The 54,867-nt window shown below is 70.6% G+C and carries 53 protein-coding genes and 1 tRNA gene (2 of these 54 cut by a window edge); 22 read left to right on the plus strand and 32 right to left on the minus strand.

Translation table 11 applies throughout. The features are described from left to right. Positions 1 to 366, minus strand: the 5' portion of a protein-coding gene (gene tyrS, locus BM272_RS10905) for a tyrosine--tRNA ligase (RefSeq protein WP_093428827.1). 840 nt of this gene lie to the left of the window's left edge; the window shows 366 of its 1,206 coding nt (coding positions 1-366); its start codon is at positions 364 to 366; the stop codon falls past the left edge of the window. 115 nt (positions 367 to 481) lie between these two features. Between tyrS and BM272_RS13895 the strand changes: the two genes are divergently transcribed. Continuing rightward, positions 482 to 1,798 carry a peptidoglycan DD-metalloendopeptidase family protein gene (locus BM272_RS13895; protein ID WP_093428828.1) on the plus strand — a complete coding sequence of 439 codons (1,317 nt, stop codon included), beginning with the start codon at positions 482 to 484 and terminating at the stop codon, positions 1,796 to 1,798. Further along, a complete protein-coding gene (locus BM272_RS10915) occupies positions 1,799 to 2,890 on the plus strand; it encodes an anhydro-N-acetylmuramic acid kinase (RefSeq protein WP_093428829.1) in 1,092 nt (363 codons plus the stop codon). Here BM272_RS10915 and BM272_RS10920 read toward each other — a convergent pair. From BM272_RS10920 to argC, 5 genes are all read right to left on the minus strand, one after another. Next, complete coding sequence (locus BM272_RS10920) at positions 2,878 to 4,050, minus strand: citrate synthase (RefSeq protein WP_093428830.1); 1,173 nt, start codon at positions 4,048 to 4,050, stop codon at positions 2,878 to 2,880. The two genes, BM272_RS10915 and BM272_RS10920, sit on opposite strands and share 13 nt — an antisense overlap. A gap of 121 nt (positions 4,051 to 4,171) precedes the next feature. After that, entirely contained in the window at positions 4,172 to 4,507 is a 336-nt protein-coding gene (gene erpA / locus BM272_RS10925) for an iron-sulfur cluster insertion protein ErpA (protein WP_399349645.1), read from the minus strand. A 63-nt stretch (positions 4,508 to 4,570) separates the two neighbouring features. Then, positions 4,571 to 5,065, minus strand: coding sequence for a bactofilin family protein (locus BM272_RS10930; protein ID WP_093428832.1), 495 nt, complete (start codon positions 5,063 to 5,065; stop codon positions 4,571 to 4,573). Between the two features lie 29 nt (positions 5,066 to 5,094). Next, positions 5,095 to 5,835, minus strand: a complete 741-nt coding sequence (locus BM272_RS10935) for a DUF6776 family protein (RefSeq protein WP_093428833.1) — start codon at positions 5,833 to 5,835, stop codon at positions 5,095 to 5,097. Continuing rightward, a complete protein-coding gene (argC, locus tag BM272_RS10940) occupies positions 5,832 to 6,860 on the minus strand; it encodes an N-acetyl-gamma-glutamyl-phosphate reductase (RefSeq protein ID WP_093428834.1) in 1,029 nt (342 codons plus the stop codon). Before argC ends, BM272_RS10935 begins: the two co-directional genes overlap by 4 nt. 350 nt (positions 6,861 to 7,210) lie before the next feature. Here argC and BM272_RS10945 point away from each other — a divergent pair, with 350 nt between their 5' ends. Then, positions 7,211 to 7,717 carry a peroxiredoxin family protein gene (locus tag BM272_RS10945; RefSeq protein WP_093428835.1) on the plus strand — a complete coding sequence of 169 codons (507 nt, stop codon included), beginning with the start codon at positions 7,211 to 7,213 and terminating at the stop codon, positions 7,715 to 7,717. 2 nt (positions 7,718 to 7,719) lie between these two features. Continuing rightward, on the plus strand, positions 7,720 to 8,130 hold the full coding sequence (locus BM272_RS10950; RefSeq protein WP_093428836.1) for a CopD family protein: 411 nt from the start codon (positions 7,720 to 7,722) through the stop codon (positions 8,128 to 8,130). A gap of 12 nt (positions 8,131 to 8,142) precedes the next feature. Here the strand turns inward: BM272_RS10950 and BM272_RS10955 are convergent, their stop codons facing one another. From BM272_RS10955 to BM272_RS10970, 4 genes are read right to left on the minus strand one after another with little or no spacing between them, the layout of a single operon-like run. Next, positions 8,143 to 8,988, minus strand: a complete 846-nt coding sequence (locus tag BM272_RS10955; protein ID WP_093428837.1) for an energy transducer TonB — start codon at positions 8,986 to 8,988, stop codon at positions 8,143 to 8,145. Beyond that, positions 8,985 to 9,380 carry an ExbD/TolR family protein gene (locus BM272_RS10960; RefSeq protein WP_093428838.1) on the minus strand — a complete coding sequence of 132 codons (396 nt, stop codon included), beginning with the start codon at positions 9,378 to 9,380 and terminating at the stop codon, positions 8,985 to 8,987. The genes BM272_RS10955 and BM272_RS10960 overlap by 4 nt, the downstream gene beginning before the upstream one ends. A gap of 2 nt (positions 9,381 to 9,382) precedes the next feature. Further along, positions 9,383 to 9,766, minus strand: coding sequence for an ExbD/TolR family protein (locus BM272_RS13900; RefSeq protein ID WP_093428839.1), 384 nt, complete (start codon positions 9,764 to 9,766; stop codon positions 9,383 to 9,385). Further along, complete coding sequence (locus BM272_RS10970; protein WP_205407801.1) at positions 9,756 to 10,466, minus strand: MotA/TolQ/ExbB proton channel family protein; 711 nt, start codon at positions 10,464 to 10,466, stop codon at positions 9,756 to 9,758. Before BM272_RS10970 ends, BM272_RS13900 begins: the two co-directional genes overlap by 11 nt. 268 nt (positions 10,467 to 10,734) lie before the next feature. On the opposite strand from BM272_RS10970, the gene BM272_RS10975 reads away from it, so the two are divergent. Then, a complete protein-coding gene (locus BM272_RS10975; RefSeq protein ID WP_093428841.1) occupies positions 10,735 to 12,903 on the plus strand; it encodes a TonB-dependent receptor family protein in 2,169 nt (722 codons plus the stop codon). A gap of 186 nt (positions 12,904 to 13,089) precedes the next feature. Continuing rightward, entirely contained in the window at positions 13,090 to 13,647 is a 558-nt protein-coding gene (locus BM272_RS10980) for a class II aldolase/adducin family protein (protein WP_093428842.1), read from the plus strand. A 7-nt stretch (positions 13,648 to 13,654) separates the two neighbouring features. On the opposite strand, the gene BM272_RS10985 is transcribed toward BM272_RS10980, so the two are convergent. The 3 genes from BM272_RS10985 to BM272_RS10995 all read right to left on the minus strand — a co-directional run bounded on the left by BM272_RS10985 (position 13,655) and on the right by BM272_RS10995 (position 16,906). Continuing rightward, the gene (locus BM272_RS10985; RefSeq protein ID WP_275886940.1) at positions 13,655 to 14,602 is read right to left on the minus strand and encodes an alpha-L-glutamate ligase-like protein; all 948 of its coding nucleotides are present in this window, start codon (positions 14,600 to 14,602) and stop codon (positions 13,655 to 13,657) included. A gap of 4 nt (positions 14,603 to 14,606) precedes the next feature. Further along, positions 14,607 to 16,043, minus strand: a complete 1,437-nt coding sequence (locus BM272_RS10990; RefSeq protein WP_093428915.1) for a UUP1 family membrane protein — start codon at positions 16,041 to 16,043, stop codon at positions 14,607 to 14,609. Between the two features lie 65 nt (positions 16,044 to 16,108). Continuing rightward, entirely contained in the window at positions 16,109 to 16,906 is a 798-nt protein-coding gene (locus BM272_RS10995; RefSeq protein WP_159433071.1) for an ATP-dependent zinc protease family protein, read from the minus strand. A gap of 136 nt (positions 16,907 to 17,042) precedes the next feature. Here BM272_RS10995 and thiD point away from each other — a divergent pair, with 136 nt between their 5' ends. The 7 genes from thiD to BM272_RS11030 all read left to right on the plus strand — a co-directional run bounded on the left by thiD (position 17,043) and on the right by BM272_RS11030 (position 28,242). Further along, positions 17,043 to 17,852: a bifunctional hydroxymethylpyrimidine kinase/phosphomethylpyrimidine kinase gene (gene thiD / locus BM272_RS11000; protein ID WP_093428843.1), complete on the plus strand. Its 810-nt coding sequence runs from the start codon at positions 17,043 to 17,045 to the stop codon at positions 17,850 to 17,852. Then, complete coding sequence (gene thiE, locus BM272_RS11005) at positions 17,842 to 18,477, plus strand: thiamine phosphate synthase (protein WP_093428844.1); 636 nt, start codon at positions 17,842 to 17,844, stop codon at positions 18,475 to 18,477. Before thiD ends, thiE begins: the two co-directional genes overlap by 11 nt. 46 nt (positions 18,478 to 18,523) lie before the next feature. Further along, complete coding sequence (hemL, locus tag BM272_RS11010) at positions 18,524 to 19,807, plus strand: glutamate-1-semialdehyde 2,1-aminomutase (RefSeq protein ID WP_093428845.1); 1,284 nt, start codon at positions 18,524 to 18,526, stop codon at positions 19,805 to 19,807. Positions 19,808 to 19,912: 105 nt separating this feature from the next. After that, positions 19,913 to 20,968, plus strand: a complete 1,056-nt coding sequence (locus tag BM272_RS11015) for a homocysteine S-methyltransferase family protein (protein WP_093428846.1) — start codon at positions 19,913 to 19,915, stop codon at positions 20,966 to 20,968. 205 nt (positions 20,969 to 21,173) lie between these two features. Then, entirely contained in the window at positions 21,174 to 22,697 is a 1,524-nt protein-coding gene (locus tag BM272_RS11020) for an AbgT family transporter (RefSeq protein WP_093428847.1), read from the plus strand. Beyond that, positions 22,694 to 26,242, plus strand: coding sequence for an ATP-binding protein (locus BM272_RS11025; RefSeq protein ID WP_093428848.1), 3,549 nt, complete (start codon positions 22,694 to 22,696; stop codon positions 26,240 to 26,242). Before BM272_RS11020 ends, BM272_RS11025 begins: the two co-directional genes overlap by 4 nt. A gap of 83 nt (positions 26,243 to 26,325) precedes the next feature. Further along, on the plus strand, positions 26,326 to 28,242 hold the full coding sequence (locus BM272_RS11030) for an ATP-binding cassette domain-containing protein (RefSeq protein WP_093428849.1): 1,917 nt from the start codon (positions 26,326 to 26,328) through the stop codon (positions 28,240 to 28,242). 22 nt (positions 28,243 to 28,264) lie between these two features. Here BM272_RS11030 and BM272_RS11035 read toward each other — a convergent pair whose 3' ends face one another. From BM272_RS11035 to BM272_RS11065, 7 genes are all read right to left on the minus strand, one after another. Then, the gene (locus BM272_RS11035; protein ID WP_143613246.1) at positions 28,265 to 29,821 is read right to left on the minus strand and encodes a hypothetical protein; all 1,557 of its coding nucleotides are present in this window, start codon (positions 29,819 to 29,821) and stop codon (positions 28,265 to 28,267) included. Positions 29,822 to 29,972: 151 nt separating this feature from the next. After that, positions 29,973 to 30,545 (minus strand): LPP20 family lipoprotein, encoded by a 573-nt coding sequence (locus BM272_RS11040; protein ID WP_093428851.1) that lies wholly within the window; start codon positions 30,543 to 30,545, stop codon positions 29,973 to 29,975. A gap of 50 nt (positions 30,546 to 30,595) precedes the next feature. Next, positions 30,596 to 31,783 (minus strand): transglycosylase SLT domain-containing protein, encoded by a 1,188-nt coding sequence (locus BM272_RS11045; RefSeq protein WP_093428852.1) that lies wholly within the window; start codon positions 31,781 to 31,783, stop codon positions 30,596 to 30,598. Next, positions 31,780 to 32,850, minus strand: a complete 1,071-nt coding sequence (locus tag BM272_RS11050; protein ID WP_143613248.1) for an LPP20 family lipoprotein — start codon at positions 32,848 to 32,850, stop codon at positions 31,780 to 31,782. Before BM272_RS11050 ends, BM272_RS11045 begins: the two co-directional genes overlap by 4 nt. An 18-nt stretch (positions 32,851 to 32,868) precedes the next feature. Further along, positions 32,869 to 33,480, minus strand: a complete 612-nt coding sequence (locus tag BM272_RS11055; RefSeq protein WP_093428854.1) for a penicillin-binding protein activator LpoB — start codon at positions 33,478 to 33,480, stop codon at positions 32,869 to 32,871. A gap of 62 nt (positions 33,481 to 33,542) precedes the next feature. Then, a complete protein-coding gene (locus BM272_RS11060) occupies positions 33,543 to 35,276 on the minus strand; it encodes a COG3014 family protein (RefSeq protein ID WP_093428855.1) in 1,734 nt (577 codons plus the stop codon). A gap of 149 nt (positions 35,277 to 35,425) precedes the next feature. Continuing rightward, positions 35,426 to 35,905, minus strand: a complete 480-nt coding sequence (locus BM272_RS11065) for a TIGR02444 family protein (protein ID WP_093428856.1) — start codon at positions 35,903 to 35,905, stop codon at positions 35,426 to 35,428. A gap of 101 nt (positions 35,906 to 36,006) precedes the next feature. Between BM272_RS11065 and BM272_RS11070 the strand changes: the two genes are divergently transcribed. Next, a complete protein-coding gene (locus BM272_RS11070; RefSeq protein WP_093428857.1) occupies positions 36,007 to 38,007 on the plus strand; it encodes a bifunctional DedA family/phosphatase PAP2 family protein in 2,001 nt (666 codons plus the stop codon). On the opposite strand, the gene BM272_RS11075 is transcribed toward BM272_RS11070, so the two are convergent. From BM272_RS11075 to BM272_RS11085, 3 genes are read right to left on the minus strand one after another with little or no spacing between them, the layout of a single operon-like run. Beyond that, positions 37,977 to 38,603, minus strand: coding sequence for a flavin prenyltransferase UbiX (locus BM272_RS11075; RefSeq protein ID WP_093428858.1), 627 nt, complete (start codon positions 38,601 to 38,603; stop codon positions 37,977 to 37,979). The genes BM272_RS11070 and BM272_RS11075 overlap by 31 nt on opposite strands. After that, positions 38,600 to 39,949, minus strand: a complete 1,350-nt coding sequence (gene mpl, locus BM272_RS11080; RefSeq protein WP_093428859.1) for a UDP-N-acetylmuramate:L-alanyl-gamma-D-glutamyl-meso-diaminopimelate ligase — start codon at positions 39,947 to 39,949, stop codon at positions 38,600 to 38,602. Before mpl ends, BM272_RS11075 begins: the two co-directional genes overlap by 4 nt. After that, on the minus strand, positions 39,950 to 40,447 hold the full coding sequence (locus tag BM272_RS11085; protein ID WP_093428860.1) for a hypothetical protein: 498 nt from the start codon (positions 40,445 to 40,447) through the stop codon (positions 39,950 to 39,952). 46 nt (positions 40,448 to 40,493) lie between these two features. On the opposite strand from BM272_RS11085, the gene rnd reads away from it, so the two are divergent. From rnd to xerC, 5 genes are read left to right on the plus strand one after another with little or no spacing between them, the layout of a single operon-like run. Beyond that, positions 40,494 to 41,675, plus strand: a complete 1,182-nt coding sequence (gene rnd / locus BM272_RS11090; RefSeq protein ID WP_093428861.1) for a ribonuclease D — start codon at positions 40,494 to 40,496, stop codon at positions 41,673 to 41,675. Next, on the plus strand, positions 41,672 to 42,106 hold the full coding sequence (locus BM272_RS11095) for a CoA-binding protein (protein ID WP_093428862.1): 435 nt from the start codon (positions 41,672 to 41,674) through the stop codon (positions 42,104 to 42,106). Before rnd ends, BM272_RS11095 begins: the two co-directional genes overlap by 4 nt. A gap of 9 nt (positions 42,107 to 42,115) precedes the next feature. Next, on the plus strand, positions 42,116 to 42,958 hold the full coding sequence (gene dapF, locus BM272_RS11100) for a diaminopimelate epimerase (protein WP_093428863.1): 843 nt from the start codon (positions 42,116 to 42,118) through the stop codon (positions 42,956 to 42,958). Then, on the plus strand, positions 42,942 to 43,640 hold the full coding sequence (locus BM272_RS11105) for a DUF484 family protein (protein ID WP_093428864.1): 699 nt from the start codon (positions 42,942 to 42,944) through the stop codon (positions 43,638 to 43,640). Before dapF ends, BM272_RS11105 begins: the two co-directional genes overlap by 17 nt. Positions 43,641 to 43,643: 3 nt before the next feature. Further along, positions 43,644 to 44,585 (plus strand): tyrosine recombinase XerC, encoded by a 942-nt coding sequence (gene xerC, locus BM272_RS11110; RefSeq protein ID WP_093428865.1) that lies wholly within the window; start codon positions 43,644 to 43,646, stop codon positions 44,583 to 44,585. Here xerC and BM272_RS11115 read toward each other — a convergent pair. From BM272_RS11115 to BM272_RS11130, 5 genes are all read right to left on the minus strand, one after another. Next, on the minus strand, positions 44,582 to 45,610 hold the full coding sequence (locus BM272_RS11115) for a GGDEF domain-containing protein (protein ID WP_159433072.1): 1,029 nt from the start codon (positions 45,608 to 45,610) through the stop codon (positions 44,582 to 44,584). The genes xerC and BM272_RS11115 overlap by 4 nt on opposite strands. A 4-nt stretch (positions 45,611 to 45,614) precedes the next feature. Continuing rightward, on the minus strand, positions 45,615 to 46,235 hold the full coding sequence (locus tag BM272_RS13800; RefSeq protein WP_159433073.1) for a hypothetical protein: 621 nt from the start codon (positions 46,233 to 46,235) through the stop codon (positions 45,615 to 45,617). A gap of 106 nt (positions 46,236 to 46,341) precedes the next feature. Beyond that, positions 46,342 to 46,788, minus strand: coding sequence for a D-aminoacyl-tRNA deacylase (dtd, locus tag BM272_RS11120; RefSeq protein ID WP_093428867.1), 447 nt, complete (start codon positions 46,786 to 46,788; stop codon positions 46,342 to 46,344). Next, the gene (gene pip / locus BM272_RS11125) at positions 46,785 to 47,753 is read right to left on the minus strand and encodes a prolyl aminopeptidase (protein WP_093428868.1); all 969 of its coding nucleotides are present in this window, start codon (positions 47,751 to 47,753) and stop codon (positions 46,785 to 46,787) included. The genes dtd and pip overlap by 4 nt, the downstream gene beginning before the upstream one ends. 83 nt (positions 47,754 to 47,836) lie before the next feature. Continuing rightward, positions 47,837 to 48,397, minus strand: a complete 561-nt coding sequence (locus BM272_RS11130) for a hypothetical protein (protein ID WP_093428869.1) — start codon at positions 48,395 to 48,397, stop codon at positions 47,837 to 47,839. A 133-nt stretch (positions 48,398 to 48,530) separates the two neighbouring features. Here BM272_RS11130 and BM272_RS11135 point away from each other — a divergent pair, with 133 nt between their 5' ends. The 3 genes from BM272_RS11135 to BM272_RS11145 are packed head-to-tail and all read left to right on the plus strand — an operon-like array spanning position 48,531 to position 50,747. Then, positions 48,531 to 49,676 carry an alkaline phosphatase family protein gene (locus tag BM272_RS11135; protein WP_159433074.1) on the plus strand — a complete coding sequence of 382 codons (1,146 nt, stop codon included), beginning with the start codon at positions 48,531 to 48,533 and terminating at the stop codon, positions 49,674 to 49,676. 49 nt (positions 49,677 to 49,725) lie between these two features. Continuing rightward, the gene (gene gpmA, locus BM272_RS11140; RefSeq protein ID WP_093428871.1) at positions 49,726 to 50,427 is read left to right on the plus strand and encodes a 2,3-diphosphoglycerate-dependent phosphoglycerate mutase; all 702 of its coding nucleotides are present in this window, start codon (positions 49,726 to 49,728) and stop codon (positions 50,425 to 50,427) included. Further along, on the plus strand, positions 50,424 to 50,747 hold the full coding sequence (locus tag BM272_RS11145) for an antibiotic biosynthesis monooxygenase family protein (RefSeq protein ID WP_240308112.1): 324 nt from the start codon (positions 50,424 to 50,426) through the stop codon (positions 50,745 to 50,747). Before gpmA ends, BM272_RS11145 begins: the two co-directional genes overlap by 4 nt. A gap of 83 nt (positions 50,748 to 50,830) precedes the next feature. Here BM272_RS11145 and BM272_RS11150 read toward each other — a convergent pair. The 4 genes from BM272_RS11150 to BM272_RS11165 form a co-directional block, all read right to left on the minus strand. Then, positions 50,831 to 50,907 (minus strand) — tRNA-Ile (locus tag BM272_RS11150). A gap of 40 nt (positions 50,908 to 50,947) precedes the next feature. Continuing rightward, a complete protein-coding gene (rpoD, locus tag BM272_RS11155; protein WP_093428873.1) occupies positions 50,948 to 52,771 on the minus strand; it encodes an RNA polymerase sigma factor RpoD in 1,824 nt (607 codons plus the stop codon). A gap of 80 nt (positions 52,772 to 52,851) precedes the next feature. Next, positions 52,852 to 54,636: a DNA primase gene (gene dnaG / locus BM272_RS11160; RefSeq protein ID WP_093428874.1), complete on the minus strand. Its 1,785-nt coding sequence runs from the start codon at positions 54,634 to 54,636 to the stop codon at positions 52,852 to 52,854. Between the two features lie 13 nt (positions 54,637 to 54,649). Further along, positions 54,650 to 54,867 carry the 3' portion of a GatB/YqeY domain-containing protein gene (locus BM272_RS11165; protein ID WP_205407803.1) on the minus strand. Its footprint extends 235 nt past the window's final position, so only the last 218 of its 453 coding nucleotides appear in the window; its start codon lies off the right edge, out of view; its stop codon occupies positions 54,650 to 54,652.

Here is a 54,867-nt window from a genome sequence, read left to right on the forward strand (position 1 = left end):
GGAATTGAAGACCACGCGGGTCCGCTCGGGATCCAGGATATTGAAGATCTGCTCCCGGTAGGTTGCGGCGTTGGCAGCGACCTCCTCCTCGGTGAGCGGCTTGCGCGTGGCGGACTTGCCCGACGGGTCGCCGATCATCCCGGTGAAGTCACCAATAAGGAACAGGACCTCGTGGCCGAGCTCCTGGAACTGGCGTAGCTTATTGATCAGGACGGTATGGCCCAGGTGCAGATCCGGCGCGGTGGGGTCGAACCCGGCCTTGATGCGCAAGGGGCGCTCCAGGGCGAGGCGGTTGCGCAGCTCGTCTTCCGGCAGGACCTCCTCCACCCCCCGGAGCAGGTCAGCGATGGCGTCGACCTCGGTCATGGCTCTCTCCTAGGGGAAATGTGCGGAGGTTAACACACTCGCAGTCGGGCACCCCGGGGCGCTTCCAGCGGCGGCGTGGAGGGAATACCATGGTCCGAAACGAGGGAGGTGATCGATGCAGCGACCAGGCGGGAAAGCGAAAAAGGTGGCCGGAACGGGGCTGGCACTGGCCGGGCTCGTGGCGTTGAGCGGCCTTCTCGGGGGACTGACATCCGAGGGCGCCTCGGCCTTCCGCTACGAGGCCGCATCCCGGGCACTCCCCGACGCCGCCCCCGCCCCCCTGCCGCCGGCGCCCGAAGCGGCCACGCAGGAGGAGGAGCCCCGCCGCATCGTCATGGAGGTCAGCCCGGGGGACACCCTCTCCACCCTGTTCGAAGGGGCCGGCCTCGGCCAGAGCACCCTGCTGGCCATGCTCGAGGTACCGGCCTTCCGCCGGGCCGGTCGCAACCTTCGCCCCGGGCAGACCCTGGTCGTCACCCTGGACCAGGCGGGCGAGCCGTCGGCGCTGGCCTACCAGCGTGCCGAGGGCGAGACCCTCCACCTGAAGCGGGACGGGGGAAAGTATCACGCACGTACCGAGACCCGCGCAGTGGAGCGGCGCCAGCGCTTCGTTACCGGCACCATCCGGGACTCCCTTTTTGCTGCGGCCTCGCGCGCCGGCCTGAGGGAGGGGCTGGTCATGGAGATGGCCGGGATCTTCGGCTGGGATATCGACTTCGCGCTGGATATCCGCGAGGGCGATGAGTTCGCGGTCCTGTACGAGGAGCTCTGGCGGGACGGCGAGCACGTGGGCGATGGCGCCATCCTCGCGGCCGAGTTCACCAACCAGGGGCGGACCGTCCGCGCCGTCCGGTATACCGATGCCGATGGGCGGAACAATTACTACACCCCCGACGGCCGCAGCATGCGCAAGACCTTCATGCGCTCGCCGGTGGAGTTCACCCGGATCAGTTCCAGCTTCGGCAACCGCAAGCACCCGGTCCTCAACCGCATGCGCCGGCACAATGGCGTGGACTATGCCGCCCGGTCCGGTACCCCCATTCGCGCCACCGGCGAGGGCCGGGTCATCTTCGCCGGACGCAAGGGCGGATACGGCAACACCCTCGTCATCCGCCATGCCGGCCGGTACACCACCCTCTACGCCCATATGTCCGGCTTCGCCCGCGGCGTGTACGGCGGGGCCCGGGTGGAGCAGGGCCAGACCATCGGCTACGTGGGCCAGAGCGGTCTGGCTACCGGCCCCCATCTCCACTACGAATTCCGGGTCAACGGCGTGCACCGCAACCCGGTGACCGTCGACCTGCCCCGGGCCGATCCCATCGATCCGGCCCATCGGGCCGCCTTCGAGGCTCGCGCCGAGCCCCTGCTCAGCCGCCTGGACCTGCTCCAGCGGACCCGGCTGGCGGCCTCGGAGTCCGAAGGCGGGCGCTGAATGGGCGCCGACGCCTATATCGGCCTCATGTCGGGCACCAGCCACGACGGCATCGACGCCGCCGTGGTCACCTTCGACCCGGCGCCGAATGTCATCACCGCCAATACCCGCCCCTACTCCACCGACCTCGCCGACCGGCTCCTCTCCGTGACCAATGAACCGCGGCAGGCCATCGACGAGGTTCTCGGGCTCGATGCCCAGCTCGGCGAAGCCTTTGGCGAAGCGGCTCTGGCGGCCATCACAGAAGCCGGCATTGCCCGGCAGGCCATCCGGGCCATCGGCTGTCACGGGCACACCCTGCACCACGCCCCCAGCGGCCCCCACGGGAATTCCTGGGCCCTCGGCGACCCCAACTGGATCGCGGAGGCCACCGGCCTCCCGGTGGTTGCCGATTTCCGGCGCCGGGATATCGCCGCCGGGGGACAGGGCGCACCACTGGCGCCCGCCTTCCACGCCTTTGCGCTGGGGCATCCACGCGAAAACCGGGCCGTGGTCAACCTGGGCGGGATCGCCAACATCACGCTCCTTCCCCCCGCCGGACCCGTGAGCGGCTTCGATACCGGCCCGGCCAACACCCTCCTGGATAGCTGGGTACGGGAGCATCGGGGGACCCCGTATGATACCGACGGCACCATGGCGGCCGCCGGTACGGTGATCCCGGAGCTACTGGAGTCCCTGCGAGCCGACCCCTACTTCCAGCGACCGTCCCCCAAGAGCACGGGTCGCGAACACTTCTCGCGGGAATGGCTGGAGCGATTCCAGCCGGGCCGCTGGCGGGCGGTGGACGTGGCCGCCACCCTGGCCGCCCTGACCACCACCACGGTCGCCGACGCCCTGCGCCCTGCCGGGCCGGAACGGGTCCTGGTCTGCGGCGGCGGCGTCCACAATCCGGTGCTCATGGCGGGGCTGCGCGAGGCCCTGCCCGGCACCACGGTGGAAGGAACCCGGCGCCACGGCCTGGATCCGGACATGGTGGAGGCGGCGGCCTTCGCGTGGTTGGCGCGGGAACGGCTGGCCGGTCGGCCGGCCAACGAGCCGGCGGTCACCGGCGCCCGGGAGCGGGTGGTCCTGGGGGGACTCTACTCGCCCTGACCGCCGCGCTCCGCCATGGGGCGGTAGGGGCGCACGGGCTCGCCGGTATAGACCTGGGTGGGCCGGAAGATCCGGTTGTCCCCGAGCTGCTCCCGCCAGTGGGCCAGCCAGCCGGCGGTGCGGGAGACCGCGAAGATGGGCGTGAACTGGTCCACCGGGATATCCATCATGTCGTAGAGGATCCCGGAGTAGTAGTCGACGTTGGGATAGACCCCCTTGGGCCCCAGCCGCTCGGCGGCGGCCTCCTCCAGGGCCAGCGCGACCTCCATGCGCTTGCTCACATGCCCCTGGCGCCGCTCCATGAACTCCATGACCAGCCGCTGGAGGATGTTCGCCCGCGGGTCCTTCACCTTGTACTCCCGGTGGCCCATCCCCCAGATCTTCTCCTTGCGCTCCAGCTTCCGATCCAGCCAGGTGCGGGCGCGCGACGGCTCACCGATGTCGTCGAGCATGTCGAGCACCCGCTCGTTGGCACCGCCGTGCAGCGGGCCGGCCAGCGTCCCGATGGAGGCGGACATCACCGCGTAGGGGCTGGCCAGGGTGGAGCTGGTCACCAGCGTGGCGAAGGTCGAGGCGTTGATGGTGTGCTCGGCGTGGAGGATGAGGCAGACATCCAGGATCCGTGCCAGGAAGGGGTCCGGCTCCTCCCCGGTGAACATGTGCAGGAAGTTCTCGGCGAAGCCGAGATCGGTGCGCGGCGGCACCGGGTCGTAGCCCTTGCGGATGTGCTCCCACATGGTCACGAAGACCGGCATCCGGGCCAGGATCTTCACCGTCATCTCGTGGACGTAGTCCAGCCCCTCGCAGGCGTCGGCGTCGGTGAGACACTCCCGCCCGGCGTAGAACATCCCCAGGCTGGCCACCGCCGACTGGAGCATGTCCATGGGATGCCCGCTGGGCGGCAGGTGCTTCATCATCTCGCGGATATTGAACTTCACCCGCCGGTTGCGGCGGAGCTGGTCATCGAAGACCGCCAGCTCATCAGCGGTGGGCAGATCGCCGTCGAGCAGCAGCAGCGCTGCCTCCTCGAAGGTACTGTTCTCGGCCAGGTCCTCGATGCTGTAGCCGCGATAGGCCAGCAGCCCCTGCTCCCCATCGATGAAGGAGATGTTCGAACGGGTGGCGGGGACGCCTTCCAGTCCCGGGAGGTATTCGTTCATAGCCTGCGTGCTCCTGCCCTTCCTACAAGGGAGCAAGACTAACAGATGGCAGCGGTCCATGCCCTGCAAACAAGAACGCCGGCGCGAGGCCGGCGTCCAGGGCTGCGTTCATCCGAGCCGTTCAGACGGAGAAGGAGGAGCCGCAGCCGCAGGTCGTGGTGGCGTTGGGGTTGCGGATGACGAACTGCGCGCCCTCCAGCCCCTCGGTGTAGTCGATCTCCGCGCCGGCCAGGTACTGGTAGCTCATGGGATCCACCACCAGGGTCACGCCGGCGGTCTCGACCGCGGAGTCACCGTCGTTGATGTTCTCGTCGAAGGTGAAGCCGTACTGGAAGCCGGAGCAGCCGCCACCGGCGACGAAGACCCGCAGCTTGAGATCCGGATTGGCCTCCTCGGCGATGAGGTCGCCGACCTTCTGGGCCGCGCTATCGGTAAAGATGAGGGGACTCTCGGTCATGGTGCTCTCCGTCATATTCGGTTCCCGCGATGGTGAGAAGTCTGCCTTACCCGAGTAAGTCAGTCAAGTTTTGCCGGCCTGTTCCTCGTCCTCGCCGGTCGGGGCCTCGCTTTCGCTTTCCGGGTCGACCTCGGCCTTGCGGGCCGCCTCCTCGGCGTGGGTCAGTCGCGGCTGGGAGCCCTCGGCGCAGTGGACGAGGTTACCATTGACCTCCGCGCCCATCGCCATCTCGATGAGACTGTAGTAGACATTGCCGGTGACCCGGGCCTGGGTGGCGAGCTCGATGTGCTCCAGCGCATGGACATCGCCGATGACCGTGCCGTTGATGACCACATTGGGCACGCGGACCTCGCCCTCGATGGTCCCGCGCTCGGAGAGGCTCAGGACGGAGCGCCCCTCCTCGGCCGCGATGACGTTGCCCTTGATGGTGCCGTCCACATGGAGGCCGCCGCTGAACTCCACGTCACCGCGCAGCTCGGTATGCTGCCCGATGAGTGATTCGATCTTGGCGGTACCCTTGGCGCCGCGGTTCTTCTTGCTGCTCGTCTGTCCCCACATGCGGGTCTCTCTCCTCGCGTCGCCGGCGGCTACAGGTTTTCCAGCTCGATGAGACTCCCCACCGGCCAGTCGAAGGTCTCCTCGATGGTGCCGTAGCGGCCCCCACTGGGATGGACTGTCACGATCACCCGGAAGGGCACGAACCCCTCCGGGAGCTCCAGGTCGCCGCGGAAGTCCTGGAAATAGCGGAAGCGGAAGCGCAATTGCTCGGTTTCGTCAGCGGATATCTCGGCGAGATCCAGCCGCTCGCGGGAGCCGCCATCCTCGTGTACACCCTCGACTTCCAGGCTGGCATAGCCGCTGGTGAAGCTATCATTTTTCAATACCTGGGTTAACACGAGCTGGTAGTGGAAAAGGTCATCGCTGGCGTTCTTCTCCACGTCGAAGCTCTGCACCCGCAGACCCGAGGCAGTGTCCTCCGGGGAGACGATGCCGCGATAGAAGGCCAGCTCCTCCTTGATCTCCAGCAGCTCGTCCTGGAGGCGCTTGAGGTCTTCGCGGACCTGTTCGTGCCCCTGTTCCTCGATGTCCCGGGCCCGCTCCAGGGCGACCTTCTGGGAGCGGAGTTCCTCGACCCGCTCCTGGAGCGCCTCCCGCGCCTCCAGAAGGCGCTGCCGCTCGGCCCGCGCCTCGGCAGCATCGAAGCCGCCCTGGTAGCGCCCGAGTTCGTAGATCCCCCACAGGCCGGCCGCCACTGCCAGGATCAGCGCCGCGAGGAGGAACCGCCAATTCCGGGGCCGCTGGGGTCGGACGATGACGCGATGGCTCATGGCATCAATCCGATGCCCTCGAGACCCCGTGTCTCGGGGAGGCCGAAGAGGAGATTCAGGTTCTGCACTGCCTGGCCGGCCGCACCCTTGACCAGATTGTCGATTACCGACTGCACCACCACGGTCTCTCCGTTACCGGGACGCAGGGCCGCCAGCCGGCAGACATTGCTCCCGCGCACGCTCCGCGTCTCCGGCTGGCTGCCGGCCGGCATGACGTCGACGAAGGGCTCATCGGCATAGGCCGACTCGAACAGCGCCTGGACATCGGTCTCCAGCTTCGCCAGGCGCGCATAGAGGGTCGCCTCGATCCCCCGGACCATGGGGACCAGGTGGGGTACAAAGGTGAGTTCCAGTGGTCCACCCACCCACTCCAGGACCTGACGGATCTCCGGCTGATGCCGGTGACCGGCGACCCCGTAGGCGCGCAGGCTCTCGCCGGCCTCGGCCATGAGCGTACCGACGCTCGCCCGGCGCCCGGCACCGCTGGTCCCCGACTTGGAGTCGGCGATGAGGGAGTCCGGCTGCACCACGCCGGCCCCCACCAGCGGCAGCAGCCCCAGGGTCACCGCGGTGACGTGGCAGCCGGGGTTGGCCACCAGCCGCGCCGACTGGATGGCCTCGCGGTTGAGTTCGGGCAGACCGTAGACCGCCTCCGCCAGCCGCTCCGGGCAGGCGTGGTCCGTGCCGTACCAGCGGCGCCAGAGTTCGGGGTCGGTCAGGCGGAAGTCCGCGGCCAGATCGATGACGCGGACCCCGGCATCCAGCAACGCGGGGGCGGCCTCCATGGCCACCCCGTTGGGCGTGGCGAACAGGACCACGTCGCAATCGGCCAGGGGGGCCTGCTGGGGGTCCTCGAAGTCGAGCTCGACCACGCCGCGCAGATGCGGGAAGGTCTCGGCGACCGGCGTTCCGGCGTCTCCCCGGGAAGTGACGGTCCGGATAGCCACATCCGGATGGGGCGCCAGAAGCCGCATGAGTTCAGCGCCACCGTAGCCGCTTCCGCCGACGATTCCTGCCTGGATCATGGTCACCTGCCGCGCCTGGGAGAGTCGGCATCATACTAAGGGTGGCAGCGAGATTTCCATGCCCCGGTTCCAACGGGGAGTCCTTTCCGCCGGCCGGCGGATTTCGGGGGGCCGGACAAGACAAAGGCGGCCTGCCGAGGCCGCCACCCATCCGGGAAGCAGGGGCGACGGGACGCCACCCGATTGTTATGGTTGTTTATTGTTATTGTGAAGCCGGAACCCGACTCCTCCATCGTTTACAGGAACCCTATCGGGGGTTTCGGTGTCCGTCAAGTTACTGATCTCATTTTAGTTTATTAGTGTTTGCTGATGTACGCCGCCGGCCGGCGGCTCACCGGGGAGAACGAGGAATGGACAAGCGCAAGGGTCTGGCAGGAGTACTGGCGGTCATCGTCATCGTCGCGGGCATCTGGCTCTGGACGGGGTCCGGGGTGGATCGCGCCCCGGTGGTCACGATGCAGACGCTGGAAGGCGAGCGCCTGGAACTGGCCAACCTGCAGGGCCGGCCGGTACTCGTGAACTTCTGGGCCACCGACTGCCCGGGCTGCATCGAGGAGATGCCGCACCTCAAGGAGCTCTACGCCGATCTCTCCGACCAGGGGCTGCAGATGGTGGCCATCGCCATGAGCTACGACGACCCCGAGGCCATCGCCCGCCTGGCCCAGCGCCGCGAACTCCCCTGGCGGATCGCCCACGACGCCGACGGCTCCCTGGCCAAGGCCTTCGGCAACGTCAATCTCACGCCGACGACCTTCGTCGTCGACCCGGAGGGCCGCATCGTCCAGCAGACCATCGGCATGCTGGACATGGAGAAGCTGCGCAACCGGCTCGCCCCCATGCTCGAGCCGGAGGCCTGACCATGCTGTGGGTGAAGGCCTTCCACATCGTCTTCGTGGTGAGCTGGTTCGCGGGGCTCTTCTATCTGCCGCGGATCTTCGTCAACCACGCCATGGCCACGGAGCCGGCGGAGATCGAGCGTCTCAAGCTCATGGAGCGCAAGCTCCTGCGCTTCATGACGCCGCTGGCGGTGCTCGCCCTGGTGCTGGGGACCTGGCTCTGGCTGGGGTGGGGCTTCGGCGGCGGCTGGCTCCACGCGAAGCTCGCCCTGGTGGTCGGGCTCGTGGTCTACCACCTCTACCTGGCCCGGCTGCAGCGGGAGTTCGCCGCCGACCGCATCGGCCACGGCCACGTCTTCTACCGCTGGATCAACGAGCTGCCGGTGCTCATCCTCACCGCCATCACCATCCTGGTGACGGTCAAACCCTTCTGAGGTCGGGGCCGCCTAGCGCAGCCGGAACTCCACCGGGACGGTGAGTTCCATCTCGTCCGCCGGGATGGAGTCCGGGAAGGCCGGCATGGGCTCGGCCCGGTCGAGCATGCGCCGCGCGGCCCGGTCCAGGAGGACCGAGCCGGACGGCTCGGTGACCTGGGCGCCGGCGACGGTCCCGTCCCGGCGCAGGGTGAAGGTCAGCTCCACCACGCCTTCCTGGCGCCGCCGCCGGGCGGCCACCGGGTAGTCCTTGTGGCGTTCCAGCCACGCCTGCAGCCGCGTTCGGTAGTCCTCGAAGGCCCCCGGATCACCCCCTCCCGGGCTGCCATCCCCCTGGAGGTCCTGTTCGGCGGTCTCTTCCGCCTCGCTCGCCTCCGCCGCGTCCGTGGCCTCGGTGGTTTCCTCGGGCTCCGGGTCGGGTTCGGGCTCCGGCTCTCGTTGGGGCTCCGGTTCTGGCTCTGGCTCCGGCTCTGGCTCTGGCTCTGGTTCCGGCTCCGGCTCTGGCTCCGGCTCTGGCTCCGGTTCGGGTTTCGGCTCCGGCTTGGGATCCGGCTCCGGTTTCGGGTCGGGCTCGGATTCCGCCGGCTCCTCGACTGGCTGGTCGGGCGTGGTGTTGGCCCGGGCGCGGGGACCCAGCCCGACCTCCAGGCCGCCGGAGCCGGCATCCCGGGCCCCCGCTTCGGGCTCGGGGAACCCCACCAGCACGGCGGCGTGAAGGCCGGCCGCCAGCGTCAGCGCAACGACCCAGGCGGCCGGCCGGATCCCGTGCGGGTAGGGAGAGCGCAACGGGGTCCGAGGCACCGTCTCCGGCGCCACCGGCTCCACCCGCTCCTCCAGCCGCTCGGCGGGGACGCTCATTCCCCCTCCTTCCGGGTCACCAGCCGCACCCGTTCCAGGCCGGCCTCGCGCAGGGCCCGCATGACCTCGACCACGCGCACGCCCTCCACGGCGGCGTCGGCGCGCAGGAGGATCTCTTCGCGCTCACCCACGGCCTCGGCCAGGCCCTCCAGCTCTACCGACTTCTCACCCAGGCTCAGGGCACCCTCCGCCGTGATGTACAAGGTCTGTTCGTCGCGATCGGGCTCCTCGCCCTCGACGGCGGCCTCCGGCGGCTCCACGTCCACCGCCTGGGGCGTGGTCAGGGCGCCGGCCACCATGAAGAAGATCAGCAACAGGAAGACGATATTGATGAGGGGGAGGATGTGGTCCTCCGTATCCCGCGGGGCGGAGTCGGGGCGGTGGAGCTGCATGGCTACTCCGCCCCCCCGGCGAGGCTGACGCTGGCCCCCGGGAGAGTCCGCAGGCGGGCCACGAGGTCCACCGCCCGCTGCAGCGCCACGCCCTCGCTCATTTCCACGCGGATCCGCTCGGCCCCCTCCTCCTCCAGATGGGGCAGGAGTTCATCCGCCTCCCAGAGGCGATCCTCGTGACGGATCCCCTCGGCGGTGAGATGGACGCGGGCCGCGGAGGGATCGACCTCCCCGCCTCCCTCGCCCCCGATCTGCAGGTCGATGAGGCGCCACTCCATGAAGGTGGAAGCCAGCATGAAGAAGACCAGCAGGATGAAGACGACGTCGATGAGCGGCGTCAGACTGATAAGGCGCCGCCTGGACGGGGCGCCGCTCTCAATGTGCATGGCCCGGCCGTAGCTGGGTCGCCGGGTTGGCCACGGAGTCGGCCTCACCACCCCCCGCCAGGGCGCCGGTGAAGATCCGGGTCACGCGGTCCTCCATGAGCTGGGCGGTGCGCTCCACGATCCGCTCCAGCAGGCTGAGCACCGCCACCACCGGGATGGCCACGGCCAGCCCCGCCGCCGTGGTCAGCAGCGCCTCCCAGATCCCGCCGGAGAGTACCGACGGGTCCACCTGGCTGCCGGCGGCCTCCAGCTCCCGGAAGGCCTCGATCATCCCCAGCACCGTGCCCAGCAGGCCGAGCAGGGGGCTCAGCGCCCCGATGACCTCCAGGACCTTGAGGTGGCTGCGCAGGCCGGCGAGCTGGGCCGCCGCCACCCGCTGGACCTCCTCGCGTACGGTGGCCGGCTCCACGTCCCCGCGCGACTGGCCGCGCAGGGCCGTCTCCAGCACCCGTGCGGCCGGATGGGGCGAGGCGGCCAGGCGCTCCAGCGCCTCGCCGACACGGCCGCTGCGCCAGAGCGCCTCGCCTTCGCCCAGGACAGCGGTGGAGCCCAGACGGAGCCGGGCGAACTGCCACGCTTTGAGCAGGATCACGGCCAGCGCCACCACCGACAGCCCCACGAGGATGGCCACCACGGTCCCCCCGTTGGCATAGAGCCAGGCCAGGGGGCCCAGCAGACCCTGGGTGGTTTCGCTCTCCATGGGACCTCCACTGTTGAGAATGGTTATCATTATTTCAGACACGGCGCCCGGCGCAACCCCTGACGCCCCTCCGCGCCTCTTTATCGAAATGCGAACGATTCCTGTTTGCGTTCGATATCGGGTTCCCGTATAGTCCTCTCCGGGTTGCCGGCGGGGTCTTCTCTCCCGTTTCCCCCGCCGCCATACCCCCGTTTTACGGCGGGCCGTCCCGGCGGCCCATCGATTGAGCAGGACCATAAACAAAACCCGAACCCGAGGAGCTCGAGAGATGTACCGACCCTTTCGCCTAGGAACCGTCGCCGCCCTGGTGGGGCTCGCCACCGGCACCGCCGTCGCCCAGGACGACAGCCAGCGGCTGGACCAGGTCTCCATCGTCGGCAGCCAGGCCGAGGCGCAGCAGCAGCCGGGCTCGGTCCAGTACGTTGGCGAGGAGCGCCTGGAGGACCACGAGTACACCGACATCAACCGAATCGTGCGCGAGATCCCCGGCGTGAACTTCCAGGAGGAGGAGGGCTACGGCCTGCGGCCCAACATCGGCCTGCGCGGAACCGGCGTGGGGCGCACCTCCAACGTCACCCTCATGGAGGACGGCGTCCTCATCGCCCCGGCGCCCTATTCCGCCTCGTCCGCCTACTACTTCCCCTCCGCCCCGCGCCTGGCCGGCGTCGAGGTGACCAAGGGCCCCGCATCCATCCAGTACGGCCCGCGCAGCCTGGGCGGGGCCATCAACCTCCTCTCCCGCCCCATCCCCGGCGACAAGCGCGGCCAGGTGGACGTGGCCGGTGGCGAGGACGGCTACTACAAGCTCCACGGCCACTACGGCGAGTCCGGCGAGACCTTCGGCGGCATGATCGAGGCGCTGCGCTACGGCGCCGACGGCTTCAAGGACCTGGACGGCGGCGGCGACACCGGCTTCGACAAGAACGACATCCTGGCCAAGTTCCGCATGAACTCCGGCGCCGACGCCGAGCGCTACCAGGAGCTGACGGTGAAGGTCGGCTACGCCGACGAGACCTCCAACATGTCCTACCTGGGCCTCACCGACGAGGATTTCGACGACGACCCCTACCGTCGCTATCGCGCCTCGGCCAGGGACCAGATGAACAACGAGCACAAGCAGCTCCAGGTGGGCCACTACATCGAACTCGACCGCGGCATGGAGCTGGACACCACCGCCTACTACAACGAGTACTTCCGCAACTGGTACAAGCTCGACAGCGTCAACGGCACCGGCATCGGTGACGCCCTGGAGGATCCGGGCCTCGTCTCCGTCATGAAGGGCAACACCGCGGGCAATCTCGACATCAAGGCCAACAACCGCAACTACGTCAGCCAGGGCATCCAGACCGCCCTGGGCCTGGATTTCACCACCGGCGGCGCAGAGCACGACCTGACCCTGGGCGCCCGCTACCACGAGGACGAGGTGGACCGCTTCCAGTGGGTGGACACCTACGACATGGGCGCCGACGGCAGCATTACCCTGGATTCGGCCAATGCCGACACCCCCGGCACCGAGTCCAACCGCATCCGCGAGACCGAGGCGCTGGCCCTCTACGCCCACGACACCGTCACCATGGGCGACTGGCGCATCCAGGGCGGCATCCGCTACGAGAACATCCAGGGCGACGAGAAGGACTACGGCACCGACGACCCGGGCCGCACCGGCAGCCCCGAGACCGCCAGCTCCGACCAGAGCGTGGTGGTCCCCGGCGTGGGTGCGACCTACAACGTCACCGACGGCTGGCAGCTTCTCGCCGGCGTGCACAAGGGCTTCGCCCCGGCCGGCGTGGGTAGCGACGCCGACCCCGAGGAGGCCATCAACTACGAGGCCGGCACCCGACTGTTCGGCAGGAACTACACCGCCAGCGTCATCGGCTTCTACAACGACTACGACAACCTGCTGGCCGAGTGCACCGCCTCTCGCGGCAGTGACGCCTGCAATATCGGCGATACCGAGAACGCGGGCGCCGCCGAGGTCCAGGGCCTGGAGGCCAGCCTCGACTACGCCGTGGAAGCCGCCGGCAGCCAGTGGCCCTTCCGGGTCGCCTACACCTGGACCGACACCGAGTTCGGCAGCGCCTCGGACACCGGCACCTGGGGCAACGTGGAGCCGGGCGACGAGATGCCCTACCTGGCCGAACACCAGCTCTTCGCCAGCGCCGGTGTGGTGCGCTCCGACTGGCAGGCCCACCTCTCTGCCAAGTACATGGACGAGATGCGCACCTCCCCGGGTTCCGGCTCCATCCCGGGCGACGAGGGCACCGACGCCCACACCGTCTTCGACCTGGCCGGTGAGTACCGGGTGACCGACAACGGCCGCGTCTACGTGAACGTCGAGAACCTCACCGACGAGGAATACGTCGCCGCCCGCCGTCCCGCCGGCGCCCGCCCCGGGATGCCGCGCACCGCCAAGGTCGGCTGGAAGATGGACTTCTGAGCCGACCTGCCCGGCGGAACCAAGGGGCCGCCGGGTTCATCCGCCGATGGAATACCCGTGGCCCCTGAACCGTCTTTTCTCCCGTGGGCGGTTTACTCCTCTCCACGCCACCCTTCGGGGCGCTCCCGGTCACTCAGCACCGGGGCGCCCCTTCTTTTTGTCCGGCCCCCGTGCGACGATTCCGCCATGGATCCGCGCGCCGACCTCGTCCGCTACTACCACTGGCTCCACCGCTACGGCCTCAACGATGCCCACAGCGGCAACGCCTCGGTCCGCGACGGCAACACCGTCTGGGTCACCCCCACCGGCGCCTGCGCCGACACCCTGCGCCCCTTCGAGCTGGTGGCGTGCTCCCCGGGCGACGGCCCCGGGCCCGGTGCCTCCCTGGATGGCGCCCTCCACCTGGCCGTCTACCACCACAATCCGGCGGCCGGCGCGGTCCTCCACGCCCACAACCCCCACACCGTGGCCCTGACCCTGGACGGCAGCGACTTCCATCCGCCGGACTTCGAGGGGCAGTACTATTTCCCCCGGGTGCCGGTCCTCGACATCCCCTACGGCGAGTACCTGGAACGGGCCCCGGAGGCGGTGGCGGCAACCCTGGCGGAATACCCCGTCACGGTGGTCCGCGGCCACGGCGTCTACGCCGCTGCCCCCACCCTGGATCGGGCCTACAAGTGGGTGGGCTCCCTGGAGCAGTCGGCGCACACCACGTGGCTGGCCCGGCAGGCGGGGACGCTCTAGCCGACCTTCAGAGGGGCTCCCGGGGGAAGGCCGCCTGCGCCCAGGCGGCGCGCCCCGCCGCCGGCCGTCCCTCGGGCTCCGCCTCCACCCGGTCCAGCCGGGGCTTCAGCCCCTCGCCGTTGGTCATCTGGATGGCGAGCCCCGGGCGGGCATTGAGTTCCAGCAGCAGCGGGCCGCGGTCGCGGTCGAGTACCAGGTCGACGCCGAGATAGCCCAGGCCGGTCATGTCGTAGCAGGCGGCGGCCTCGGCCAGCAGGGCATCCCAGCCGGGGACGGCGAGGTGGGCGAAGTCGGTCCCGCTGTCCGGGTGCCGGCGGCAGGGCCGGTCGAACTGGACTCCCTGCACCGCCCGCCCGGTGGCCAGGTCCAGCCCCACCCCCACCGCCCCCTGGTGGAGATTGGCCTTGCCGCCGGAGACGCGGGTCCCCAGGCGGACCATGGCCATCACCGGATAGCCGCGGAAGACCACCACCCGGATGTCGGGGACGCCGCCGCCGGCCCATTCCGCGAGCACCGGATCGCAGTCCACCAGCCCCTCCACCACGGCGACATCCGGTGCCCCGCCGAGGCTGTAGAGGCCGGAGAGGATGTTGGAGGCGTGGCGCTCCACCTCGCCGGGCGGCAGGGCCTCGCCCCCCTGGCGGAAGGTGCCGTCGGCGGTGTCGGTGACCACCAGGATCCCCTTGCCGCCGCTGCCCCGGGCCGGCTTCATGGCGAAGCCGGTCTGCCGGGCCAGGAAGGCCGCCAGCCCGCGGACCTGGAACTGGGTCTCCACCGTGGCCAGCAGGGGCGGCGTGGCCACGCCGTGGGCCGCCGCCAGCTCCTTGGTCCGGCGCTTGTCGTCCACCAGGGGGTAGAGGCGGCGATCGTTGTAGCCACCGACATACTGGATGTTGCGTCGGTTCATGCCGACGACACCCCGTCCCGCCAGCTTCCGCCACCGGCCCAGGAGCACGCCCTCAGTCCTCCGTCATGGGGCGGAAGCGGCGCAGCTCCAGCAGGCGGTAGCCGGTGTAGCTGCCCAGCAGCAGGATCAGCCCCAGGAGGGCAAGCTGCAGCTCCGGGAAGTTGAAGGTCAGGTGGCGTACCCAGGGGTTGTCCATGGCCAGATAGGCCAGCACCGCGGTGAGCAGGCTCCCGCCGCCCTGGGCCAGCACCTCGCGACCGCCCTCCTCCTCCCAGAGGACGGACATCCGTTCGATGGTCCAGGCCAGGATGATGATGGGGAAGAAGGTGATGGTCATGGCCTGATTCAGCCCCAGGCGCCAGGCGAGCACCGAGAAGAGGGCCATGATGGCGATGACGGTGATGATGACCGCCGATACCCGGGCCACCAGCAGCAGGTTCAGCCGCGACAGCCAGCCGCGGATGAGCAGCCCCGTGGCCACCACCAGGGTAAAGGCGATGAGGCCGGTGGTCAGGGACATGCGCATGAAGGCCAGGGCGATGAGGACCGGCATGAAGGTCCCCGAGGTCCGGATCCCCACCAGGACCCGGAGGAGGACCACCACCAGCGCCCCCACCGGGATGAGCAGCAGCGTCTTGAACAGCGCCTGCTCCTCCAGGGGCAGGGCGTGGATGGTGAGATCCAGCACCCCCGTGTCCCCCAGGTGGTTGCGCACCGCCAGCGCCGCCGGCTCCTGGTGGCGCAGCATGGAGAAGTGGACCCGGGAGTTCTCGCCCCCCTCCACGGTGAGGACCGCGTCGCCCCCGCGCTCCCAGAGCAGCAGGTTCTCCGGCCGGCCCCACTCCCCGGTGGCCGGGTCGAAGAGGACGACGCCGTCGTCGGCGTGGACCTCCAGCCACGGCTCCAGGCTCTGGCGGCGCCGACCATCCTCCAGCCGCAGGCCGTGAACCACTCGCGCCCCGATCCCGGCATCGGCGAGCAGCCGCACCAGCAGCTCGGGGCGGGAATGGCTGGTCTCCAGCAGCCGTTCGCTCTGCCCCGAGCCCTCGCTGAAGGTCGCGATGAGCTGCCGGGCCAGACTGACGGCGTCGGCCGAGCGCGCCCGGGCCCGCTCCACGATGGCCCGGGCCGCCTCCTCGTTGGGGGGCTCCCAGAGGCTCGGATCCGCCTCCACCGGTTCCACCGGCGGGTCCACCGCCCCCGGCGCCGCCATGAGCTGGACGGAATAGTAGAGGTGTTGCTCTCCCCGGGCCTCGCGCACCGTCCACAGGGCGCGACGGCCGCCCTCCCCGGGCCGGTCCAGGCCGTAGCCGGAGGAGGCGGTATGCTCGGAGATCCGGCGGAATCCGGCCTGCTGCTCCGGCAGTGCCAGCGAGGCGCGCACCGGCCCGCCGGTGGCGGTGAAGCGCACCTGCGCCTCCACCTCCCAGATGGCGCGCTGCTCTCCCGGCTTGAGGGGGACCCCCAGCTCCAGGGCGCGCCAGGCCATGGCCGCCAGCCCGGCGACCAGCAGCAGCGCCACCACGACGAAGAAGGGTCCGCGCCCGGCCACGACTAGCCGCCCCCTGCCCCGTTACCGGGCGCGTCGGCCCCGCTGGGGCCCGCGGCCTCCCCCTGGAAATCCGGTGGACCGCCGTGGATGTGCTTGCGGCCCACATCCACCAGGGCGATATCCATGAAGAAGCGCCGCCCCAGCAGCAGCGGGGTGGACAGGTCGGTGCGGTTGTTGAGGGTGAACTCCACCCGCTCGGTGATGGGGCCCAGCTCCATGGGGAGGGTGACCACGTAGCGCTCCTCCTCCCCGGCGGCCTGGATGATGGTCACGGTCCGCGCCACCGGCCGCTCGATCGCCCCGGGCTCGGTCTCCGGGTGGATGGCGTGGTCCTCGCCCCGGGCGATGCGGAAGCGGACCCAGTCCTCGCCGTCGCGCTCGAAGGGGGTGATATCGGTGGCGGAGAGGGAGGAGGTACTGGCGCCGGTATCCACCCGCGCCTCCAGGGCGACCTCCAGCGAGGGGAAGCGGGCCCACTCCCGGCGGCCCAGGAGGTATCGATCCGTGAGGGGGCCCTCCTCCACGGGGGTGCAGGCGGGGGCCAGCGGCGGCTCCACTGCCTCGCGCCGACAGGCGGCTGCCACCTCCGACGGCAGACCGTCCAGCTCGTCCTCCAGGGCCGAGAGGCCCGCGCCACGGCCCTCCTCCGCCTCGGACAGGACCTTCAGGCGCCGGTCCAGCTCCGCCATACGCGCCTCGAAGGCCTCGGCGGTCACCGGCTCCGGCGAGCGCTCCCAGGCCGCGCAGCCCGAGAGCGCCACGACCAGCGCCAGGGCGCTGACCCCCTCCCGTAGTCGCATTGGCTCTCCCCCTCCCGGGCCTCCCCTGGCCGCTGTTTTATCTCTGTACGACGCATCGACCCGTGCAACTGATTGAAGTTCCCATACGGAGCGCCCATCATCTCCCAATTGTACGGCGCGATGCCAGGAGGAACCTATGGCCCATGACCCCGAAGCCGTCCCCGTGGTGATGGTCTTCGCCGGCAACGACCCGGCCGGCGGCGCCGGCCTGGCCGCGGACACCGAGGCCATCGCCTCCATGGGCTGCCACACCGCCCCGGTGGTCACCGCCATCACCGTCCAGGACACCAGCAACGTCCAGGACTTCCAGGCGGTGGGCGCCGACTGGGTGGTCTCCCAGGCGCGGGCGGTCCTGGAGGACATGCCGGTGGCCTGCTTCAAGCTCGGCATGCTCGGCAGCGTGGAGAACATCGAGGCGGTCCATACCATCCTGCGCGACTATCCGGACATCCCGGTGGTCACCGACCCGGTCCTCTTCGCCGGCGGCGGCGGCGACCTGGCCGAGCGCGACGTCCCCGACGCCCTGCGCAGCCTGATCTTCCCCCAGACCACCCTGCTCACCCCCAACGCCCCGGAGGCGCGCGCCCTGGCCCCGGCCGCCGACACCCTGGACGCCTGCGCCCATCAGCTCATGAGCGACGGCTGCGAGTTCGTCCTGGTCACCGGGGCGGACGAGCCCTCCGAGCAGGTGACCAACAGCCTCTTCGGCAACGAGCGCCTGCTGGAGCGCTTCACCTGGGACCGGCTGCCGCACACCTACCACGGCTCCGGCTGCACCCTCGCCTCGGCCATTGCCGGCCTCCTGGCCCAGGCCAGCGAGCCCCGCTCGGCGGTCCACGAGGCCCAGGCCTACGTCCAGGAGGCGCTGGCCCACGGCTATCGCATCGGCATGGGGCAGCACGTCCCCAACCGCCTCTTCTGGGCCGACGGCGACGATGACGAATAGGCCGACCGCCCCGGCCATCAGCGGCCTCTACGCCATCACCGACGACCAGCGCGAGGGGCCCGCGGCGCTGACCGAGCGCGTGGCCGCGGCCCTGGATGGCGGCGCCCGGGTCATCCAGTACCGGGACAAATCGGGCGATGGCGACCGCCGCCGGGCCGAGGCCGCCGCCCTGGCGGAGCTCTGCCGCGCCCGCGGGGCGACCTTCATCGTCAACGACGACCCCGACCTCGCCGCGGAGCTGGGCGCCGGCCTCCACCTGGGCGCCGATGACCCGGATCTCGCCGCCGCCCGCGCCCGGATCACCGGCCCCCTGGGCGCCTCCTGCTACAACGACCCGGAGCGCGCCCGGACGGCCGTGGCCGCCGGAGCCGACTACGTCGCCTTCGGCCGCTACTTCCCCTCGACCACCAAGCCGGACAACCCGCCCGCCGACCCCGCCCTCCTGGGCCGGGCCCGGGCGGAGCTGGGGGTGCCCGCCGTTGCCATCGGCGGGATCACCCCGGAGAATGGCGGCGAACTGGTCGCCGCCGGGGCCGATGCCCTGGCGGTGATCCACGGCGTCTTTGGCGCGGCGGACATCGCCGCCGCCGCGCGGCGCTACGCCGCCCTCTTCGACGCCGACTGATAATCCCGAACACCGAACCCGACCACGAACCATCGAGGCCCGCGTCATGCCGCACACCCACGAACTCTTCGAGGCCGCCAGCCGCCACATCCCCGGGGGCGTGAACTCCCCGGTCCGCGCCTTCAAGGGCGTGGGCGGGGAGCCCATGTTCTTCAAGCGCGGCGAGGGCGCCCGCATGATCAGCGAGAGCGACCGGTCCTACATCGACTACGTCGGCTCCTGGGGCCCCCTGATCCTCGGCCACGCCAACCCCAAGGTGGTCCGCGCCGTCCAGGAGACCGCCGCCCAGGGCCTCTCCTTCGGCACCCCGACGGTGCTGGAGACCCGCATGGCCGACAAGGTCTGCGACCTGGTCCCCTCCATGGAGATGATCCGCATGGTCAACTCCGGCACCGAGGCGACCATGTCCGCCATCCGCCTGGCCCGCGGCTACACCGGCCGGGACAAGATCGTGAAGTTCGAGGGCAACTTCCACGGCCACGTGGACAGCCTGCTGGTAAAGGCCGGCTCCGGGGCGCTGACCTTCGGCAGCCCCAGCTCCCCCGGCGTCCCCGCCAGCCTCGCCGAGCACACCCTGACGCTCACCTACAACGACGCCGACGGCGTGCGCGAACTCTTCGAGCACATGGGCGGCCAGATCGCCGGGATCATCGTCGAGCCGGTGGCCGGCAACATGAACTGCGTGCCGCCGGAGCCCGGCTTCCTGGAGACCCTGCGCGAGGTCTGCGACGCCCACGGCTCGGTCCTCATCTTCGACGAGGTGATGACCGGCTTCCGCGTCGCCCTGGGCGGCGCCCAGCAGCGCTACGGCACCACCCCGGACCTCACCTGCCTGGGCAAGGTCGTCGGCGGCGGCATGCCGGTGGGCGCCTTCGGCGGCCGCCGGGCCATCATGGAGCAGCTCTCCCCGCTGGGCCCGGTCTACCAGGCCGGGACCCTGGCCGGTAACCCGGTGACCATGGCCGCCGGCCTGGCCACCCTGGAGCAGATCGAGGAGCCCGGCTTCCACGAGCGGCTGGAGAACCGCGCCCGGGAGCTGGCCGAGGGCCTGGAAGAGCGCGCCCGGGCCCACGGCATCGCCATGACCACCAACGTGGTTGGCGGCATGCTGGGGATCTTCTTCACCGAGGACGAACAGGTCACCCGCTATCACCAGGTGGTGAACTCCAACCTCGACCGCTTCCGGCTCTTCTTCCACGGCATGCTCAACCGCGGCATCTATCTCGCCCCGGCGCCCTTCGAGGCCTGCTTCCTCTCCAGCGCCCACGGCGATGCCGAGATCCGGGAGACCCTGGAGGCGGCCGACGCCACCCTGGCGGAGCTGGGCTAGGACCTCCCGCCTGCGCCGCGGAAACGGCCAAAGGGCCGGGCGGTGCCTTAATGGCGACCACCGAGACGCGGGGTAGGACCAGAAGGGGACCAAGGAGAAAGCCCCATGACCGACGATCTTCGCACCCGGCTCGCCAACCCGGATGACCCGGTCCTCTGCGCCGGCGGCTACCTCTTCGAACTGGAACGCCGCGGCTACCTCACCGCAGGCTCCTTCGTTCCCGAGGTCGCCCTGGAACACCCGGAGGTCCTCAAGCAGGTCTACCGCGAGTTCGTCCGGGCCGGCTCCGACGTCATCGAGGCCTTCACCTACAACGCCCACCGGGAGAAGATGCGGCTCATCGGCAAGGAGGAGCTGCTGGAGCCGCTAAACCGGAGCGCCCTGCGCACCGCCCGGGAGGTCGCCGCCGAGGGCTGGGATCGCCCCCCGCTGGTGGCCGGCAACATCTCCAACACCAACATCTACGACCCCGAGGACCCCGCCACCGCCGACCAGGTCCGCGCCATGTATACCGAGATGGTCGGCTGGGCGAAGGAAGAGGGGGTCGACTTCATCCTCGCCGAGACCCTCTACTACCGCGGCGAGGCCGAGATCGCCATGGAGGTGATCCGCGACGCTGACCTGCCGGCGGTGATCACCTTCGGCGTCTTCGCCGACGGCCGCCTGCGCGACGGCGACGACCCGGCCACCGCGGCCGCCGCCCTGGAGGCCGCCGGGGCCGACGTGGTGGGGCTCAACTGCTTTCGCGGGCCGGCCACCATGCTCCCCTACCTGGAGGCCATCCGCGCCGCCGTCTCCATCCCGGTGGCCGGCCTGGCGGTGCCCTACCGCACCAGCCCCAACGAACCCACCTTCTTCAACATGCACGACCACTGCTGCTCCGTGCACCTGGAGGAGGGCCGGACCTTCCCCACCGACCTGGAGCCCTTCCTCTGCAACCGCCACGAGGTGGCCGACTACGCCCGGCGCGCCCGGGCCATCGGCGTCGACTACCTGGGCCTGTGCTGCGGCAACGCCCCCCACTACATGCGCGCCCTGGCCGAGGCCGTGGGCCGCACCCCGCCGGCCTCGCGCTACAGCCCGGAGATGGACAAGCACTTCCTCTTCGGCACCGACCCGAGCCTCAAGCGCCACAATCGGGATTTCGCCGACAAGGCCTGAGACTCGGGGCGGCCGTACCGGGGCTACTACTGGAAAGTTTGGCAACAATTCCGGTACGGTTATAGTCAGATCCTGAACAGGGCCGACCCGCGGCCCTATCGAGGACGCAGCGCCATGGAAGCCCTCCGGCTCCGGAAAAGGGACTCGGGAACCCACAGTCGGCGTCGCATTCGGTCTGCTCCCGACACGCGCCAAGGAGCTACCGATGGCCGTTGAGGCCTCCCCGCGCTGGCTGGATCGGCTGGAGCGGGCGGGCAACCGGCTCCCCGAGCCCATGACCCTGTTCGCCCTCGCTCTGGTGGCGATCCTGATGATCAGCCACCTGGCCGAGCTGGCCGGCCTCGCCCTCCCCCATCCCCGCGGCGAGAGTACCATCCGGGCCCGCAGCCTCCTGGACAGCGACGGCGTCTGGTGGCTGACCAGCCACCTGGTGGAGAACTTCGTCGAATTCCGCCCCCTGGGCCTGGTCCTGGTGGCCATGCTCGGCATGGGCCTCGCCGAGCGCAGCGGCCTCTTCGCCGCCGCCTTTCGTCGCGCCATGCGCCGCCTGCCGGCGCGCCTGCTCACCCCCGGCGTGCTGGTCCTCGGCATCCTCATGGCCGCCGACCCCGGCTACATCATCCTGCCGCCGCTGGCCGCGCTGCTCTTCGCCGCGGCCGGGCGACCACCCCTGGCCGGCCTGGCGGCGGCCGCCGCCGGCGTGGCCGCCGGGTTCAGCGCCAACTACGTCGTCACCTTCCTGGATGCCATGCTGGCCGGCCTCACCGAGACGGCCGCCCATCTCATTGCCCCGGACTACGCCGTCTACATCACCGCCAACTGGTACTTCATGGCCGCCTCGGCGGTGATCCTCCCGCTGGTGGGCTGGTGGGTCACCAGTCGCTGGGTGGAGCCGCGCCTGGAGGGCCCGGGATCCGCGGCGGAGGAGGAGGATGGCGCCGCCATCGATACCGCGGACGAGGGCGAGAACCCGGAGCGCGGCCTGCGCTGGGCGCGCCGGACCCTGGCGCTGACCGTGGCGGCCCTGGTGGCCGCCAGCACCCTCCCCGGCGCCCCGCTGGCCGGCACCGGCGAGGCGGGACCGCGCTGGATGGAGGCGCTGGTCCCCATGATGCTGCTGGTCTTCGCCCTGCCGGGACTCGCCTACGGCCTGGGGGCCGGCACCATCCGCTCCGACCGGGACGTGGCGAACATGCTCCACGAGACCATGGCACTCATGGGGTCCTACATCGTTCTGGCCTTCTTCGCCGCCCAGATGATCGCCGCCTTCGACCACTCCCGCCTGGGGACCCTGCTGGCCATCGGCGGGGGGGAGCTACTGGCCGGTATCGGGCTGCCGGCGACGCTGTTGATGATGGGGATGGCCGTAACCGCCATGGTCCTCAACCTCTTCATCGGCTCCGCCTCCGCCAAGTACGCCCTGCTCGCCCCGGTGTTCGTCCCCATGTTCATGCAGGCCGGGATCAGCCCCGAACTCACCCAGGCCGCCTACCGGGTGGGGGATTCGGTGACCAACGCCATCACCCCCATGAACCCCTACCTGGTGGTCATCCTCACCTTCCTCCGGCGCTGGCGACCCGACGCCGGGCTGGGCACCCTCATGGCCCTGCAGCTCCCCTACAGCCTCGCCTTTGCCGTTGTCTGGCTGGCGCTGCTGGCGGGCTGGATCGCCCTGGGCTGGCCCCTGGGGCCCGGCGCCGGCCTCACCTTCGAGGGAGGCGGGGGTTGAGCGCCGCCCTGGAGGTGACCCTGCTGGGTCCGCCGCGCCTCCGCCCCGCGGTGCTGGGACCGGGGCACCCTCTGGCGCTCCTGGCGCTGCTCCTCGTCGATGGCGAGGTCACTCGCGAGGGCGCCGCCACCCTCCTCTGGCCGGAGAGCCGCCAGCCCCGGAGCGACCTGCGCCAGGCCCTGCACCGCCTCCGCCACGCCCTGCCGAAGGCCGGGGTGGATCCCGTTCTGGCCGACCGCAACCGGCTGCAGCTCCATCCGGAGTATTCCCTGGCCAGTGACGTCACGACCTTCCTCGCCGCCGTCCGCGCCGGAGGCGAGGCGGAGCCAGCGACGCTCCGCCGCGGCGTAGAGGCCTACGGCGGTCCCCTCCTGGATGGCTTCAAGTCCGGCCCTCACGGCTCCTTCGAGGAGTGGCTGGAGGCCCGCCGGACCTGGTTCCGGGAGCAGGCGCGCCTGCTCCATCTGCGCCTGGCGCACCGGGAGCTGGCCGAGGGCAACCGCGAGGCCGCCGTGCGTACCGCGGCCGCCTTTATCAGTCGGGAGCCCGACGACGCCGTGGGCCGCCGCCAGCTCGACGAGGTCCTCCACGCCAGCGACCGCTCCGACGCCCCCGGCCCGGAAGCCGCCTCGGCCGGCCTGCAGCAGCGCCACCTGGTCGTGGTCTGCTGCGATCCCTGCCCACCCGATACCGCCAACGAGGAGGCGCTGGTGGCAGCCATAACCCGGCTTCGCCAGCTCTGCCGGAGCAACCTGGAGGCCCGGGAAGGCCGTGTCGAGGCCGGACCGGACGGGGTGCTCTACGGCTATTTCGGCCTCCCGCCCCGGGCCAGCCGCGCCACCACCGATGCCCTCACCGCCGCCACCACGCTCCTCGCCGCCGACGGCGAGGCACCGCCGGTGCGCGTCGGCCTCCACGCCGGGCGCGCCCTGACTGCCGGCAGCGGCCACCCGGACTTCCTGGGCAGTGTGGTCCGTCGGGCGCGACTGGCCGCCATGGCCGCGCCGGTGGGAGAACTCCGCCTCACCCAGGCCGCCGAGACAGCACTCCCCCCGGGCTGGCCTTCCCACCTCACCCCGGAAACCGACCCGGCCGGCTCCCTCTTCACGACCACCGCGCCGGCGCTTTCCGAGGCCCGCCACACCCCACTGGTAGGCCGGCGCCGGGAGCGGGCCCAGCTTCTGGCGGCCGTCCGGAAGCTGCGCTACAGGCGGGGGGACGCCTGTCTGCTGCGAGGCGAGGCCGGTATCGGCAAGAGCCGGCTGGCGGCCGCCGTGCGCGCCCGTACGGCCCAGTGGATCGGGACCGCCACCGTGGGCAGCGAGGGCCCGGAGACCGATCGCCCCCTGGAACCCTTCCTGCAGTTCGTGGAACAGCTCGCGGCACTCCACCCCGAGCAGCCGCGGACAGAGCGCCGCCGGCGGCTGGAAGACGCCCTGGCGAAGGTCGAGATCGCGGAGGCCGAGGGCGAGGTAGTCCTGCGACTGCTACTGGAGCCGCCACGGGCCGATGACGAACTACCCGGCGAGGCCCACCGCGCCCTGGCGGCCCTGGTCCTGGCGCGGGCGGCTGTCACCCCCCTGATGCTGGTGGTTGAAGACATCCACGTCGCCGATACCTCCAGCCGTCGAGTCCTGGTCGAGCTGGCACGCCACGCGCCGGACCATCCCCTCCTGCTCATCGCCACCGGCCGGCCGGAGAGCGTCCCCGTGGCGGGGCTGCACCCGCTGGATCTCGCCCCGCTGGGAGCGGCGGAGGTCGAGGCCATCATCGCCGGCACGGCCCCCTCTCCGCTGGACCAGGCGAGCAGCCAGGCGCTGGCCCGGATGAGCGAGGGGATACCGCTCTTCGCCGAGGAGCTGGCCCGAGCCGGCGGACCCGACGGAGAGGGCGGCTCGCCACCGAGCCTGGAGCAGCTCGCCACCGCCCGGCTGGACGCCGCCGGCCGCGCCGCGCGCACGGCGCGGCTGCTGGCCCTGGTGGGACGCGAGGCCACCGCCGGCTTCCTGGCCTGGCTGGATGAGCGCTCCATGGACGAGACCACCGCCGACCTCCAGTGGCTGGAGGCGGACGACCTGGTCCTGCGCCGCCCCCGACGCGAAGGGGTCTTCTACCGCATCCGGCACGCCCTCCTGGAACAGGCCTTCTACCACTCCCTCCCCCCCGGGGAGGCGGCCCGGCTCCACCGCCGGCTGGCCCGGGGTGTCGAGACCGATTATCCCACCGAGGCCGAGGCCCGCCCGGCCTGGCTCGCCGACCATCACCGCCGCGCCGGTCAGCCGGCCGCCGCGACTCGCCGCTATCTGGATGCCGCCCGTCAGGCCGGCCGCTTCGGCGCCCACGAGGCGGCGACCAGCGCCCGGGAGCAGGCCCGAGCCGCCATCGCCGAACTCCCGGTGGGGTCCGAGCGCGAGGCCCTGGTCCACGAGCTGGAGCAGCTTACCGCCCTCCAGGGACTGGTGGTCGCCGGTCACGCCACCACCCGCTCCGCCCTGGAGCAACTGATCCCAGTGGACCCGGAGGCCGACTTCGACGCCGCCCTGGCCCGCATCATCGGCGGCGTCCACGCCACGCCGTGGGAGGCCCTCCTCCCCCGTACGGAGGAGCTGGTAGCCATTGCCCGAGCGCGCGGCGAGACCGGACGACTGCATACCGCCCGCCACCTGCTGGGCTTCATCGCCAACTATACCGGCCACCTGCCCCTGGCCCTGGAGCAGTTCCGGGCGCTGGTGGACGAGGGCGAGACGACCAGTGCCCCGGAGACGCTGCTGCAGGCCTACAACGGTCCGCCCCGGCCGGTGGAGATCGCCTACCTCGCCCTGCTCGAGCTTGGCCAGGGCCGGGCCGAGCGCTCCCGTCGGCTCCGGGACGAGGCCCTCGCGGCGGCCCGCGCCCACGGCAGCAGCAACCTCCTGGCTCACGCACTGGTGCTCATGGCCGCCCGGGCCCGCCACGACCTCGCACCGGAAGAGGCACTGGTCCTGGCCGAGGAGGCCATCCGCCTCAGCCGCGAGGAGGGGCTGCGCACCGCCCGCCTCATCGCCGGCGCCTGCGCCCGGTGGGCACGGTCCCGGCTAGGCTGGCCAGCGGCGGTGGACCGCATGGACCGCGCCCTGGCCGCCGAGGGGGGCAATGCCGCCACCTTCGCCCGGAGCACCTACCTCGTCGCGGCGCTGGGGGCCCAGGGCCGGGATGGCGCCGCCATCGGGCTCGCCCGCCGTCTGTGTCGCGGCCCGGAGCGCCCCCACGTCCCCACCAGCGCTCACCCCCTGGTAGCGCTGCAGCTCGGTCTGAGCCTGGAAAGCTGCGGTCATCCGCGGCCCGCCCGGCGGGCACTGCATGCCGGCCTGGAGCAGGCCCGGGCCAACCGTAACCCCCTCCAGATCGCCCGCTGCGCCGCAGCGCTGGCCGATCTCCAGGCGGCCGCCGGCGAGACCGCCACCGCGGCCATCACCCTGCGGGCGGCGGTCGCCGAACTCCCGCCAGAGGCCGATGCCGAGGCCATCACCGCCCTGCGCCAGCGCGCAGGGCAGACCGCAGCGTAACCTTCCCCGCCCACCGCGGCGCCATGTAGACTGGCCGGATCATCCAGGCCGCCCACAGCGGCCCCAGCCGACCGGAAGCCATCGTGCCCCTGCTGACCCTCGACCACATCACCCTCAATCTGGGTAAACCGCCGCTCATCGACGACGTCAGCCTCACCGTGGAGCGGGGCGAACGCCTCTGCCTGGTGGGCCGCAACGGCGCCGGCAAATCGACCCTGCTCAAGATCGTCGCCGGCGACGTGGAGGCGGACGAGGGCCAGGTCCGGGTGGACGGCGGCCGGGTGGCCACGCTGCCCCAGGATGTCCCCGAGGGGACCGAGGGCTCGGTCTACCACGTGGTCGCCGAGGGGCTGGGCGAGACCGGGGCGCTGGTGGAGCGCTACCACGCCCTCACCGAGGTCATGGCCGAGGGGGGCGAGATCGACTTCGACGAGCTCCAGCGGGTCCAGCAGGGCATCGACGCCGCCGACGGCTGGAACCTGCAGCAGCGGGTGGAGAGCGTCATCACCCACCTGGACCTGCCGGCGGAGGCGGAGATCAACAGCCTCTCCGGCGGTCTCAAGCGCCGCGTGCTCCTCGGCCAGGCGCTCGTCCAGCAGCCCGACCTGCTGCTGCTGGACGAGCCCACCAACCACCTGGACATCGACGCCATCGACTGGCTGGAGTCCTACCTCAAGGAGTGGTCCGGGGCGCTGGTCTTCATCACCCACGACCGGGCCTTCCTGCGCGCCCTGGCCACCCGGATCGTGGAGCTGGACCGCGGCAAGATCCGCGACTATCCCGGCGACTACGACACCTACCTGGAGCGCCGCGAGCAGGAACTGGCCGCCGAGGAGAAGGCCCAGGCGGAATTCGACAAGCGGCTGGCCAAGGAGGAGGCGTGGATCCGCACCGGGATCAAGGCCCGCCGCACCCGCAACCAGGGCCGGGTGAAGGAGCTCCAGCGCATGCGCGCCGAGCGCGCCGAACGCCGCCACCAGAGCGGCACGGCGAAGGTCACCGTCCAGGAGGCCCAGCGCACCGGCAAGCTGGTGGTGGAGGCCGAGGGCGTGGGCTTCGCCTACCCGGACGGCAAGCGCGTCATCCAGGACCTGGACGCCACCATCATGCGCGGCGACAAGGTCGGCATCATCGGCCCCAACGGCGTGGGCAAGACCACCCTGCTACGGCTACTGCTGGGCCAGCTGGAGCCCACCGAGGGGCGCATCCGCCGGGGAACCAACCTGGAGGTCGCCTACTTCGACCAGCACCGGGCCGCCCTGGACCCCGATGCCACGGTCCAGGACAACGTCGCCGGCGGCCGGGACAAGGTGACCATCAACGGGGCCGAGCGCCACGTCATCAGCTACCTCCAGGACTTCCTCTTTGCCCCGGAGCGCGCCCGGCAGCCGGTGCGCAGCCTCTCCGGCGGCGAGCGCAACCGTCTGCTGCTGGCGCGGCTGTTCACCCAGCCGGCCAATGTCCTGGTCCTCGACGAGCCCACCAACGACCTGGACGCCGATACCCTGGAGATGCTCGAGGCGCGGGTGGTCGAATTCGGCGGCACCGTGTTGCTGGTGAGCCACGACCGCGCCTTCCTGGACAACGTCGTCACCTCCAGCATCGCCTACGACCACGACGGGATCTTCCGGGAGTACGTGGGCGGCTACTCCGACTGGCTTCGCCAGCGGCCGGAGCCGGCCCGGGCCGAGGCGGCGACCCCGGCCAGCCAGGCGGCGCCGCAACCGAAGGCGCAGGCCGCGGAGGCCGAGGCCGAAAAGGCGGCACCCAAGCGTCTCTCCTACCACGAACAGCGCGAACTCGAGGCACTACCGGCCCGGATCGAGGAGCTGGAGACCGAACAGGGGGCACTGGAGCAGCAGATGGGCGACCCCGAGTTCTATCAGCAGGAGGCCGAGACCATCCGCCAGGCCCAGGAGCGGCTGGCGGCGGTCCAGTCGGAGCTGGCCACCGCCTACGAGCGGTGGGAGGAGCTGGAGGCGCGCCGCGACATCCGCTAAAACCGGGCCCCGGACCGGAAAATCACCACAGAGGAATCACTTCCGGTCGCTGATCCCGGTACTCGGGCATCACCATCCCTGCTCGCGCATTGAGATAGGTCGGGTCAGCCACCATGAGGGCCCGGCCATCGATCTCCACCCGGACCCCCTCGCCACTCTGGAGACCCACCGCGGTGGCAACGTGACCGGGATAATCCAGGGCCGCCACCTCGAGGCCGAGGACCTCGCGGACGAGCCACGCAAAGAGGACCGAGCGGTCCTCACAGTCCGAGGCGGGATAGTAGAGCGTCTCTTCCGGGTAGAGGTAATCCTCCCGACCGAACTGCTCCTGGTCCGTCTGGTAGTTGAAGGCGGTCTGGACCAGCCGTAGCAGGAAGTCGACCTGGGAGCCCTGCTCCATCCCGGCGGTTACCTCCTGGAGGGGCTCCACCAGGTGTTCCTCCAGCGCCACCGGGCGCGCCTTGAAGTAGGCACCCACGGACTGCTGGGGGACGGTGCGCAGGTACTCCACCAGGGCCTTGGGGACCGGCACCTGGAAGCGGTGCCGGTCACCCCGGTACTCCACGGCAATCTCGCGCTGAGCCACCTGCCCGCCGGCCCTGGGAGACTCCCGGAGGGCGACGGAGACGTCCCGGTCGGCTCCCTGGTAATCGGCGCGATAGGTCCGGATACGGGGTATCGCGCCACCATCGTGGCCCAGCAGGTAATAGCGGTCGCCGTCGAGATCGAAATAGGGCACCCCGAAGAGCTGTCTCGCCGGCCGGAAGAGCAGCAGGACCTCACTGCCATCATGGGCCGCCCGGATGTCGTACCCCGACTTCAGCATCAGCGCCCAGGTCAGGGCCGCCGCGCTATCCCCTTCCCCGTGCACCGACCGGCTCAGCGCCTGGACCAGCTGGAGGTATCCCCAGCCATTGAGCCGGAGCCGCTCCCGCAGGCCGGACAGCTGTCTGACCACCGGCGCCGCATCGGCACCGGCGAACTCGGCCCAGAAGTCGGCGATGCCGGATTCATTGGCCCGGCTCACGCGGGCGGCCTGCCAGGCGGCAGGCATAGAGACGCGGAGTTCGTGCCCCAGGAATCGGAAGGCGGTTTGCTCGCCATCGGGTTGCGACCTCGACTCTTCCGGAGGCTGCCGGGACGGCGACTCGCGCACCGGTTCGGACCCGGTTTCGGACCCGATATCAGACCCGGGGCCGGCCCTTTCGGTCTCCTCGTCGTCCGGCTGCGGCGGCGGGGGCTCCACCTCCACGGCGCGGGGCTCGACGGTAAGGGGGCCCGGCATCGGCTCGCTTCCGCCCCCTGCCTCCTCGACGGGCTCGGGTTCGGGCTCCGGCTTCGATTGGGACTCCCCGGAAGGGGCTTCCGGGATCCTGCGGGGTTTGGGGGTGCCGTCCTCCCGCTCGCCCTGGTAGACGTCAAACGCCTCCCACTGCTCCTCGAGGAAGCCGTGGAAGGCCCGGTCCCGCTCCTCGCGAAAGGCCTGCACCTCGCGGTCTCTCGATTCCATCCAGTCCTGGAAGCTCTCCCCGGCCGCCACCCCGGGCGGAATGGCGAGCATCCCGGACAGAAGCCACACGGTCCTCCGCATCCTTACCCCCTGCCAGTACTCGAGCCCGGCTCACTCTCTGCGTAAACAAAGAGGCCGTCTGCCGCAGAAACAGCGCGGGGCGCCGTGACCCGACAGACGGCCTCCGCCGCCCACGATCGGCCATCGCGGCCGATACGGCCTACTGGTTCAGCTGCTCATCCAGGGCTTCACGGGCCTGCTCGGCCTTGAACTCCTGGTAGAGGAGCTCCTCGTCCTGCGGGTCCACGGACTCGCCACTGGCATCGATGATGCCGTCGAAGATGTCCTGGAGTTCCGTGGAGCCAAAGGCCGCCATGACGCAGAGGTTCTTGGTACCGCCAAGATCCACATAGCCGGTCTTCACGATCCGCGAACCGTCGAGACGGGTCTGGGTCACCTGGCGGGAGACACTCTCGAAGGTCGAGCCGCTGCTCTCCTGCTCCTGACCGCGAGTCCGGCGCTGGTAGGTCTGATCCATCGCCTCGACCTTCAGGTTGATCTGCTGGGCCAGCCCCTGCCGGGCATTGGCCAGGGCCTCCTTGCGGTCCATGGAGAAGTTACTGGTGGCGGGGACACACTCGGTGACCGCGGTGCCGTCCTGGTAGGAGGGGCTGGTCACCCACTCGGGGATGCCGCTGAGGTTCTGCTCCTTCTGCTGCGGTTGCTCCTCGGTGGAGCCACAGCCGGCGAGAAGGAAGGTCACGCCGAGGGCCATGGTCAGTTGCTTTTTCATTCCTGCTCTCCTTGGTTGATGTAAGACTGAACTCCCCGGATCGCGGGGGCTCAGGAATTGCGGTACGCCTTGAGCCGCCGGACCACCCGCGGGAGATATTCCCGGGTCTCCGCATGAGGAAGGCCCTCGACCAGGGCGTGATAGACCTCCCCGGCCGGCCGGTTCTCCAGGGCCGCGGCAGCGGCCTCCACGCTGGTATTGCCGGTAAAGACGCGGGCCACGTTGCCCGCCCCGGTGTTGTAGGCGGCGATTGCACAGTAGAGCCGGCTCTCCCGGTCCCGGATGGAGGCGAGGTAGCGGTGATAGAGGATGTGCAGATAGATGGCGCCGATCCGCAGATTCTTGCCCGCCTCGTACAGGTAGGACGGTGCCAGGACCCGGGGCTCGCCGAAGAGTTCGGCACTGGCATCCCGCCCCGCCGACTCTGGCACGATCTGCATCAGGCCGTAGGCGGGGATATGGGAACGTGCCCGCGGATTGAACGTGCTCTCCGTGTGCGCCACGGCAAGGATCAGCGACTCCCCGATGTCCCACTCGGAGGCGAGCTCCCGCGCCCGGGGCCGGTAGTCCAGGGCCTGCTCCAGAGCAGTGCCTTCCGGCATGGGGATGGTGAGCGTCGTCGCCCACGCATCCCCGCCCTGTTCATCCTTGACGGGCTCCCGACCCTCGCTGGCTCCTTCCAGCAGGGAGGCCGCCTTGCGCACGGCATCGGCCCGCTCCGGGCGTGGCCGGGAAAAGAGGCCCCCGAGGATCTTCTCCTTCCCGGGGCTGCCCCGCTCGACGTCCACGGGCAATCCATCCACCGACTCTTCCACCTGCCGGGAGACGGGATCCCGCTGGAACGCCGTCTGCTCGTCCTCCAGCAGCAGGTCGGTCAACTCGGCGCGGGCCCTGCCCGCCTCGCTACCCGCCGGCAGCTTGAGGCGGATCTGGTTGCCCTGGAAATCCACCACGCGCTGGACAGAGACCCCGTCACGATACTCGACCCACTTGTGCCGATCCGTGAATTCCGGCCGCTGCCACACGCTCTGCACCCGGTCCTGGAAGGCCCGGAAGGCGGCCTCGTGCTGACGGCGATAGTCATCGAAGGCGGCACGCACTCGCTCCTTGTAGGCCTCGAAGGACTCTCCGGAGGCCTCCATGCCGGCCTGCTGCTGGCGGCGATATTCCTCGAACTCCTGGGCGCGGACCATGGTTGGTGCCAGGGCGGCCGCGCCCAGAAAATCGCGCCGTCTCATCCCTGCACTCCGGCCCGCTTGAAGCTCTCCAAGAGGCTGCCAGCCAGCTTCTCGCCCAGCCCCTGGGCCAGCTTGCCGACCGCCCGGTCCCGCGCAATGCCGGGATCCACGGAGCCGGCCTTGACCCGTTCCTGGAACTCGGCAATGACGCGCCCGCTACGGTCCAGCACGGTGGCATTGCCATCCGCAAATACGAAGTTCCGGCCGTCCCGCTGCACGGTCCGTAGCCCCCCTTCGTAGCGCAATACCAGATCACCCTCCCCGGACTCCCGGACCTGAACGCCCTCGTCGCTCAGGGCGCGGCGTAGGGTGGAATCGAGCTTGCGGGAGGCTTCGCCACCGGGACGGAGCACCACCACAAGAGAATCCAGAAGCTCGGCAATCCGGTTTTCCAGCTGCCGGAACTCGGCCGGCATGCGGTGGCCGGGATTCCCCGCGGCAACCAGGCTCAGCTTGCGGTGCACAGATTTGCGCTCGGCCAGCATGGGTAGCGCCGGCATCAGGGCCCTCAACTGCTCCAGGGAGTCGCCACGAGAGGGATCTCGGTTCACCTCCCGGATGGCCTCGTCGATCTCGCGCAACTCGCTGATGAGGTCCATCTCCGCCCGGGTCCGGTTGAGACGCGCCAGGGCGTACGCGGTCTTCCCCTCGCGATCCACATGGGTCTCGGTGATCTCGATATTGGCCAGCTCGGTATCCTGCACCTCGCTGCGAACTGTATCCATGATGGAGCGCGTGACCCGGCTCTGGCCGTCCTCCCGGGTCCGGCTCTGGCGAGATACGGTCTCCCCCGAGACCGTCACCTCCAGCCGCTTCACGAGTTCGGTCCGGGCCTGGTCCTGCGCCCGGCTCAGCGCCGAGGTCGGATCGGTATAGACCCGGGCCGACCCGACCCCGTAGGCCATGCCGTCACCACTGGGGACGGACAGCGCCCATTCCGGCGGGCCGGAGGCGTTGCCCGTCCCGGACTCTGCCTCCTTGACCGCTACACCGCCACCGAGACAGCCGCTCAGCGGAAGGACCAGAGCGCCGATCAGGAGGGGGACGAAACACAGTCGTCGTTGCATGTTCAATTGCCCTTCGGTCTAGAAGAGGCCGCCCTGCTCGGCAACCTTCTTGATCTTCTTCTGGCCATACCAGGCCTCCTGGGTCGTGGTCATGTCCACCAGCGTTAGGTCCACCTGGTAGAAGGTGACGCGCGTCCCATCGGCCTGCTGCACGTTGGAGTTGATACTCCCGGAAAGGGCAAAGTCCGCGCCGGACTCGGCTCCCATCTCGGCTCGCGTGTCCTCCGAGGCGTAGAGATCCTGCTCCTTGCGCTCCTCACGCACCTCGTCGCGCGCGGCGCCGCCGGAGACAAACTGGACCTTGCCATTCCGCAGCATGGCGCGCTTCAGATCATTGATGAAGGTGTCCGTGGGGATGTGCTCGTGGGACTTGTTCCGCACGGTCTTGATGATCACCCGCGGCGGCCGGTCGTGGTCCTGGTTCCAGCGGTCTAGCCAGGGGAAGGTCACCATGTCCTCGATCATCTGCTGGGACACCTGGCGAGAGTCAGTGGAGTTCCACTCATCGGTGAGGTCAACGGCGGAATCGGAGTCCACGCGGGAGACCGTAGTGCTGCCGCAAGCCACCAAGGTCGTCCCGAGGATGCCCGCCAGCAGGAACCGGGGGACCATCTTCAGCAACATTTTCATCGGATCATTCTCCTCGTCGGATAGGAAATTCATGCAAACCGGATTCGCACCGAGGCTTCAGCTCAATCGGCCGGTGCCGTAGCCGTCTTGAGCCCCTTCTCCTGCGGACCACCGGGACCGCCGGCGCCCTGGATGGTCCGCTCCGTCAGCACGCGGACCTCCCCGGGCTCAAGTTCGACCTGGCGATGGCTCTGCGTCACCCCACCGGAGCCGAAGGTAGTATTGATGCCCACTTGGTATTCTCCAGGCTCCAGGGGTACGCGGGAGACACGAATCCCGTAGGGGAGGGTCAGCCAGTTGCGCGTCTCGGCCGCGCTGGTTCCCGAGGCCGCGGCCTTGGCCAGCATGCCGCCGAGACCGCCGCCCGCCGCGTTACCGCCCTCGAAGGCCAGGACATTCTTCAGCGTGGCTCGGGCCATGGCGCTGTTCAGGTCGCTACCCGCGTTGAGCAACTGGTTCTGCAGGAAGAGCTGATACATCGATTCCGCCCGGCGGAATTCATTCACGACCTCGCCGTTGACCGCCAGCTGCGAGGAACCGGCCCGGTCCCGGAGGGGGGCGTAATAGGGGACGGTAACCCGGATGCCGGAGCTGCCGATGGCCTGGGGAATGCGCAGTTCCGCCGCCATATCCCACGCCGGGCCCAGGGTGACCGTCTTGCGGGAAACCGTCTCGGCCACGCCGTAGAGCCCGCCTTCCTGAAAACCATCGAGCATGTCCATGACGCCCTTGTCACCGTACAGGAGGAAGAACCAGCTCCGCTGGTCGCGCTTCTCCCGTTCGGTGCCGGTAAGCACCGGCTCGAGCATCAGCGCCTTCTGGTCCGGATTGGCGGTCAGATGGAGGTTCATCTCGCGCCGTTGCGGGACCAGGCCCAGATGCTGGATCACCACTAGCTGGGCCGCCTCGGGATCCTGGTTCCGGAGCCGTTCCCGCCAGCCGCCAGAGAGCTTGTCCTCGGCAAAGCGCTGCCACTCCCCGTCCCAGCCGCCACCTCGACGCATCATGCGGATGGTGTCGAACCAGGCACGCTGGATCATGTCACCGCCGAGGTCGTACTGCTCATCGTACCCCGACTCGTAAGTCTTGGCCGCCTTCTGGTAGGCAATGCGCGCGTCATCGAAATTGCCGGCCTTCTCGTACATCACGCCGGCGAGGTAGCGTGCATAGGCATCTTCGCGGAAAACCAGCCAGTCCTCGTCCAGCCAGTTCCCCCGGAACTTGCTGAAGAGGTCCATGAGCTTGGCGAAGGTCTTCTCCTCTTCCTCCTTGACCTGCTCATAGTTGCCCTCTTCGAAGGAGATCGAGGAGAGGGTGTTGTCCAGACGCCGGATCTCGACCTGGGCCGACTCCAGATGCCCGGAACGCTCGGAAGCACTCTGGGCCCCCTGGGCGAGCATCAGGTAATTGAGGGCCTTGTAATAATTGATGTAGACCCGCTCCACATCGTTCCCGCGATAGGTGGTATGCCGCGGGTTGGCCATGGCCGCAGCCAGATAGTCCCCGGCCGAATCGGTATTCATGGTGTCGGCATGTTCGTGCGCCTTTTCCAGCTCGGCATTACTGGCCTCGTAGTTCCCGGCCAGATGCTGGATGGTTCCCAGTTCCAGGTGATAGAGGAGCTTGTCATCACCTTCCGGCTCCAGAGCCTTGTCGAGGGTCTGACTAGCCTGTTCATACTGGCCGGTCTCGACTTGCTGCAGGGTCTGATTGAGGCCGTCACCATAAGTGGCGCAGCCGGAGAGATAGAGCAACGATGCGAACGCACCGAGCCGACGGAGGGCCTTGCTGAACATATTGTCCCCATTGATTATTGTTAATTCCCTTAACGCACACCCGGGTAGGTGAGCGGACGTTGAGCAATGCTGTCAATTTGCCAACAGTATCGCAAGCCCATTGCAGGGAAATAACACAATCGGGACAAATCCTGAATCTAGCCTGGATCTTAAAGAAGGCCGGAACGCCGCAGGTCCTCCACGCCGGCCCGGAAGACCCTCTGCATGACTGCACTCATCCCCGCGCCGACAATGGCTTCCAGATTTCTGCACAGGGCATTATCTTCCGCTTTTCCGGCCTCTGCGAGACGGGCTTCCAGCCACTGCAGGGAATGCAGCTCCGCCTGAATCTCTGCCTGCTGAACACGCTCCCGGAGATCCCCGGCCGCCGGCTCCCCGGACTGCTCCTTCAGGTGGCGACGGACACTTCGCAACGGTTCAACCACGACCTCCCGCCACGGGGCCGCTTCCTGCTCGAGCGCCCGCCACTCCAGGGGGGCCAGCCGCCGGCCCTGCGCCCCCAACCAGGCGCCGGCCAGTACCAGGACCACATCGCATCCAGCCTCGTCCTGGAGGTAGAGGCAGGCCTCGCGCACACCGAAACGGGCGTAGAGGCTCTTCGCGAATTCGGGGAGAGACAGGTCAGTCATGGCCGCGTTTCCCGCAGACGAAAATCGGATTCCGGTCCCATCGGAGCACGGTCCCCATTGCCTTCAACCGCTATACTAGCCGCGGATTCCAGGGAGGCCCGATGGGAGAGACGAGCTTCTTTGACGCCGTGATTCAATGGATCGGGGACCACGCCTTCTGGGCCGGCCCGCTGGTCTTCCTCATCGCCTTCGCCGAGTCGGTGGCCGTGGTGGGGCTGCTGGTCCCCGGGGCCGTCTTCCTCTTCGCGGCAGGGGCCCTCATCGGCCTGGGGGTACTGGAGGCCTGGCCCATGCTCCTCTGGGCCTTCGCCGGGGCCGTGGCCGGCGATGCGCTGAGCTACTGGCTGGGGCGCCACTACCACGAGGAGCTCCGTCGCCTCTGGCCCTTCTCCCGCTACCCCGACCTGATCCGGCGGGGCGAGGCCTTCTTCCTCCGCCACGGCGGCAAGAGCGTGGTCCTGGCCCGCTTCGTCGGTCCGCTGCGCCCCATCGTACCCGCCATCGCCGGCATGCTGGACATGCCGGCGGGGCGTTTCTTTGCCGTGAATATCCTCTCCGCCGCTGGCTGGTCCCCGGCCTATCTGTTGCCGGGCGCCGTCTTCGGGGCCTCGCTGAGCCTCGCGGCGGAGGTGGCCGGCCGCCTGGCCGCCCTGGTCATCGTCGTGCTGGTCCTCCTCTGGGGAGGGGTCGCCCTGGTGCGCAAGCTCTACCGGGTGCTCCGTCCGCATTCCGGCGCCATGGTCGCCGGCCTGCTGCGCTGGTCCGGGCGCCACCCCGCTTCCGGTGGCCTCGCCCACGCCCTGCTGGATCCCCATCACCCCGAGGCGCGCAGTCTGGGCACCCTGGCCCTCCTCGCCCTGATGATGACCGCCGCCTTCGTCGCCCTCCAGCTGGCCGCGCTGTGGAGCGCCCCGCTGCAGGAGCTGGATGAACTGGTCTTCCACCTCCTCCAGGGGCTGCGAACGCCGGGGGCCGACCTCGCCATGGCCTGGCTCACCCGTCTGGGCGGGCAGGCCACCCTGGTCCCCGTAGTCGCCCTCACGGCACTCTGGCTGGTCTTCCGGGGTCACGGCCGCGCCGCCGGCTACCTGGTCAGCGGGGCGGTGGTGGTACCCCTCCTTACCTTCGCCCTCAAGGCGGCAACCGATCTCGCCCGGCCCGCCCCCGGCGAACTGGTCATGGCCTCCGCGGCCTTCCCCAGTGGCCATACCGCCGGGGCGGCGGTGGTCTACGGCTTCCTCGCCGTCCTCGCCGCTGCCCGGCTGGGGCCCACGGGCCGGCTCACCCTCTACGGCGCGGTGGCCGTCCCGGTACTCCTGGTCGCCTTCTCCCGTCTGTATCTCGGGCTGCACTGGCTCTCGGACATCCTTGGCGGACTGGCGCTGGCCCTGGCCTGGGTCACCGGGGCCGGTCTCATCTACCGCCGCCACCACGCCGCTGGACCACCCCCGTCGCTGACCGGAGTGGTCCTGGCCGCCCTCCTGGTTACCGGGCTGTTCCAGGCGATCGTGGCGCCCGCCGGCGCGCCGGAACGTGCCGCCCCCCCGCCGCAGGTCATGCCGGCGACGGTCTGGCAGGAGGCCGGGTGGCACGCCCTGCCCACCTGGCGACAGGATCTGGCGGCCCACCGTGACGATCCCCTGAACCTCCAGCTCGCCGGTAATCCGGAGCAGCTGGCGCGGGCCCTGGAACGCGAGGGCTGGCACAGGCCCGTGGCGCCTTCGGGCGCCGACCTCCTCCGCTTCCTGGCACCGACGACGAAGCCGGAGCGCCTGCCCCTGCTACCCCGGGTGCATGATGGCCGCTACGAACAGCTCCGACGAATACGGATGAATGCGGCCGGGGAGCTCCAGGTGGTCCGGCTCTGGCCCACGACCTGGCGGCTCACCGACGGCCGGCCGTTGTGGGTGGGCCAGGCCGGCCGCCTCCGGCCCGTCAGCCCGGGGCGACTCTTCGCCGGGCTGGCCGGGGCGGAGGGCTACACGGGGGCAGCCCACGCGGTGGCCCGCGCCCTGGAGGTGCAGGGCTGGCGCGTGAACCGGGGGCGGCTGCCGGGGGACGGCGGGCCGCTCTACCGGCTGGAGCCGCCCTCGGGGCCGTAGCCCCAGCGCGGGCCCAGCTCGTGCTCCACCTCCAGGTGGTCCAGGATGCGACCGACCACCTGGTCCACCAGCTCGTCGATGGTGGCCGGCCGATGGTAGAAACCGGGGCTGGCGGGGAGGATGGTCACGCCCAGGCGCGCCAGGGTGAGCATGTTTTCCAGATGGATGGCGGAGAGCGGCGCCTCCCGGGGCACCAGGACCAGCCGCCCACCCTCCTTGAGGATAACGTCGGCGGCGCGCTCGATGAGGTTGTCGCTGGCCCCGGTGGCCACCGCCGCCAGGGTGCCGGTGGAGCAGGGGCAGATGGCCATGCGCCGCGGGGCGCTGGAGCCGCTGGCCACCGGCGAGGTCCACTCCTCGGGCCCCAGGACCCGGAGATTTCCCGGCTGCTCCCCGAAGTGGTCGGTGAGCGCCCGCTCCAGGGCCCGGGTATTCCCCGGCAGGGCCAGGTCGGTCTCCTCCGCCAGCACCACCCGCGCGGCGCGGGAAATCAGCAGGTGGACCGACTCGCCGGCGGCCAGCAGGGCCTCCACCAGGCGCAGTCCGTAGGGGCTGCCGGAGGCGCCGGTCCAGGCGACGGTGACCCCCTCCCTCATGCCGCCCCCGCCAGGGTGGTCAGCAATTGTTCGTGGATCCCGCCGAAGCCGCCGTTGCTCATGACCACGACGGTATCCCCGGGGGCGGCGACGGCGGCGACCCCGGCGACCAGCTCCGGGACCTCGTCGGCCACCCGGGCCCGCTCGCCCAGCGGCGCCAGCGCCGCCGCCAGATCCCATTCCAGCCCCTCCGGGCGCAGGGCGAAGACGCCATCCGCCGCCTCCAGCGCCCCCGCGAGCGCCTGTTGATGGACGCCCCGGCGCATGGTCGCCGAACGGGGCTCGGTGACCACCCAGAGCCGCCCCTGCGGCCGGTCCTCGCGCAGGCCGGCCAGGGTGGTGCGGATGGCCGTGGGGTGGTGGGCGAAGTCGTCCAGCACCCGGATCCCGCGCGGCTCGCCACGCAGCTCCTGGCGCCGGCGGACCCCGCCAAAGCCGGCCAGCGCCCGGGTCGCCGCCTCCGGCGCCACACCCACGGAGGAGGCCGCCGCGACCGCCATGGCGGCATTCGCCCGGTTGTGCTCCCCGGTGAGGGGCCATTCCGTGGTGACCGCGGGCTCGTCTCCCCGCTGCAGGGTCAGCTGGTGGCCGCTCCCCGATACCTGCCAGTCCCCGCCGGCTCCCACCCGGGTCACGGGGGTCCAGCAGCCCATGGCCAGGACCTCCTCCAGCGCCGCATCGGCGGCCGGGGCGAGGATGGCGCCCGTTCCCGGGACGGTCCGGACCAGATGGTGGAATTGCCGCTGGATAGCCGCCAGATCGGGGAAGATGTCGGCGTGGTCGAACTCGAGGTTATTCAGGACCAGGGTCCGCGGCCGGTAGTGGAGAAACTTGGAGCGCTTGTCGAAGAAGGCGGTGTCGTACTCGTCCGCCTCCACCACGAAGCAGCGGCCCTCGCCCAAACGGGCGCTGACGCCGAAATCCCCCGGCACTCCCCCGATGAGGAAACCCGGCTGCTCCCCAGCCGCCCCCAGGATGGCGGCCAGGAGGCTGGCGGTGGTGGTCTTGCCGTGGGTCCCCGCCACCGCCAGCACGTGGCGCTCGGCCAGGACGTGTTTGGCCAGCCACTGGGGCCCGGAGGTGTAGGGGATACCCCGGTCCAGGACGACCTCCACCACCGGATTGCCCCGGGAGAGGGCGTTGCCGATGACCACGACATCCGGGGCGGGGTCGAGCTGGGCCGGGTCCCAGCCCTCGGTGAGGGCGATTCCGGCCGCCTCCAGCTGGTCCGACATGGGCGGGTAGACCGCGGCGTCGGCACCGGTGACGCGATGGCCGGCGGCCCGAGCCAGCTGGGCCAGGCCGCCCATGAAGGTGCCAGCGATACCGAGGATGTGGAGGTGCATTCAAAGGCTGCCGTAGAAGAAGGGCGCCAGCAGCGCCAGGCTCAGATAGGCGTAGGCCAGGGCGATGACCATACCCCACAGCAGGGTGGTGGACAAAGCGTGGCGCAGGATGTGGGCGGTGACCACCAGGCTCCAGAGTACGAGCAGGAGCTGCCACAGCGCCATCATGCCGCTCTCCGGCGCCAGGAGCGGCATCCCCGCGCGGGCGATGAGGCCAATGATCACATCCGCGCCGGCCAGGGCAGTGATGGTGCGCACCGCCCGTTCCGGGTGGTTCACCGCCGCCAGCAGGATGTTGGCCAGGACCACCAGGATCGCCGCCCCGGCCGCGGCGCTGAACAGGGCACGCCCCGGCTCCAGGCCGCGGACCTCCAGCAGCCAGCCGGTGCCGACGTGGAGGATGAGCATCAGCCCCAGCAGCCCCCGGGAATCGGGCAGCTCCTGAGGGGTGCGCCGGAGCAGGGTCAGCTCCCAGAAGAATCGGATCAGCGCGGCCATGCCCCGAATTCTACACCCCTGCCGGCGCCGGGCGTAGAATGGCGCCATGAGCCAAAACACGCCCCCCGGTCAGACCGACCTCTTCGACCTGCCGCCACTGGTGGACACCCCCGACGCCCTGGCGGAACTCGTCGCCGATCTGCGCGACCAGTCCTGGCTGGCGGTGGACACCGAATTCCTGCGCGAGCGGACCTACTACCCCCAGCTCTGCCTGATCCAGGTGGCCACGCCCACCGGCCGGGTGGCCTGCATCGACCCGCTGGCGCTCACCGACCTCGCACCGCTGTGGTCGGTCCTCACCGACCCGGGGATCACCAAGGTCTTCCACGCCGCCGCCCAGGATGTGGAGGTGCTGCTCCAGGCCGCGGGGGCGGTCCCCGCGCCACTGTTCGATACCCAGATCGCCGCCGCCCTCTCCGGCCTGGGTGACCAGGTGGGCTACGCCCGCCTGGTGGAGGCCCGCCTGGGGGTCAAGCTGGACAAGAGCGCCAGCCGCGCCGACTGGTCCCAGCGGCCGCTGGAGCCGGAGTTGCTGCGCTACGCCGGCGACGACGTCCGCTACCTGGCCGAACTCTACCCCGCCCTGCGGGACGAGCTGGCCGCCCGGGGCCGGCTGGACTGGCTGGGCGAGGACTTTGCCCGCCTGGCCGACCCGGCCGCCTACGCCAACCCGCCAGCGGAGGCGTGGCGCCGGGTCCGCGGCCACCACCAGCTCGACGGCGCCGGCCGCGGGATCCTCCAGGCCCTGGCCGCCTGGCGGGAGGAGGCAGCCGCCGAGGCCGACATCCCCCGCGGATGGGTGGTCCGCGACGAGCTGCTGCTGGAGATCGCCCGGCGCCGCCCGCGCAACGCCCAGCGGCTGGGCAAGCTGCGCGGCAGCCACAAGCTGGACGAGGCCACGCGGGACGCCCTGCTTGGCCGCGTCAACGCCACCCTGGACGAGCCGCCGGCGCAGTGGCCGGCGGTGGAGGCCCGACCCCAGCTGGAACCGGCGGGCGAGGCCGCCGTGGATGCCCTGATGGCCGTCGCCCGCCTGGCGGCAGAGGAGGCCGGGGTCAGCGTGGCCAGCCTCACCGCCCGCAAGGAGCTGGAGCGGCTGGTGGCCGGCGAGACCGACCTCCCGGTCCTCCAGGGCTGGCGCGGCGAACTGGCCGGCCGCCGTCTGCACGCCTGGCTCGCCGGGGAGATCGCTCTGGTGGGCCGGGACGGCGGGGCGGCCCTGGCATGACGGAGCCGACGGTGGATCTCGACCGGCTGCTGGCGGGTCTGGCCACCATCGCCGTGGTCGGCCTCTCCCCTCGGACCGATCGCCCCAGCCACCAGGTCGCGGCGGGCCTCCAGGGGCTGGGGCTCGCCATCCGGCCGGTGCGCCCGGCCATCGACGCGATCCTCGGCGAGGCCGCCGTGGCCAGTCTTTCCGACCTCACCACGCCCACGGACGCCGTGGTGGTCTTCCGCAATCCGGCCGAGGTCCCCGCCATCGCCGAGGCCACGGTGGCCGGCGGTCACGGCGCCCTGTGGCTGCAGCCCGGCGCCGAGTCGGCGGAGGGGGCCCGGATCGCCACCGAGGCCGGGCTCCCCGCCGTGGTCGGTCGCTGCCTCTGGGTGGACTACCGCCAGTGGCTCGCCGGCGGTTGCAATCCCGGCCTGTCCCGGTAACCTGCTGCCATGGCGCTGGAATTTACCAAGATGCAGGGGCTCGGCAACGACTTCGTGGTCATCGACAACCGCGCAGCCACCTTCGATCCGACCCCCGGCCACATCCGCTGGCTGGCGGACCGCCGCTTCGGCGTGGGCTGCGACCAGGTCCTGCTGGTGGAGGCCGCTCCCGATGACGGGGTGGACTTCGGCTATCGCATCTTCAACGCCGACGGCGGCGAGGTGGACCAGTGCGGCAACGGCGCCCGCTGTTTCGCCCGCTGGATCCGCGAGCATACCGACTTCGCCGGCGACCCCGTCCGCGTGGCCACCCGGGCCGGGCGGATGGCGCTGACCACGCACCCGGACGGCCAGGTGGACGTGGACATGGGCGAGCCGCGCTTCGAGCCGGCGGCGATCCCCTTCGAGGCACCGGAGCGGGCCGACGAGTACGAGCTGGTGCTGGAGGACCGGACCTTCCGCATTGGGGCCGTGGGCCTGGGCAATCCCCACGCCGTCATGCGGGTGGAGGCCCTGGACCGGGTCCCGGTGGCAACCATGGGCCCGGCCATCCAGGCGCTGGAGCGCTTCCCCGAGGGGGTGAATGTGGGTTTCGTCGAGGCCCACGGGCGCGATCACATCCGCCTGCGGGTCTTCGAGCGCGGCTCCGGCGAGACCCTGGCCTGCGGCAGCGGGGCCTGTGCGGCGGTGGCGGTCGGTCGCCAGCAGGGCTGGCTGGATGGTACCGTTACCGTCGATCTGCCCGGTGGCCGCCTGACCATCCACTGGCCCGGCCCGGGTTCGCCCATCACCCTGACCGGGCCGGCGAAGACCGTTTTCGAGGGACGCATCGACCATGACCCGGCAGTCTAGCGAAGCGGCCGACGCGGCCCTGCATGAGCAGCAGGTGGTGGAATTCCTCCGCCACCACCCGGACCTCCTGCGCCGCCACCCCGACCTCCTGGCCGAACTCAACATCCCCCACGCCGCGGGCACCGGCGCCGTCTCCCTGGTGGAGCGCCAGGTGTCGCGGCTGCGTGAGCAGCGCGAGGAGATGCGCCACCGGCTGGATGAGCTCTACGCCCTGGCGCGGGACAACGAATCCCTGGCCCTCCAGTTCCACCAGCTGGTCCTCGACCTGCTCAGCGCCCGGGAGCCGACGGCGGTGGCCGAGGCCCTGGAGCGCGACCTGCACCGGGACTGCGGGGCGGATGCCGTCGCCCTGCGCCTCTACCCCGCTGGCGAGCACCACATCCCCGACCACCTCATCGGTCCCCGGGGGGCCGATCGCAACCGGCTGGAGCGGATCTTCGCCGCACCCAACCCGGTCTGCGGCCGCCTGGATGCGGAGATCGGCGCCCTGATCTTCGGCGACGGCGGCGAGGCCATGGTCTCCGCCGCCCTCATCCCGCTGCCCCTGCGCGGCCGCTCCCTGGGGCTCCTCGCCGTGGGCTCCACCGACCCGGAGCGCTTCCGCGCCGGCCAGGGGACGCTCTTCCTGGAGCAGCTGGGCGAGGCGGCCGCCGCCGCCCTGCACCCCCACCTGGCGGGCTGAGCCATGGCCGCGAGCGAGGGGCTGGCCAGCGACCTGGAGCGCTTCCTCGACCACCTGGCCCGGGAGCGGCGCACCAGCTCCGCCACCGTGGCCGCCTACCGCCGCGACCTCACCGGCCTGATCACCCGGCTCGTCGATGACGGGGTCCAACGGTGGGACGAGGTCGCGCCCCGCCACATCCGCGCCTGGGTCACCGCCCGGCACCGCAAGGGCATCGGCGCCCGCAGCCTGGCCCGGGGGCTCTCCGCCGCGCGCACCCTCTTCGGCTGGCTCATCCGGGAGCAGGTCATCCGCGCCGACCCGGCCGCCGATATCCGCGCCCCCAAGCAGGGGCAGCGGCTGCCCCGCACCCTGGAGGTGGATACCACCCAGCAGCTCCTGGACGAGACCGGCGGCGGCGAGGATCCCGCCGACCCCCTGCTCATCCGCGATCGGGCGCTGTTCGAGCTGCTCTATTCCAGCGGCCTGCGCCTGGCGGAGGTGGTCGCCCTGGAGCGCCAGCAGGTGGCCCCCGGCCAGACCCTGCTACGGGTGCTCGGCAAGGGGAACAAGGAGCGGGAGGTGCCGGTGGGGAAGGCGGCGCGGCGCGCGCTGGAGGCCTGGCTACCCCAGCGGGACGCGCTGGCAGCGGAGGGCGAGACGGCGCTCTTCGTAAGCCGCCGCGGGACCCGGCTGGGCGCGCGCTCGGTCCAGCAGCGGCTGCGCCGCCACGCCACCGCCCTGGGGCTGCCCCGGGTCCATCCGCACATGCTGCGCCACGCCTTCGCCTCCCACCTGCTGGAGTCCAGCGGCGACCTGCGCGCCGTGCAGCAGCTCCTGGGCCACGCCGACATCACCACCACCCAGGTCTATACCCACCTGGACTTCCAGCACCTGGCGGAGGTCTACGACCAGGCCCATCCCCGGGCCCGGCGCGATTCCTCCGGGGGCGAGGGGGAGGACTAGTCGGCCGCTTCCACGCGGTCGCGGCCAGCCGCCTTGGCCTGGTAGAGGGCGGCATCGGCGCGCTCGACGAGGGCCTCGCCCTCCTCGGCCGGGTCCAGTAGCGCCAGCCCCACCGAGGCGGTCAGGGCATCCCCGTCCGGAGAGGTGACCGTGGAGACGGCCATGCGCATCCGCTCGGCCGCGGCCTCGGCGGCCTCGGCCCCCTCCACCTCCATGAGCACGGCGAACTCCTCGCCGCCGTAGCGGGCCAGGGCGTCGCCCCCGCGCACGGCGCTGGCCAGGGCCTCGGCCACCTCCACCAGTACGCGGTCGCCGGCCGGGTGACCGTGGCGGTCATTGATGGCCTTGAAGTAGTCGATATCCAGCAACAGGCAGGCCAGGTCCCGTGCCTGGCGGCGGCTGCGGGCCACAGCCTCGCCCAGGCGGCGCTCCAGGGAGCGGCGGTTGTCCAGCCCGGTGAGGGGGTCGGAGAGGGCCATCTCCTCCAGGCGGGCGTGGTTGATGGCGTTGTCCAGGCTGGTGGCGACCATGGCCGCCAACCGCTGGAGGAAGGCGGTCCCCTGGTTGGGCTGGAAACGCCCCGCCTCGCCGGCCAGGGCGTAGATCCCCAGGTACTGGCCGCCGGCATGCAGGGGGAGCAGGGCCAGGCTTCCCGGGCTCGCCTGGTGGGGGAACCAGTCGGGCGATTCCGCCTCCAGCGTCCCCAGGTGGATGTCCTCCGGCGGGACCACCTCGGCCAGGTAGACGCCGGAGGGGAGATCGCCGCTGACCCCCAGGGCGGAGACCTCCGGCTGGGGCGGGCAGACGTGGAGCGCGGCCCCCTGCAGGCCGAGCTGCTCGGGGTAGTCCAGGATCAGGGCGCGGAGGAGGTCCACCAGCGGGTAGCGGCGGAGCATGTCCAGCTCCACCGTCTGGAGGCGCCGCTGGGTCGCCTCGTTGGCGTGGGCGCGTTCCAGCAGCTCCTCCAGCCGGGCACGCAGGTGGCGGACCTCGGCGTGGAGGTCGTCGTCCTCGCTCGCCGCCATGGTTTCAGTCTGCCAGGGGCTGGCGGATCCGGTGGAACTGGACGGGGGGTACATACTGGATGACCTCCTTGCCATCCGGGTCCAGGGCGACGTCGATGCCGCGCTCGGGGTAGAGGTAGTGGTGCTGCCGGCCGCTGCGCCGGACCTCCGTCGGCTCGCCGAACCGGCTGCGAATGATCCCGTCATCCAGGTCGGCATGGGGGATGAAGATCAGGGCGGTGACGGTGGCATCATCCAGCTCACCCTCGCGGGCATCCAGGTTCCAGCGGCGACCGCCCTCGATGGCGCGGCCCTCCCCCGCGGCCTCCTTGAGGGTGGCCACGGTCCCGTCCGACGGGTCCAGCTGGCCGTAGAGGCGCCCGGTGAAGCGGCCGAAGTAGACCTCCTTGAAGAAGACCTCGACGCTGCGCTCGCCCTCCTCCTCGAAGAGTGCAAACCGGGGGCGGGCCCGGGTCTGCGCCGCCAGCTCGGAGTAGGGACTGGCCCCCAGCTCGATCCCGAAGACGCGGCTGGTCTCGCCATCCGGGGCCGGCTCCACCTCCCAGAAGGTGGGGGCGTCGTCCTGGCCGCCGCAAGCGGTCAGGGAGAGGGCGAGGAGCAGGGGCAGGAGTCGGACGAAGAGCATGGCAAAACGGTACCACCCCGGCCGCCTAGGTTCCAGCGAGCCGGCCGAATCGGGCAGCCCCGGAATGCGAGCACTCGCTCACCCCGGGGCGCCATCCTCCCCGGAATCAGCCCGGTGGCACCCGGAGTTCGAAGGTCACCGGCCCGTCGTTGACCAGCTCCACCGCCATGTCCGCGCTGAAGCGGCCGGTCTCCACCGTGGCCACCTCCGCGCGCGCGGCGGCCACCAGCTCCTGGAAGAGGCGCTCCCCCTCGGCGGGCTCGGCGGCGGAAGAGAAGCCGGGGCGGGTGCCCTTGCGGGTATCGGCGGCCAGGGTGAACTGGGGCACCAGTAGCAGGCCGCCACCCGAATCCACCAGGCTGCGGTTCATCCGGCCGGCATCATCGGGGAAGACGCGGTACCCCACCAGCCGCTGCGCCAGGCGACGGGCCCCCGCCTCGGTGTCGCCGCGCTCCACCCCCACCAGGACCAGCAGGCCGGCATCGATGGCGGCGATGGTCTGATCCTCCACGCGCACGGCGGCGCGGGTGACGCGTTGCAGCAGACCGATCATCGGCCGGCGGGTCGACCGTCCAGGCGATCCGCCAGGCGGTCCGTCGCCCGGACCAGGGCGTCGACGATCCCCGGCTCGGAGGCGGCGTGGCCGGCCTCGGTCACCATCTCCAGCTCGGCCTCGGGCCATTCCCGGGCCAGGGCGTGGGCGGTGGCCGGCGGGCAGATGAGGTCATAGCGCCCCTGGACGATGGTCCCGGGGATGTTGCGGATCCGCTCCACGTCCCGCAGGAGCTGGCCGGGCTCCAGGAAGCAGTGGTTGCGGAAGTAGTGCGCCTCGATGAGCGCCAGGGCCAGGGCGGTATAGCCCTCGGCGAAGTGGTCGGCCACCTCTTCACTGGCGGCCAGGGTGGCCAGGCGCCCCTCCCAGCGCGCCCAGGCGCGCGCGGCCGACATGCGGCCGATCTCGTCGCTCCCGGTGAGGCGGCGGTGGTAGGCGGCCAGCAGGTCGTCCCGCTCGGCCTCGGGGATGGGGGCCAGGAACTCCTCCCACGCCTCGGGGGCAAAGCGGTGGGCCCCGTCCTGGCAAACCCAGGCGACCTCTTCCGGGCTGCCCAGGAAGATCCCGCGCAGGATCAGACCGGTGACCCGCTCGGGATGGGCCTGGGCGTAGGCCAGCCCCAGGGTCGAACCCCAGGAGCCGCCGAAGACGGTCCACTGCTCGATCCCCAGATGCTCGCGCAGCGCCTCCAGGTCGCGGACCAGGGCGGCCGTGTCGTTGCCCTCCGTCTCGGCGTGGGGCGCGGAGCGTCCCGCTCCCCGTTGATCCGGCAGGACCACCCGCCAGCGGTCGGGGTCGAAGAAACGGCGGTGGTAGGCCTGGCAGCCAGAGCCCGGGCCGCCGTGGAGAAAGACCACTGGGTGGCCGTGGGCCGTCCCGCACTCCTCCATATGGAGCTGGTGGGGCGGGTCCACCGGCAGCGTGTGCTGCACATAGGACTGGATGGCGGGATAGAGGGTGCGCATGGGCCCGACTCCTGATGGCATGGGGAGACAACTCACCCTCCCCGGAGGGAGGGTGCCATCACGTCGGGACGGGCGGCCTCCGGTCAGTCACGGACCGGTTCACCTCGCCAGCCCATGGCGGCCGCGATACCGGCCAGCAACAGCCCGAGCAGGACCAGGGGCGGGCCGATGGGCTGAAGGATCGAGGTCAGTCCACCCAGGGTAACGCCGAACTGGGTGAGGTAGAGGACTCCCGAGTGCAGCAGCGCCCCGACGATGAAGACCCAAGATATCACCTGCTTGAAGATGGGGGCCACGGCGATGAAGACCAGGGCGATGCCCACGGCGATGTTGAGCAGCGCCTCCAGGTTGCCGTGGGCGTGGGGCCCGGCCTTGATCCCGTCGATGGGGGCGCGGGCGTTATCGAAGGTGCTCTGGGCCAGAAGGGCCTCGGTATTGGCGCGCGCAATCTCCGCCCCGGTCAGCGGCTCCAGGTTCTCCTCGAAGTCACTGGCGGCCAGCTGCTGCAGCCGGGCCATGCTCTGCTGCCGCTCCTGGGCGGCGGCGCCGACATCCGGGTGGAGCTGGGTGACCATGTAGGGGCCGAGGGCGGCGGTGATCACGAGGTAGAGGAATCCGAAGACGATATTCTTGCGGCCAATCATTGGCGTTCTCCCTGCGACAGTCGTTTTTTGGTCTTCTCGAGGTTCGATCCAAACGTAGCCGCCAGGCCGGGGGGTGGCAAGGCGGCGCGCGGCGGCCGATCATGGAGGTATGGAGAGCGAAAAGATATCGACCGTGGAACCGGACTACACCGGTTCCGGCCTGGGGAATCTGGTCGCCTCGGTGGCCCGGGGCTTGGGGGCATCGACGCCGGCCCCGCCGACGCCGCTGCTGGACCCCGCCCGGGTCGCCGAGGCGCGGGTGGTGGTATTCGCCCTGCTGGACGGGCTGGGCGCGGCGGCCCTGGAACGCCATCCCGATTCCTGGCTGGCCCGCCACTGCCAGGGGACGCTGACCTCGGTCTTCCCCTCCACCACCACCAGCGCCCTGACCACCTTCTACACCGGGCTGGCCCCGGCGGCCCACGGCCTCCCGGCCTGGTTTACCTGGCTGCGCGAGGCCGGGACGGTGGCCGTGCCGCTGGCCCACAACACCCGGTACGGCCACCTGGATCTGGGCACCGCCGGCGTCCTGCCGGGGCCGCTCTATACCGCCACCCCCTGGGCAGAGCAGGCGGACCGCCCGGTGGCCACCTGCCAGCCCGGCTGGCTGCAGGGCACGCCCTACTCCCGCCACCACGCCACCGGCCGGCACCACGACCTCGAGGCCCCGGGCGAGCTACCCGGACTCGTGGGCCGGCTGGCCGGGGAGCCGGAGCCGCGGCTATTGCAGGTCTACTGGCCCGCCTTCGATGCCCTGAGCCACCAGCACGGCTGCGGGAGCGAGGCGGTCCGGGACCACTTCCACGAGCTGGATGCGGCCCTGGCCGCCACGGCCGCCGCCCTCCCCGAGGACGGGCTGCTCATCGCCACCGCCGACCACGGCCTCATCGACGTCGACGACGGCGGCCTCCATGAGCTCAGCGCCCTGCCGGAACTGGCGGCCATGCTCACCGTGCCGCCCTGCGGCGAGGGGCGCGTCCCCTTCCTCTATCCCCATGCCGGGGCCGTCGAGGAGACCCGGGCCGCCGTGCAGGAGGCACTCGACCGGGCGGTCACCGCCATCCACACCCGGGAGGCCATCCTGGATCGCGGCTGGCTGGGGCCCGGGCCGGCGCATCCGGAGCTCTACCCGCGGATCGGGGACCTCGTGGTGGAGATGGCCCCCGGCCACGTCCTCACCGGCGACCCCTGGCGCCCGGGGATCCGGCAGCGGGCGGTCCATGGCGGATTGAGCCGGGAGGAGATGGCCATCCCGGCCATCATCGCCGGGGGGCGGTGACCCCGGCGGCGGCGCGCCGTAGACTGGGAGACGGGACAAGGAGGGGAACATGAGCCGAGTCATCCTGCTGCGCCACGGCGAGAGCGAATGGAACCTCGCCAACCGCTTCACCGGCTGGACCGATGTGGACCTCTCGGAGACCGGCCGGGCTCAGGCCTGGGCGGCCGGGGAGACGCTGGCCACCGCGGGCCTGCTCCCGCAGGTGACCTTCACCTCGGTGCTGACCCGCGCCATCCGGACGCTCTGGCTCGCCCTGGATGCCAGCGACCGGATGTGGCTTCCAGTCCACCGCGACTGGCGCCTCAATGAGCGCCACTACGGCGCACTGCAGGGGGAGAACAAGACCGATTTCGAGCGGCGGTACGGCGCCGAACAGGTCCACGCCTGGCGGCGCTCCTACGCCACGCGGCCGCCGGACCTGGAATGGGACGACGAGCGCCACCCGCGATTCGACCCGCGCTACGCCGCACTGGAGCCGGGGCAGCTACCGGCGGCGGAAGCCCTGGCGGACACGGTGACACGCGTCCGGCCCTGGTGGTCGGATACCCTGCGCCCCTGCATCGAAGCCGGGCGCGACGCCCTGGTCGTGGCGCACGGCAACAGCCTGCGCGCCCTCATCAAGGATCTGGAGGGCTACAGCGACGAGGGAATCGCCGGGCTGGACGTGCCGCTGGCAGAACCGCTGATCTACGAGTTCGACCGCGCTGGCGAACTCGTCGACAAGACTACGCTGACCCTATCGGAGGAATGAACATGTACGTCGTCGCCAATCGCGTCCCCGTCGCCGCCGGGTGGGAGCAGGCCTTCGAGGAGCGCTTCCGCCAGCGGGCCGGCCGCATCGAGCAGAACCCCGGGTTCATCCGCATGGAAGTCCTGCGACCCGCGGACGAGGAGAGCCCCTGGATCGTCCTCACCCACTGGGAGAGCGAGGACGCCTTCCGCCAGTGGCTGTCCAGCGACGACTTCAAGGAGGCCCACAACAACCCCCTGCCCCACGAGGCCTACACCGAGGAGGGCCGCCTGGAACGCCACGAGGTGGTTATCGCCAGCGATGGGGCCGCGACGAAGTAAGGGAAGCTCGCCATCGAAGGGGGGACTTTCTTGTGACTCGGATAGGCAGTGTCACCGGGCGAGAGCTGTAATGCCCGATTGGATGGTGGGCCCGGTCGGGCTCGAACCGACGACCCAGCGATTATGAGTCGCTTGCTCTGACCAGCTGAGCTACGGGCCCGGAGGGGCGGGCCGCCGGGCGGCGGCCCTTACCGGCGGGGCTACGCCTCCTCGGCGTCGAGGAAGGAGCGCAGCGCCTCGGAACGGGTGGGATGGCGGAGCTTGCGCAGCGCCTTGGCCTCGATCTGGCGTATGCGCTCGCGGGTGACATCGAACTGCTTGCCGACCTCCTCGAGGGTGTGGTCGGTATTCATGTCGATGCCGAAGCGCATCCGCAGTACCTTGGCCTCCCGCGCCGTGAGCCCCTCCAGGACGTCCTGGGTGGCCTCGCGCAGGGCCTCGCCGGTGGCGGAATCCACCGGGGAGGCGACGTTGGTGTCCTCCAGGAAGTCGCCGAGATGGGAGTCCTCGTCGTCTCCGATGGGGGTCTCCATGGAGATGGGCTCCTTGGCGATCTTCATCACCTTGCGGACCTTGTCCTCCGGCATCTCCATGCGCTCGGCCAGCTCCTCGGGGGTGGGCTCGCGGCCCATCTCCTGGAGCATCTGCCGCGAGACCCGGTTGAGCTTGTTGATGGTCTCGATCATGTGCACCGGGATGCGGATGGTCCGGGCCTGGTCCGCGATGGAGCGGGTGATGGCCTGCCGGATCCACCAGGTCGCGTAGGTGGAGAACTTGTAGCCGCGACGGTATTCGAACTTGTCCACCGCCTTCATCAGGCCGATGTTGCCCTCCTGGATGAGATCCAGGAACTGCAGGCCGCGGTTGGTGTACTTCTTGGCGATGGAGATCACCAGCCGCAGGTTGGCCTCGACCATTTCCTTCTTCGCTCGACGCGCCTTGGCCTCGCCGATGGAGACCTTGCGGTTGATCTCCTTGACTTCGCTGATGGCCATGGAGCACTCCTCGGCCATCGTGGAGAGCTTCTGCTGCGCCTTGCGGATGGCGTCGGCGTGCTGGCCCAGGGCCTCGGCATAGGGCGCACCCGTGGCGATCTCGCGATCCACCCACTCGGGGTCGGTCTCGTTGTCCGGGAAGGAGGCGACGAAGGTCTTGCGGGGCATCCGCGCCTGGTTGACGCAGATATCCATGACCGCACGCTCCTGCTCGCGGATGCGATCCACGATCTCGCGCAGGTTGTTGACCAGCCGCTCCATGAGCTTGGGTACGAGCTTCAGGGTCATGAAGGTCTCGGACATCTGCTCGCGCAGCGCCCGGCCGGCATCGCCATCGCGCTCGGCGATGGGCAGGGCCAGGTAACGGTCGCGCAGGTCGCGGAGCTCGTTGAAGCGGCGCGCCGCCTCCTCGGGGTCCGGGCCGTTGTTCTCCGGCGCGGCCTCCTCGGTCTCCTCTTCCTCTTCGGCGGCGAGGGTCTCGGCGGAGGGGGTGGCGTCGGTGGGCGCGGCATCCTCGTCGGGGCTCACGAAGCCGCCGATGAGATCGGCCAGGCGCCGCTCGCCGGCCTCCACGCGCTCGTAGTCGGTCACCAGCTCATTGATGGTACCCAGGTAGAGGCCCAGCGCCTGCAGCATCTGCCGGGAGCCGGCCTCGATGCGCTTGGCGATCTCGATCTCGCCCTCGCGGGTCAGCAGCTCCACCGCCCCCATCTCGCGCATGTACATACGCACGGGGTCGGTGGTGCGGCCGAACTCGGAGTCCATGGTGGCCAGCGCCGCCGCGGCCTCTTCCGCCGCATCCTCGTCGGCCACGGTGGCCTCGGACATGAGGAGGGTGTCGGTATCCGGTGCCGCCTCATGGACGTCGATCCCCATGTCGTTGATCATGGTGATGATGTCCTCGACCTGATCGGCCTCGACGATGTCGTCGGGCAGATGGTCGTTGACTTCGGCGTAGGTGAGGTAGCCCTGCTCCTTGCCCTTGGCAATGAGCGCCTTGATCCGGGACTCCTGGGTCTTTTGATCCATAGAATTGAAGCCGTCGAGATTGGTTGAGGGTGGGGCCGAGCAATCGGGCAGTCTAGCAGAGCATACAAAGACTGCTCAAGTCAGGAGGGTTTTTCACCAGCTCCCCGGCTCCGGCCCAGCAGGGTGCGAAGCTCGTCGCGTTCAGTCTGGTTCAGCGAACTCTCTCGCGCCAGGAGTTCGTCCAGGCGCTGGTCCCGCAGTCGATCCGAGAGACGGTTGAGGGTGTCGCGAAATTCCGCGGCCAGGGCCTGCTCGTCGGCCACCAGCAGGCCCTGGCCCGCGAGCCGCGCCAGCCCGCGACCGGCATCGGTCCCGCGCCAGCGCTCCAGGAGCGCGCCGGTGGATAGATGGGGATCGGCCTGCAATTGTTCAAGGAGCTCCGTCAGCAACTCGCCCCCCGGCGTCCCCAGGCGGGCGAAGCGCTCGGGCTCCGCGACCTCGCCGGCCAGCCCCGGCGCCTGCAGGAGGGTGGCAATGGCGTGGCGCTCCAGGGTGCGCGGCTGGGGCATACCGCTGGGCCGTCGCCGCGGTGGTGCGGGCCGTTCCGGGGGTGCGGCCTCCGGCTGGGCCGGCCCCTCCTCGCCGGGCTCGAGGTGCTCGGCGCCCACCCCGGCCCGCGTGGCGATCTCGCGGACCAGCTGCTCGCGCAGCACGGCATCGTGGGCGCGGGCGAGCAGCGGCCGAGCGGCGGCCACCAGCGCCCGGCGGCCGGCCACCGATTCCGGGTCGTGGTCCTCGATGAGCCGGCGCAGGAGGTAGTCCTCCAGCGCCTCGGCGTCAGTCTCCCGGGCCCCGAAGGCCTCGCCTCCCTCCCGGCGGACCAGGGTGTCGGGGTCATCGCCCTCGGGCAGAAAGAGGAACCGCACGCTCCGGCCGTCCCGCAGGACCGGCAGGGCGTTCTCCAGCGCCCGCCAGGCGGCCTCGCGGCCGGCCCGATCGCCGTCGAAACAGAAGACCACCTCGCCGGTGAGGCGGAAGGCGCGATCCAGGTGGTCGGCGGTGGTCGCGGTCCCCAGGGTGGCGACGGCGTGGTGGACGCCGGCGCCGGCCAGGGCGATGACATCCATGTAGCCCTCCACCACCAGCAGCCGGTCCACCCGGCGCAGGGCGCGGCGCGCCTCGTAGAGCCCGTAGAGCTCCCGGCCCTTGTGGAAGACCGGCGTCTCCGGGGAATTGAGGTACTTGGGCTCGCCGTCGCCGAGGATCCGGCCACCGAAGGCGATGGGTCGGCCACGATGGTCGTGGATGGGGAAGAGGATCCGGTCGCGGAAGCGGTCGTGGACGCCGCCGTCATCGCGCTCGATAAGCAGGCCGGCCTCCACCAGGCGCGCCCGGGTCTGTTCGCCGCCGCCCAGGGCCTCCAGGAGATTGCGCCAGCCCGGCGGGGCGAAGCCCAGGCCGTAGTCCCGGGCCGTGGTCCCGCTGACCCCGCGACCCTTGAGATAGTCCGCGGCACGACGGGCCTGCTGGTGACGGCGGAGCATGGTGCGGTAGTAGTCCGCCGCCGCCACCAGCGCCTCGTAGAGGGGGGTCCGATCCGGGGCCGGGGGCCGGCCGTCATCCCCCTCCCGGGGGACCTCGAGCCCCTGGCGGCCGGCCAGTTCCTCCACCGCCTCCGGGAAGGAGAGGTGGCCGTAGTCCATGAGGAAACCCAGGGCGGTGCCGTGGGCCCCGCAACCGAAGCAGTGGTAGAACTGCTTCTCGGGACTGACGTAGAAGGAGGGGGTGCGCTCGTCGTGGAAGGGGCAGCAGGCGGCGTACTCGCGGCCCTTGCGCTTCAGCGGGACGCGCTCACCGATGATCTCCACGATATCGCTTCGGGAGACCAGATCATCGATGAAGTTCTGGGGGATCCGCCCGGCCATGGGGCGCCCGGGCTCAGCCGCCGAGGCGGGCCTTGACCCGCGCCGACACCTCGCCCATGTCGGCCCGGCCCTGGACGCGCGGCTTGAGCTCGCCCATGACCCGGCCCATGTCGGCCATGGCCGCGGCCCCGGTGGCGGTTATCGCCTCATCCACCAGGGCATCGAGTTCCGCATCGGAGAGTGGCTGGGGGAGATAGGCCTCGATGACGGCCAGCTCGGCGCGTTCGCGCT

It is taken from the genome of Thiohalospira halophila DSM 15071, from assembly GCF_900112605.1.
In the GTDB taxonomy this organism is placed as follows: domain Bacteria; phylum Pseudomonadota; class Gammaproteobacteria; order Thiohalospirales; family Thiohalospiraceae; genus Thiohalospira; species Thiohalospira halophila.

What these genes read in the sequence shown, in the direction of transcription:
- BM272_RS10930 (WP_093428832.1), bottom strand. Translation starts at nt 5,065, where the DNA reads ATGTGGGGACAGACGAGCAGCAAGAAGAACCGCGGCGCCAAGGGTACC.
- BM272_RS11095 (WP_093428862.1), top strand. Translation starts at nt 41,672, where the DNA reads ATGACGGAGCCGACGGTGGATCTCGACCGGCTGCTGGCGGGTCTGGCC.
- BM272_RS11130 (WP_093428869.1), bottom strand. Translation starts at nt 48,397, where the DNA reads ATGATTGGCCGCAAGAATATCGTCTTCGGATTCCTCTACCTCGTGATC.
- hemL (WP_093428845.1), top strand. Translation starts at nt 18,524, where the DNA reads ATGCCGCACACCCACGAACTCTTCGAGGCCGCCAGCCGCCACATCCCC.
- BM272_RS11115 (WP_159433072.1), bottom strand. Translation starts at nt 45,610, where the DNA reads ATGGCGGCGAGCGAGGACGACGACCTCCACGCCGAGGTCCGCCACCTG.
- BM272_RS11060 (WP_093428855.1), bottom strand. Translation starts at nt 35,276, where the DNA reads ATGTTCAGCAAGGCCCTCCGTCGGCTCGGTGCGTTCGCATCGTTGCTC.
- gpmA (WP_093428871.1), top strand. Translation starts at nt 49,726, where the DNA reads ATGAGCCGAGTCATCCTGCTGCGCCACGGCGAGAGCGAATGGAACCTC.
- BM272_RS10975 (WP_093428841.1), top strand. Translation starts at nt 10,735, where the DNA reads ATGTACCGACCCTTTCGCCTAGGAACCGTCGCCGCCCTGGTGGGGCTC.
- BM272_RS10990 (WP_093428915.1), bottom strand. Translation starts at nt 16,043, where the DNA reads ATGGCCTGGCGCGCCCTGGAGCTGGGGGTCCCCCTCAAGCCGGGAGAG.
- BM272_RS11065 (WP_093428856.1), bottom strand. Translation starts at nt 35,905, where the DNA reads ATGACTGACCTGTCTCTCCCCGAATTCGCGAAGAGCCTCTACGCCCGT.
- BM272_RS10970 (WP_205407801.1), bottom strand. Translation starts at nt 10,466, where the DNA reads ATGGAGAGCGAAACCACCCAGGGTCTGCTGGGCCCCCTGGCCTGGCTC.
- mpl (WP_093428859.1), bottom strand. Translation starts at nt 39,949, where the DNA reads ATGCACCTCCACATCCTCGGTATCGCTGGCACCTTCATGGGCGGCCTG.
- BM272_RS10950 (WP_093428836.1), top strand. Translation starts at nt 7,720, where the DNA reads ATGCTGTGGGTGAAGGCCTTCCACATCGTCTTCGTGGTGAGCTGGTTC.
- BM272_RS11070 (WP_093428857.1), top strand. Translation starts at nt 36,007, where the DNA reads ATGGGAGAGACGAGCTTCTTTGACGCCGTGATTCAATGGATCGGGGAC.
- BM272_RS11055 (WP_093428854.1), bottom strand. Translation starts at nt 33,480, where the DNA reads ATGAAAATGTTGCTGAAGATGGTCCCCCGGTTCCTGCTGGCGGGCATC.
- BM272_RS13900 (WP_093428839.1), bottom strand. Translation starts at nt 9,766, where the DNA reads ATGCACATTGAGAGCGGCGCCCCGTCCAGGCGGCGCCTTATCAGTCTG.
- BM272_RS10955 (WP_093428837.1), bottom strand. Translation starts at nt 8,988, where the DNA reads ATGAGCGTCCCCGCCGAGCGGCTGGAGGAGCGGGTGGAGCCGGTGGCG.
- pip (WP_093428868.1), bottom strand. Translation starts at nt 47,753, where the DNA reads ATGCGCACCCTCTATCCCGCCATCCAGTCCTATGTGCAGCACACGCTG.
- BM272_RS11040 (WP_093428851.1), bottom strand. Translation starts at nt 30,545, where the DNA reads ATGAAAAAGCAACTGACCATGGCCCTCGGCGTGACCTTCCTTCTCGCC.
- rpoD (WP_093428873.1), bottom strand. Translation starts at nt 52,771, where the DNA reads ATGGATCAAAAGACCCAGGAGTCCCGGATCAAGGCGCTCATTGCCAAG.
- dtd (WP_093428867.1), bottom strand. Translation starts at nt 46,788, where the DNA reads ATGATCGGTCTGCTGCAACGCGTCACCCGCGCCGCCGTGCGCGTGGAG.
- argC (WP_093428834.1), bottom strand. Translation starts at nt 6,860, where the DNA reads ATGATCCAGGCAGGAATCGTCGGCGGAAGCGGCTACGGTGGCGCTGAA.
- BM272_RS11045 (WP_093428852.1), bottom strand. Translation starts at nt 31,783, where the DNA reads ATGAGACGGCGCGATTTTCTGGGCGCGGCCGCCCTGGCACCAACCATG.
- BM272_RS10915 (WP_093428829.1), top strand. Translation starts at nt 1,799, where the DNA reads ATGGGCGCCGACGCCTATATCGGCCTCATGTCGGGCACCAGCCACGAC.
- BM272_RS10945 (WP_093428835.1), top strand. Translation starts at nt 7,211, where the DNA reads ATGGACAAGCGCAAGGGTCTGGCAGGAGTACTGGCGGTCATCGTCATC.
- BM272_RS10980 (WP_093428842.1), top strand. Translation starts at nt 13,090, where the DNA reads ATGGATCCGCGCGCCGACCTCGTCCGCTACTACCACTGGCTCCACCGC.
- BM272_RS10995 (WP_159433071.1), bottom strand. Translation starts at nt 16,906, where the DNA reads ATGCGACTACGGGAGGGGGTCAGCGCCCTGGCGCTGGTCGTGGCGCTC.
- BM272_RS13895 (WP_093428828.1), top strand. Translation starts at nt 482, where the DNA reads ATGCAGCGACCAGGCGGGAAAGCGAAAAAGGTGGCCGGAACGGGGCTG.
- xerC (WP_093428865.1), top strand. Translation starts at nt 43,644, where the DNA reads ATGGCCGCGAGCGAGGGGCTGGCCAGCGACCTGGAGCGCTTCCTCGAC.
- BM272_RS11020 (WP_093428847.1), top strand. Translation starts at nt 21,174, where the DNA reads ATGGCCGTTGAGGCCTCCCCGCGCTGGCTGGATCGGCTGGAGCGGGCG.
- BM272_RS13800 (WP_159433073.1), bottom strand. Translation starts at nt 46,235, where the DNA reads ATGCTCTTCGTCCGACTCCTGCCCCTGCTCCTCGCCCTCTCCCTGACC.
- BM272_RS11015 (WP_093428846.1), top strand. Translation starts at nt 19,913, where the DNA reads ATGACCGACGATCTTCGCACCCGGCTCGCCAACCCGGATGACCCGGTC.
- BM272_RS11145 (WP_240308112.1), top strand. Translation starts at nt 50,424, where the DNA reads ATGAACATGTACGTCGTCGCCAATCGCGTCCCCGTCGCCGCCGGGTGG.
- BM272_RS10920 (WP_093428830.1), bottom strand. Translation starts at nt 4,050, where the DNA reads ATGAACGAATACCTCCCGGGACTGGAAGGCGTCCCCGCCACCCGTTCG.
- thiE (WP_093428844.1), top strand. Translation starts at nt 17,842, where the DNA reads ATGACGAATAGGCCGACCGCCCCGGCCATCAGCGGCCTCTACGCCATC.
- dapF (WP_093428863.1), top strand. Translation starts at nt 42,116, where the DNA reads ATGGCGCTGGAATTTACCAAGATGCAGGGGCTCGGCAACGACTTCGTG.
- rnd (WP_093428861.1), top strand. Translation starts at nt 40,494, where the DNA reads ATGAGCCAAAACACGCCCCCCGGTCAGACCGACCTCTTCGACCTGCCG.
- BM272_RS11105 (WP_093428864.1), top strand. Translation starts at nt 42,942, where the DNA reads ATGACCCGGCAGTCTAGCGAAGCGGCCGACGCGGCCCTGCATGAGCAG.
- erpA (WP_399349645.1), bottom strand. Translation starts at nt 4,507, where the DNA reads ATGACCGAGAGTCCCCTCATCTTTACCGATAGCGCGGCCCAGAAGGTC.
- BM272_RS11050 (WP_143613248.1), bottom strand. Translation starts at nt 32,850, where the DNA reads ATGCAACGACGACTGTGTTTCGTCCCCCTCCTGATCGGCGCTCTGGTC.
- dnaG (WP_093428874.1), bottom strand. Translation starts at nt 54,636, where the DNA reads ATGGCCGGGCGGATCCCCCAGAACTTCATCGATGATCTGGTCTCCCGA.
- thiD (WP_093428843.1), top strand. Translation starts at nt 17,043, where the DNA reads ATGGCCCATGACCCCGAAGCCGTCCCCGTGGTGATGGTCTTCGCCGGC.
- BM272_RS10935 (WP_093428833.1), bottom strand. Translation starts at nt 5,835, where the DNA reads ATGAGCCATCGCGTCATCGTCCGACCCCAGCGGCCCCGGAATTGGCGG.
- BM272_RS11075 (WP_093428858.1), bottom strand. Translation starts at nt 38,603, where the DNA reads ATGAGGGAGGGGGTCACCGTCGCCTGGACCGGCGCCTCCGGCAGCCCC.
- BM272_RS10960 (WP_093428838.1), bottom strand. Translation starts at nt 9,380, where the DNA reads ATGCAGCTCCACCGCCCCGACTCCGCCCCGCGGGATACGGAGGACCAC.
- BM272_RS11085 (WP_093428860.1), bottom strand. Translation starts at nt 40,447, where the DNA reads ATGGCCGCGCTGATCCGATTCTTCTGGGAGCTGACCCTGCTCCGGCGC.